The organism is Synechocystis salina LEGE 00031 (genome assembly GCF_015207985.1).
In the GTDB taxonomy this organism is placed as follows: domain Bacteria; phylum Cyanobacteriota; class Cyanobacteriia; order Cyanobacteriales; family Microcystaceae; genus Synechocystis; species Synechocystis salina.
This window is the reverse complement of sequence record NZ_JADEVV010000032.1, coordinates 1-48,166: the sequence shown is the minus strand read 5'-3', so window position 1 is coordinate 48,166 and position 48,166 is coordinate 1. Positions and strand designations below refer to the sequence as shown.

Genomic DNA, 48,166 nt, shown 5'->3' with positions numbered 1-48,166 from the left:
CACCACCACCCCACCGGCCACCATGCCAAAGGCAACGGAAAGGTTATTGATCATGATGCCGCTGGCCGCCACCGGTTTCATGGTTAAAATTGAGCCCATCCAGAGCTGGCCTTTATCCCGAACGGTGCTGATTAAATCCGTTGGTACTACTAATTCCAAAAAGGTTGGATCCCGCCAGCTATACCACCAAGCAATTACACTGGCCAGGAAAAAAATACCGAAGGCTAACATGGTATAACTAAAGGTTTGGCGCAACACTAAGGGCAACTGCCAAAGGTAGAATTGTGCGACTTTGTTCCACTCCTGACGGCGATCGCCCTGGTAAATTTGGCCATAGGCCCTGGTAATGAGACTTTGTAGATTCTGCCTCAGACGGGGATTGAGGTCGTGGGTTTTGGCCCGGGCCAGGTCGGCGGAAGTAGCCCGGTATAAACTAGCCAACTGCTGAATGTCCTCCGTGGGCAGGGACTTGATCCCCTTGGTTTCCAGGCGGGTCAAAATTTGGTCAAGGGTCTGCCAATCCTGATCACGGCGGGCAATCCAGCGACGAAAATCCATGGGAAAAAACCTAGAAAATAAACTATTTTTGCACTTAGTTCCCGCCCTTGACCCCCTAGTGGACGGTGGAGATTTACCCTGGGCGGTGGCCACTCCCCGAAAATATCGCAAGCAATCGTTAGAATGGAGGGCAATGTCTAGTTTTCCTGACTACATCACAGGTCACCTATGCCCCAATTTCCGTGGAAAGATAACGATGCCGATTTGTCTCCCCTGGAGGCCTTCCTAGCAGAATGGGACGATCCCGAGGCTGAGGAGGAGGATTTTCGGAACGACTTTTTCCGGGGATCGGAAGGGCGGCGCAAAAAAGCCGCAGTGGTGCTCATGGCCATTTGGACCCTGGTGATTACCCTCCATTATTGGGTTTGGGGTAGTTGGTTAGTGTGGGCCTTCACCGGTGCTCTCTCTTTGCAAGCCCTCAGGTTAATGAAGGCAACTCCCGAAGCGCCCCCCCCCATGGTGACTGGGACAGAATCGGCAGTGCATTATCCCCAGGTTTGTTTGATGGTGGCAGCGAAAAATGAAGAAGCGGTGATCAGTAAAATTGTCCGGCAGTTATGCACTTTGGATTATCCAGGCGATCGCCATGAAGTTTGGATTGTGGACGACAACAGCACTGATCGCACTCCGGTTATCCTTGATCAACTACGCCAGCAATACCCCCAGTTACAAGTGCTGAGGAGGGGCGCTGGGGCCAGTGGCGGCAAATCTGGAGCTTTAAACGAAGTCCTGGCCCAAACCCAGGGGGACATCATTGGGGTATTTGATGCCGATGCCGATGTGCCCAAGAATTTGCTGCGGCGGGTGGTGCCCTATTTTGCCAGTTCCACCTTTGGGGCCCTCCAGGTACGGAAGGCGATCGCCAATGAAGATGTCAATTTTTGGACCAGAGGCCAAGGGGCGGAAATGGCCCTGGATGCCTATTTCCAAGAACAAAGAATTGTTACCGGCGGCATTGGAGAACTGCGGGGGAATGGCCAATTTGTGGCCCGCCAAGCCTTGGATGCGGTAGGTGGCTGGAATGAACAAACCATTACCGATGACCTAGACTTGACCATCCGCCTACACCTCCACCAATGGAAAGTTGGTATTTTGGTCAATCCCCCGGTGGAAGAAGAAGGGGTAACCACGGCGATTGCCCTTTGGCACCAACGCAATCGCTGGGCGGAAGGGGGTTACCAACGTTACCTGGATTACTGGCGCTGGATTTGCACCCAACCCCTGGGCTGGAAGAAAAAATTAGACCTCTTTTCCTTTTTGTTGATGCAATATCTTTTGCCCACCGCCGCCGTACCGGATTTACTCATGGCCCTGTGGCAAAGGCGCTTTCCTCTGCTCACTCCCCTCAGTTATCTGGCGATCGGCTTTTCCTGTTGGGGGATGTACCATGGACTGCGACGATTAACCCCCGCAGAAGGACAGTCATCCTGGCGGCAAGTCCCGGCCCTATTAGTCCGTACCATTAGTGGTACCATTTACATGTTCCACTGGCTAATCATCATGCCCGCTGTCACCGCCCGCATGGCCTTCCGACCAAAGCGTCTCAAGTGGGTAAAAACTGTCCACGGCGCTGCTACGGAAGATGCCCTCGAGCTAAAGCAAAGCTAAGGAACAAGCAAATTTTCGATTGTTATTAGGGCCCGATCATTGTGTTCAACCTGCCAAAGTTTTCTGCTGCTCTCCTCTCTCCCCTATCCCTGGTACTTTTGCTAGTCGGCATGGGAGAGAATAAGGTCGAGGCCTTGGAACTGAGGGAGCCGGCCGGTCAACTACAGGCCCTGCGGAAAATTTTCTGCTCGACGGAAGATGGTCAACCAATAACCTACTGGTGGGAAGGCAAAACCTATAGTCGGATTCCAGGGGAACCAGACCGCTTACTTTTTCTGGTGGAGGGCATGAATATCCGTCAATGTGGCCCCCTAGCAGATGGCAATGATGACGAGGATTTTCGCATGGTGAGTCGGGAGATTTTACTCTACAAAGATCCCGTGACCGGAGAGGTGTTACGTCAGTGGGAAAATCCCTGGACCGGCAAAACAGTGGAAGTCTTTCATGTGGCTAACGATCCGGTAAATTTTAGCTATCGCTTAAAGGACAATGACGGCAGTCCGATCGCCAGAGACATTACCGTGCGAGGAAACCAATGGTGGATAAACGTAACCGTGCCCCTGTTTTACCCTAATCCCTTGGGTGGAGAGTTTCAGCGTTATGTGGGGGGAACCTATCACGCCACGGAAATGTTCAATTTCTTTGGTAGTGTGGATGAGTTGAGTAATCCCCGGCAGACCTCAGCCCCGGCCTCCATCGGTTGGGCGCGGCTTTCCAACTGGTTGCCTTGGATGGAAATGGGCAATCGGGTTGGATTGTTGTATTTTCATACCGCTGGACGTAAATTAGCCAGCTTCGACGATTTGTCGGTAGTAATGAAAACAGAGATTGCCAACAACTTTCCAGAGTACGTTAAGCCACCATCCCTATCTGACCAACGTCCCAACGAAACCAGTTGGAGCTCATTCCGGCAACTTTTAGAAAGTGGCGGCAATCAGTAACCGGACACTGTTTTAGTATTCAACATTGGATTTTTTCAACACCAACGTCGAGTTTCCGAATTATCCGCCCCACCAAAGAAAGTGGAAATTACCAGTTGAAAAAGGCGGAAGACGTCATTGTTTGCTATGATATGGAACTGTCACTCTGGAGAGATGGCTGAGCGGTTGAAAGCGGCTCCCTGCTAAGGAGTTATGGGGTTTATAGCTCCATCGAGGGTTCGAATCCCTCTCTCTCCGTTTCTTGTCTGGTTAATTTAAGTTGAGTCAATTAGTTCAAGGCAAGAGTGGCGGTAACGTTACTTTTTTAAAGTCAGCCCCACTCTAACCAACGGATTGCGAGTTTTTCCTCCTGCTATTGGACAATCACCGTCACGGCTTCTCCAAAATCTTCTCCCTCTAGGGCAACGTATAGCCACACCACATCATCGTTTTCCATGGCGGTGTATTGCCACTCCGTCATCATGATCGCCCTTTGGATGGGACCAGAACCATAGCTAATCATCTCTTCCACCGTCGTTTGTAAAGTTTTGGGAGAATATTCCCTTTTAAGCTCCGGGGATAATAAATCCCAAGCTTTTCCATAATCACAAGCGGCAAGGCGATCGCCAAATTTTTGGGCCAAGTGGATGGCGGGTTGGATCATGGTCTTTGCCCCCGTTGGGAATGATTACTGCGATTTTGAGCTTTAACCCAGATGAAAATCAATGGCAAAACAGGTTAGCATTGAGTGCAGAATGGATAAAGGCCCAACCAGAAAAGGATTTGTCTATGTTCGCACAACTGTCAGAGCGACGGATGCACTGGATTCGGTGGATATTAACCGGGGGTTGGCTGTTAATTATTGCCTCCCTATTCTATGACCCCTGGACATCTGCCCTCACCACTGCGGACCATCCCTGGAGCCCACTGCGGTTGTCGAATCAATGCATTGAAGTCCAAGGGGAATGTTTAGCAGAGCAACCCTACGCCCTGGGCACAACCCTGTTTTGGGGGGCAATCGTGCCAGCGGCCATTTTTATCCTGCTAGTGTTCGGCCATGAACTGTGGCGACGGATTTGTCCCCTTTCTTTCCTCTCCCAAATTCCTCGGGCTTTGGGATGGCAACGGCAATTCAAACGGGAAAATAAAAAGACCGGCAAAGTGCGCTACGAACTGGCCAAAGTGGACCGCAATTCCTGGCTTGGTCGGAACTATGCCTATGTGCAATTTAGTTGGTTGTTCATCGGCCTATGTGGGCGCATCCTCTTTTTTAATGGCGATCGCCTAATGCTAGGGGGTTGGCTATTATTCACAGTGGCCATGGCTATCACCGTCGGTTACCTGTATGGCGGCAAATCCTGGTGTCAATATTTTTGCCCCATGGCCCCAGTGCAGAGTATTTACGGCGAACCGGGGGGATTGTTGGCCAGCAAAGCCCACACCAGTGAAGAACTCATTACCCAATCCATGTGCCGCACAGTACTGCCGGATGGCAAAGAGCAGAGTGCTTGCGTAGCCTGTCAAAATCCCTGCATTGACATTGATGCGGAGCGCACCTACTGGAACAGTTTAAATCAACCGGAAACGGCATTTCTGCGCTATGGCTACGTCGGTTTAGTCATAGGTTATTTTGTCTATTATTATCTTTACGCTGGCAATTGGAACTATTACTTTTCTGGAGTATGGTCAAGGCAAACGGATCAGCTTAATTCTTTACTATCACCCGGATTTTACCTATTTGACCAAGCTATTAATATTCCTAAAATAGTGGCAGTGCCATTAGTATTAGGGGCGTGTACCGCCATTGCCTATGGTGCTGGAAGATGGTTAGAAAAACGAATTAAAGCCCATAATCGGCAGCAACAAAACAGTTTAAATATAGATATTATCCGCCATCGTATTTTTACCGTTTGTACCTTTGCGATTTTCAATTTTTTCTTTATTTTTGCCGGCAGACCATTAATACAACTTCTTCCCCTGGCAGTGCAGTATCTGTACGATATAGGATTGGTAACCCTAAGTACCCTTTGGTTGTACAAAACCTGGCGACGCAGTGCCGATTTATATTCCCGGGAAAACTTGGCTAACCGTTTCCGCAAGCAATTAGAAAAACTGCAGGTCAACGTTTCACAATTTTTAGAAGGGCGGACATTAAGCGACCTCAATACCCATGAAGTTTATGTGCTGGCAAAGGTTCTGCCCGGCTTTACCCGGGAAAAACGCCATCAGGCCTATAAAGGGGTGGTCCGTGAAGCATTAGAAGAGGGTTATGTGAATTACTCCAGTAGCTTGGAAGTTCTACAACAAATGCGCCAGGAATTGGGTATTACGGACGATGAACACCGTTTAGTGCTCGAAGAATTGGGCATTGAAGATCCAGCATTGCTCAACCCCGATCGCCAAAGAACCCTGGAGAACCAAATACGCCTGACTGGTTATCGTAAATCCCTGGAACGCCTATTATTGCTACAACAAAAACAGGCGAGTTTCAACACCTTTGAGCCGACATCATTACAGGATTCTGCCGCCATTCGTTCCCTGCGCCGTCAATATTCCATTACGCCCCAAGAAGAAGAATGGATTTTAAGTGGTTTTTCCGATGAAACCAGTAGCATAAAAAAAGCAGAATTTTTACTGGCCCAATTGCCGGAATTAATTGATTGTTACCGTGCCCTTAATCAACCCATCCTCCAGGAACATAAGGCAGTATTAACCCTGTTACAGGAAAACATTAGCCACAAAAAAGAATTAATTGTCCGCTCAGTTCTACAAACCCTAGAGCAACTGCAATCTGCCCCGGCATCTTTGCCCCTAGCACAATCTTTACAACAGGCTTCTCCAACGGTTTTAAGTGAACTTTTAGAGCAGGAACATTGGGATGATCGCCTACCGGCAGAAATACGTCAATGTTTGACTGAACCGGGAGAAAAACCTTTGTCCTGTTCTTTGGAACTTTCTCCAGAAACCATTTTGCCCTACTTAGAAGTTCTGCTCCAGGATCAAAATCCCATGGTCCAGGCCGCTGCCCTTTATATGTTGACCCAATTAGCACCCCAACGTAGTCAAACCATTGGCATTAATTATGGCCATCAGTTTAATTCCCATCTAGTTCAATACACTCTAGATCACTTCCTCGCTTGGCAATCAACATCAACAAAAAATCCCCCTTTAACTGAATTTCCTGACCTAGAAAAAGTAGTTTATTTATTTAATAGTGATTTCTTCCACCGTATGCAAAGTGAAACTCTCATTGCCCTAGCAGAGCGGGCTGAAGTGAGGACCTATAACAAAGGAGACGTGATCACCGAAGCGGGGGATACCTGTCGAGAATTACTATTGTTAATCGAAGGGGATGCTAATGTTCACTATCAAACGGAGACTGGAGTTCGAATTGAGCAATTACATCCTGGGCAAACATTAGATGAACTAGAAGTTTTAGCCCACAGTAAATCAGAAAATACTATCATTGCTGACAGTAGAAGTACGAGGATTTTAGCCATTTCCGTAGACCAGTTTGACGATTTACTCGACCATGATCCTGATTTTGCCCGGCGAGTTTTGGAATTAGAAAGTCGTCAATTGCAAAGATTTGTACGTTCTGTCCAAGTATTTTAATCTCCCTGAGGAATATTCGGAATTAAAGGCGATCGCCAGGCAGTGATGATGATTACCCATGATGTAGATGAGGCAATTTATATGGCCGATCGCATTGTATTAATGACTAATGGTCCCAATGCCACCATTGGTGAAATTTTAAAGGTGCCTTTTCCCCATCCCCGCGATCGCCATGCCATGCCAGAAACTTAAGAATATTACGATTTAAAAAACCATGCCTTAGATTTTCTGGAGCGATATTTTAACCATCATTAGTGAGCGGTGTTGAGCAATCTAAGGCTAGAATTTACCCTTGCTCTATCCTTCCTGAACAGTGCCTAGCAAATAGAGCAGGGCCATGCGGATTGCCACCCCACTGGTAACCTGGTCCTGAATTAGGCTAATTTCCGGGTCATCCATCAATTCTGAACTAATTTCTACTCCCCGGTTTACGGGCCCCGGATGCAACACTTTCACCCCCGGTTGACACACCTTCAGGCGATTGTGGGTAATACCGAAATAATGGTGATATTCCCGCAAACTGGGCAAAAGATGAGCCGTCATTCGTTCTTTTTGCAACCGCAGAGTCATAACCATATCCGCCCCTTCCAAGGCTGGCTGTAATTGCCAGTGGCAATGGAGTTTCCCCGATCCTGGCGCTAGGGTTAATTGTTGAAATTCCTTCGGCAATAGGGTGGGAGGTCCCGCTAAATGCACGTCGGCCCCAGCGGTGGTCAAGCTCCACAGGTTAGAACGAGCCACCCGGGAATGCAAGATGTCCCCCACCACAGCAATCTTTTTTCCCTGCAGGCATTGAATGGCAGGATTGTCCGGCGCAAATTGGGAGCAAATGGTAAATAAGTCTAGCAACCCCTGGGAAGGGTGCTCATGTTGTCCATCCCCGGCATTGAGTACCTTGACACCGGTTTGGAGCCGGTCCATTTGGGAAGCAATAAAATGGGGCACCCCTGCCTGTTGGTGGCGGATAACAAAAATATCAGACCCCATGGCAAGGTAGGTTTTGGCGGTGTCTAAAATGGTCTCCCCTTTGGTGAGGGAGGAACTGCCGGGGGCAAAATTCATTACATCGGCGGAGAGGCGTTTGGCGGCCAGCTCAAAGCTACTGCGGGTGCGGGTGGATGGCTCAAAAAAAAGGTTAGTGACCACCTGCCCCTGAAGGGCTGGTACTTTTTTGGTTTGTCCTTTTAATACTTGCTGGAAAGTGGTGGCGGTCTGTAGCACAATATCTAATTCTTCGCCCCGCCAATCGGTTAGGTCTAAAATGTGGTTTCGAGTCCAACTGGCCACCATGGTCATTGCCTTAAATGGATATGGGGCAGGCACTGCTACCCAGCGATCCATCTTGGCGGCGATCGCCAGTTAACGCAAGTCTTTTCCCCGCTACACTAGGGGGGAACGTTCCCATGTATTTAGCTAAAAGTCCGTGGTATTCTGAAATGCGCCGACGCTGTTTAGCTTTTGCCCTAATTTGACTGCCTTTGAATATGACCACTGCAACCCATTTGCTGAAACTTGCCGCGACAGTTCTATTAGGAAGCTTGGTGACAACGGCCCCATTGGTTAGGGCCCAGTTCATGCCCCCGGCTCCCCAAAATAACACTGCCACCCCAATTCCCAAGGTGGAACTAAATTTTCAGCCTCTGGAAACGGCCTTAGGGGCCCAGCAGTTTAACCAGGCCAATGAAATTACCCGCCGTCTGCTGTTGAGCGCCGCTAATCGCACTCTGCAGGGTTGGTTAACCACCGACACCATTGAGCAAATTCCCTGCCAAGACTTGAAAACCATTGACCAGTTGTGGTTGGAACATTCCAAGAATCGTTTTGGCTTCACCCCCCAATTGGAAGCGTTTTTGGCCACGGGAAATCGCCCTGGTAGATTGATGTCACCGGAGTCCTATGATCAATTTGGCGATCGCATCGGCTGGCGTAAGGATAATCAATGGGTCATTTTTAAGAAAAATTTGGACTTTACCATCAACGCTCCGGTGGGTCATCTGCCCAGCCCCAGGGATGAGTACCAAATTAATGGTGGCCGTTTAGAATACACTGCCCTTATGGGTAGATTCCAGTCCTGTCAATCGGGACAGCTACCCACTGCTCCAGTGCGCTTTACTCCCTTTGGCTCCTAGGGAAAATCTCTCTGCAGAAGAATCTTGAGCAATTAATTCAGCAAGGTAACAGGTAAGCCCATGGCAAATTTAGAAACCTATGTGCGGATGGCGGAGGACGAACTGACGGAATATAGCAGTGAAGCCCGCAAAATCGAAAAAATCCGTCGCAAAATGGCTTTGTCCCTTAACTACAAACAACAACAGGAGTTAAAAGCAGAGGTGCTGGCCATTATGCCCCAGGGGTTTTTGCCCCGTTTAGTGGAGGATAACCGCCAAACAGCGGCCCTACCTTTTTGGGGCATTGCGGGCTTGGGCTTACTGTTCGGTATTTCCTTGCAACAACCCTTGGATTTTCTGGCTCCGGCGATCGCCTTACCCATAGCAATCAAAATTCAACAGTGGGGCTGGAAATTACAAGCTAAAAGGTTGCTACTGAAAACCATTGATGAACTGGAACAGAGAATTAAAAATCCCGAAACAATTATCTCATAATCGCTCTCTATTCATAGAGTTAAACAGTGAAATTTAGCTTATCAATCCATTTTTCCTACGTAAATTTTACAAAATATTAATTTTGACTGCCAATTTTTTTTGCTACGGATTAACATAAGCTATGGGTATGGGAGTCTTTATAGATGCCCAGTTTGCCCCATTTTGACCTTGGAGATTGTGGAAGAGTATAAGTCTCTCTTGAGGAACGGCTGGTTAACCTAACACCAATACTTGGGAAACGATTAATTCCATACTTTTCAGTAAGGGAACTTTGCTCTTATGGCTATCAGTAATTGGCAACCAATCCTAACCTCAGCTTTAAACTACCTACAGTCCTTTGCTTCCCTTGGCAATAGCGAGGTTCTACTGCAGGAAGTTTTTGGTGATCAAGTTTCTTTTGACCGTCTTCTTGACGGGTGGAAATTGGGACAGTTCCTCTCTTTACCAACGTTAAGATTTGTGCCAGCGGCTCAGATCAACGATGCCCAGGGGGCATTTGCGGCCAGCGCTAATACCTTATATCTATCCGAAGAATTATTAGCCCAGGGCAATGTGTTCACCCTTACCCAGGTTTTTCTGGAGGAGTATGGTCACTATCTGGACAGTCAGTTAAATCATGAGGACACTCCGGGGGATGAGGGGGAATATTTTGCGGCGGTGGTGATGGGGCAACCCCTCTCTGACTTAGATATTCTGCGCTTGCAGTCGGAAAATGACTGGGCAATGGTAACTCTTGACGGTCAACCAACGGTGATCGAGCAGAGTGGTTTTAATATTGTTCAAATTACAAATAATAATTTTGACGATGGTGTTAATTCCCTATTTGACCCATTGGCTTCTGGCCGATATTCCAATGACACCGATAACAATGGTGACAAACTAAAGGTTTCCGGCAACAAAATTACTTGGGAAAGCGACCATGGCATTTATTTATTCGATAGCTTTATACCTCGATCACTTGATTTTTATGGAGGTAATCCACAAATAAATGGTGACAGTGTAGTTTGGGATCATGGTTATCTTGGCAATGGAATTAGTCTTTATAAGACTGGCTGGCATACGCCTCAGTTATTACCGAGTCATTACGTAGGTGGTAATAATCCCCAAGTCTATGATGGAAAAGTTGTTTGGCAAAATGGCCAGGGAGAAGATGCTCACATCTTTTTCTATGATGGCCTTACAACAATTGCCTTAAGTGACCTTCCAGAATCCCGTAGCTTTTTTAACCACAGCCCACGCATATATGGCAGCAACATTGTTTGGTCAAGTGGTAATTGGTATTGGTTGGGTGATAATCCTCAAATTCACCACGCCCAAATTTACTGGTACAACGGAGAACGTACTGTACAACTAACTAATAGTCCTTTCTTCAATAGTTCCCCTGTGGCATCGGAACAAATTATAGCTTGGACAACCTTGAGTTATAACGAACTTGGCTGGGGTATTAGCAGTTTTGATGAAAATAATGGATTTTCTGGAGTTCATATTTATGATATAAACACAAGTCAAACAACTCAAATTTCTAGTGCTTCACCTATTCGAGACTTACAAGTATCAGGCCGTAACACAGTTTGGCAGGAAGGTTCAAATGAAGATGTCGCCACTACAATCATGTTTTATGATGGTACAACGGTGATTAATCTGTCGAATACTAAACTCGGTGGAGAATTCGACTCAAATCCCAAGTTATTCGGGAACAAGGTGGTTTGGGAACGTTGGGATGGCATTGATTACGAGATTATGTACTATGACGGTAATAGCACCCGTCAGGTAACCAATAATAACCGTGATGATCGCTATCCCCAGGTATCCGATGAGATTGTTGCTTGGACTGGTTACGACGGTAACGACTGGGAAATCTATCAAACCTATATTGGGCCAGACAATGGGCTTCGGGACAAATTAACAACCACCCTAATTCGTTTTCAAAACACTGATAGGCCTGGAACCTATCTTTATGTCGGGGAGCAGGAAGCCGTTTCTATTCGCCAAAACTATCGCAATTTCGTTGAAGAGGGACTTGCTTTCCAAGTTGCGACCAGTCAGACCGATCCATTACTGCAACCTCTCTACCGTTTCCGTAATACCAGTCCTGGTCGGGAAGGAACCTACCTTTTCAGTGGCACAGAAGAAGCTGTTTCCATTCGTCAAAACTATCCCAATTTTGTTGAAGAAGGAATTGCCTTTTACACCTATTTTGGAGGCGTAGGTGGTGGTATGACCAATTTCAACCGCTTCCAAAACAATGAGCTTTCCGGTACATACCTATTTGCGGGCCCTGCAGAATCCGCTTCGATAGTTGCTGGCCATTATCCTTTCGCCTATGAAGGCCCGGCCTTTGCGGCAGGAGGTTAATGTCCCCCGCAATTGCCAATTTAAAGATTTATCCCCCTGAAAATAGTACATATATTGATAAAACTCACTTCAGTAACCTAGTATCAACCGCAATGTCTGTGTTAGCCAAATAATCTTCAACAGGATTAAAACTTTTCACCACCCGGCCGCCGAACCACCATTTTTGAAAATATTTATGGCTAATAGGGTCGGTTAAATTCGTCAGGGAATCCATGCCAATACCGTTGCGGCCATGGGTTTGGCCGGAACTGTGGATATATTTTCCTTCCCCCAGATACATCCCCACATGATCCACCCGTTGATTGCCAAAAAAGATTAAATCCCCCGGTAAAAATTCTCTGGCGATCGCCGCTACCTTTTCAGCATCCAAACTATCCGATCGCCGTTGGGGGCGCACATCAACAATTGTTTGGCAAAAGGCAGCTTGTTGATAGGAATCCCTGGGCAACCAAATACCCTGACTAGCAAAAGCGGCTTGCATTAAACCGGAACAGTCATAGTTGGGGCCAACGTTACCTCCCCAAAGATAATAATTTTGCCTTTGCTTCGCTGCCAACAAATAATCAATTACCTGGGGAATGAGCTGTTCAATGTCGGCTCTGGTTGCTGTTACGGCCTGATAAACACTAAAGGCCGGGGTCAAACTCCGTAAATCGTCCTCTGCTAGCCAACCCCGGTAACCATCTTCCGCCTGTTCCACCAACACTGCTGACTGTTCAATCTTCCCTGTTAAACGCAAATATCTCCCTTGCTTTGCTTGGGTGGATAATTCTTGGCGATCGGGACCGTCGTAGAGGTTTAAATCCTGTTGGCAAATGAATTGCCCCGTGGGGGATGCCGGTAATGTGAACTGCTGCTCGCCCGTCATAAATCTGTTTGCATCTTCCCCAGAAAAGCCGAGGGCCCGGATTTCACGCCTACCACAAGCATCCCGTATTGCTGCTACCTTCCGGTCCTGACAAGATTTGGGCGTTGTAATCGCATGAGTCCGAGCCATTCCTAACCTATCACACTTTCCGTCGCCTTAGCCTAGGGTTGGGGCTGACTTACCCCGGAGCAATGTTCTTCAGTCTGCGGTTGCCGCCCAAATGCTTAAACAACAAAACCAGACAAGGTAGCGGCACTTCAACTGCATTTCCCCATCTGGCTTTGGTTGTTTTTCACGGAGAGGGAGGGATTCGAACCCTCGTTGAAGTTACCCCCAAACAGCATTTCCAGTGCTGCGCCTTCAACCGCTCGGCCACCTCTCCAATATGGTCACAAGAAATGATTATACAATAGCGGAAGACACAAACCTAATTTGGATTCAAACCAGCCCATAATGTCCCGTTCCCACCGAGTTCTGATCCACGATCGCCAAAATGAAAAAGACTATAGCGTAATTGTCTCCGACGACCGTTACATCCTCCATCAGGCGGAAGACCAAGGTTTTGAATTGCCGTTTTCCTGTCGTAATGGGGCTTGTACGGCCTGTGCGGTGCGGGTCATTTCCGGACAAATCCACCAACCGGAAGCCATGGGGCTGTCCCCGGAGTTACAACGGCAAGGTTATGCCCTTCTCTGTGTTAGCTATGCCCAATCGGATCTCGAAGTGGAAACGCAGGATGAGGATGAAGTATATGAGTTACAGTTTGGCCGCTACTTTGGGGCTGGTCGAGTCCGCCTAGGCTTGCCCTTAGACGAGGACTAGGCTGGAGCTAGAGCCCGATTTTCCTGGTTGCGACCCCAATTGTTTGCCAAATTTAGAACCTTTTGTGATGACTTTTGCCCCAAAACCTCTTTTTTCACCCTCCGATCTACAAACTTGGCTCGAAATCGGCACGGAGGCGGCCCTGGCAGCGGGGGCAGAAATTTTTTCTCTTTGGGGCAAGGTACAAGAGGTGGAGGAAAAAGGCCGGGCCGGGGATTTAGTCACGGAAGCCGATCGCCAGGCCGAGGCAATAATTTTAGGCATAATTAAGCGTCACTGCCCAGACCACGGCATTTTGGCGGAAGAATCAGGACAGTGGGGGAGTGGGGATAATCCTTTTTGCTGGGCGATCGATCCCCTGGATGGCACCACTAACTTTGCCCATAGTTATCCCGTTTCTTGTGTATCCATCGGTTTACTAGTCCAGGGCATACCAACGGTGGGGGTAATTTACAATCCCTTTCGCCAGGAATTATTTCGGGCAGCTACGGGTTTGGGGGCCACATTAAACCGCCAGTCCATCCAAGTCTCAACCACCACTAGCCTAGCCAAAAGCCTCTTGGTTTCCGGCTTTGCCTACGACCGAGTTAAAACCTTAGACAATAACTATCCTGAATTTTGCCATCTCACCCATCTGACCCAAGGGGTGCGGCGCAGTGGCTCAGCGGCGATCGACTTAACTGATGTGGCCTGTGGTCGGCTGGACGGCTATTGGGAACGGGGCATTAATCCTTGGGACATCACCGCAGGTATTGTCATTGTCCAAGAAGCTGGGGGCGTGATTTCCAGCTATGATGGCTCTCCCCTTGATTTAAAAACTGGCCGTATCCTGGCTACCAATGGTAGGATTCACCACGAACTGAGCCAGGCCCTGGCCGATACTCCCCAATGGTTTCAAAATTATGCAATCTCTAGAGTGCAAAAAGATTAGCTAGCTCAAATTGGGGGGGTACAAAAGCCAGACTTTGGTGAATGTTTTTAACAATTTACGGGTATTTTTCTCTTTCTGAGGAATAATGGAGTAAAAAGGGATAGAAATGCCCCCCGACCGCAATTTTTATGAGCCTGTTCCCCATCAAGCAAGGACTGTTTAATTATGACGTAGTTGACCACCACGCCATTCTTGGCTGTCCTCTGGATGCAACTCCCCAGGAAATTCGTAAAAGTTATCTCAAAATTGCTTTTCAACTCCACCCCGACACATCAAAAGCTAGCAACGAAGAAGAGCAAGCCTTGGCAGCCAAACTTTTTTCTAAGTTTGTTAACCCTGCCTATGAAATTTTGAGCAGAGAGAATGACCGCAAAGAACATCTGCTCATCCTCCAGCAGACTGCGAGCAATCTGGCCAGCATTGGGCAACTGAACTTTAGTTAGTAGCGCCGAGTCCCAACAACTCCAGGGAGCAAAACAAAATTTGGAATTGGTTTACCGCAAGGTGGTCACCCCCCTGAGCAAAGGGCTATACGAAGACTTTAAAACGGTTTTCCCTAAGATTGCCCAAGTGAGCGAATATAATCTCATTTTCTTGATGGTCAAGGGGGAAAATGCCTCTGCCCGTCCCGTGTTCCAAACTAGTGTTTCTTCCAAGGAAACGGTGCCTCCCGTGGTGCCAGGGCGATCGCCCCAGGAAACCTCATCCCCTGTTAATCCTTCCCCCGTTGAAGACCTTTCCCCGTTTGAAAAAAGCTTGCGGCGAGCCCAAGAAAACTTTGACCGTCGGCAGTACGACAAGGCCATTGCCGAATTGAAATCTGCCCTGAAGACTGACCCCAAAAATGCCCAAGCCCACTGTTTGCTAGGCATGGCCTATTTGAAAAACAACATGATGACCATGGCCAAAGTCCATATTGGCTCAGCGGTGAAGCTCGACCCCAATGACCCCAAAGTGACGGCGGCTAAGAAAGAATTGGCTAAGCATACCAGCGCCGGCAGTAGTCAAGGAGGAGCAAAATCCAGCCAGGGGGGTTTATTTGGCGGTTTGTTTGGCGGCAAAAAGAAATAGTTAAACCAATCCACAGTTAAGTGGTCAGCGGGAAATTTGAAACATTTTGAGCTTTCTAAGCCCTAACGTCGGGGACGAATCACTAAACGGCGGTGGGGTTCATAGCCCTGGCTCTCTGTTTCCAAATCTTGGGAATCCTGAAAAAAGCTATGCACCTGACGGCGATCGGCCGCAGTCATATCCGCCATTTCCACTGGCTCAAGGGTTTCCCGTACCCGTTGGGCCGCCATTTCCGATAAGGAAATTAACTCTGACTGACGACGGGATCTAAATTCTGCCAACTCCACCGTGATGGGAGTGAAGTTTATACCACCGTCGGCTACGGTAGGTCTAAGGGAAGCATTGAGTAAATATTGAATAGCATCTAAAGCTAACCCGTTCTCCGCCAGTAGTTGCTCAATTTGACTTGAAGATAGGTTTTTTTCTTCAATGACCAACCAAGGGCCCATGACTAAAGTATTCTCTTTGTCCCCTGCTACGGTGACAGAACTAGCAAAACCCATCAGTGTGAGCAGTTCTTCGAGCCAAATCTGGGCTTGGGTAACTATTTTTTCCATCGTCAATATTTAGGGCTCAATTTAACTTCCGTAATCATAATAAAGTCTTCATCTCTCTGGGAAAGGTGAAGACTTGTGGCCTAGAAATTTAGGAGGTTTTTTCCTTCTTTTTATTACTCTTCTTCTCAAAAGGTAGAGACTCCCGACCTTGGCTTGCTTTTTGCTGTTCGTCCAATAACTTCTGTAGGTTTTCGGGTAAGGGTTCCCGCATCAGAATGAGGGTCTGTACCGTCTGAAAAACGTTAGCCATGACAATGTACATCAAAACCCCCGCCGGCAAGGGAAAGAAAAGAAACATACCGCTGAATAAAATGGGGGTAATTTTATTGATGGTCTGTTGTTGCTGGGCTTGGCCATTGGCAGCACCACCGCCGGAGGCACCGGATAACTCCTGGTTAAGGTAAATACTAAAACCAAAGAAGATGATCATGCCGAGGATGTCCCAGTTGATCTCCCCGTTTTCACCGGTTACCCCCACTTGGCCCAGGGCTTTGATGAAGAGAAAACCTGTACGGGCGGCAATACCGGGAATGGTAACTTGCACAGTGGCATCGCCGGGAACCAGGGCTTCAACGGTGCCATCGGCGCTGACAGCAATGCGGTCTTCCCCTTTGGTAACGCTGTATTTGGGCGTTAAAGCCTGACTATTCTTTTCGGGAATTACTTGTTCAAAGGTTTTACCAGCGGTGCTCTGGATTTCTAGTTGGGTTTTCTCGCCAACGCCAACCATTTTGCCACCGGGCAGGAAAACAGCAATGGGATAATGGAGAGCTTCGTCTACGTAGATATTTTGGGGTTTGGTGGAGAATGTTTGGGGAACGATGCGTTCTGCCTGTTCCTGGGGAAGTATTTGTAGGTCAACGGTGTAATTGATATCAGAAAAGGGCGATCCCCGCAGGGTGGCAAAGAGGGCGAATAGGATAGGCATTTGCAGGAGCAGGGGCAGACACCCCGCCAAGGGATTGCCAAACTCCTTCATGACCTTGGCCATTTCTTCCTGCTGTTTGGCTGGATCGTCCTTGTAGCGTTTTTGGATTTCTTCTTGGCGCTCTTTCATCAGAGGCTGGGTGATGCGCATTTTTCGCATGTTGCGGATCTGGCCAGCACTGAGGGGATAAAGCGCTAAACGAATTACTAGTGTGAGGGCAATAATAGCAAAACCATAACTGTGTACAATCCCAAAGAAAAAATCTAGGATTGGCAGCATGATATTTGTCGAAATAAAACCGATACCAAAATCCATTGCTAACAAGCTCTCTAGATAAATATTGCCAAGTTTGCCGGGGAAACTGGGGTGCTTAATAGCCCCAGTGCTTGATTAATACCATTGATGACCGTTGGTCCTACTTTTGGGTGATCGCTTCCAGGGGGCGTCCGGTTTTGTCGGCGACCCGTTCTGCCATATAGTCATAAACTTCCCGAAAGTTGGGCATGGCCCGCAGTTCTAGCCGAGAACGATCATTGAGGGTAACAACTATATCCCCCCAGATGCCTATGCCCCTGGGCATTTTAATCATTTTGGCCACTTCTCCGTAGACGATGTCAGTACGGTCTTTGCCCATCCAACCGCCGGTGACGGAAATACGGCGATCGGTGATTTTGTAACGGAGCCAGATGGCCCGGACGATCGCCCCAATGGTCAAAGGGAGAAAGATGACGGTGAATCCCAATAAAATATTGACGATTAAGTCCCCGATGTGGGGGCCGCCCTCATAGTAGGTGGTTTCTCGAATGCCCATGGTCAATAATCCCGGCTTGGCTAAATAACTGCTCTAATTCTCGCAAAAAACGTTCATAATTGCACCCAATGCCCTGGGGCAAGACAATAATTACCACATCAAAGCCCGGCTTGATTTGGGGCTGGAAATGGTTAATGACGGCACGAATTTGACGTTTTAGGCGATTTCTCACCGTGGCTTTTTTACTAACTTTTTGGCTGACGGTGATGCCGAAGCGGCTATGGCCGGCTGGACGATCGCCGAGGACCCGCATTAGTAAATTGCTGTGACGGTGTCGTTTTCCTTGCTGATAAACGGTCTGGAAATCTTGCCAGTGTTTTAAGCGCAGTGTTTTGGGTAGTCCCACGGAAGGAAACTATACAGCCAAGCGATGACGACCTTTGCTCCGGCGGGCCTGGATAACTTTCCGGCCATTATGGGTACGCATTCTGGCCCGGAAACCGGAAGTACGTTTTTGTTTGCGGTTGGTTCCGCCGAGGGTTCGTTGAGTCATGACCCGTTACTCCACAAAAAAAGACACAGTCTCCAATTGTATCATTGCTCATGGATTAAGCTAACTCTAAAATTCGATTGGCGATCGCCGGAGGGACGGGAAGCACGGAAAGACGGTTACCTTTTTTTAGGACTCCTAATTCCTCCGGATTAAACTGAGCTTTGAGGATCGGTAACGTAATCATTTCGGGAAATTCTCTGGTAAAACGGGCTTTAACGGTGAACCAGCGGGGCTTTTCCGGAGTAGCTTTGGGGTCAAAGTATGGGCTGGCAAGGTCAAATTGGGTGGGGTCCACCACTCGCTCGGCGGTAATGGTCATTAGTCCGACAATACCCGGTGGCTTGCAGTTGGAATGGTAAAAAAAAGCTTGATCCCCCATGGCCATGGCCTGTAAAAAATTGCGGGCTTGGTAATTTCTCACCCCATCCCAGAGGGTTTCTCCTTCCGCTTTGAGATGGTGAATGCCATAGGTGACCGGTTCGGACTTCATCAGCCAAAAAGCCATAGTTGAATTTGATATGGAAAGGTTGGGAATGATTAATTGAGGTGGGCTCTTTGTTCGTAGGCCTGCCAAGCCAAATCCACCAGGGCAGTGATGATGGCCGCTGCCACCTCGGCTCCCCCTTTTCTTCCCTGGACTGTGATGTGGGGAATATTAGCTTCTTGCAAATTTAACTCTACGTCCCGGCGATCGCCAAAATTAGTAGCGGTGGCAATGACCAAGGCCGGCTGGATGCGTTGGGCTGCCACTAACTCCATCAGGGCATCTAAGGCGGTTTGGCCATGGCCGATCACAAAAATCCCATCTGGGTAACGGTGGGCGAGGTTGAATATACCCCAGGCTTCTTCCGTTCTTTCCTTTTGGGGCCTGGTGATGCTTTGGGTGGCACAGTAAACAGGGTTAGCAAAAGTTTTTTGCAAAGTGGGGACAATACCCACCTGTACCATGGGCACATCCACCAGAATTGTGGTGCGAGAAGCTAAAGCGGCGGCGCCGATGGTCAGTACCCGTGGAGAAAAATGTAGTAGGTTAAGGTACTCAAAATCCCCCGTGGCGTAGATAACTCGCCGCAGAATTTCATACTGGGCAGGGCTATGGCCATGGTCTTCAACTTCATAGTCGATGGTAGCTAGGTTTTGGGCGTCGCTAATATGCCAATTCATTATGCTTGTGCCAGTGCAGGGGATGAAATGCCTCCATACCATCTTCCCCCATTTCTACAATCCCGGATGGTGGGGTGGCGAGGATTTTTCCCCACTAGAATTGTATTTGTTTACTTTCCCTCCCTTTGGCCATGGTCAATTTTCGTCGTCGGGCCCTCCAACACCGTCTGCAAAGCGATCCCTACTACCGTTTTCAATCTTGGCAAGAATTGGCGATCGCCGGAGAGTTGGGGCTAAGGATCGAAGTCAACCAAGCCACGGTGGATGAGTGGTTGCGCCTGCCGGGGTTATCCATTCATCAAGCCCGACAACTGAAAGAGTTGAGCACCATGGGGGTGCAATTTTTAGCCATGGAAGACTTGGCGGCCGCCCTCAATGTCCCTGTGCAACAAATTAAGCCTTGGGAACCCATACTTTCCTTTACCTATGCTGACCCAGAGAGTCTACTGGCACCACCAAAAATTCCCGTTAACCAAGCTGACCTTAACCAATTGCTCACTGTGCCCCACCTATCCCCGGCGATCGCCACTGCCTTGTTGCAAGAAAGGGAGGCAGGGGGAGAATATCGTAACCTGGGGGATTTGCAAAAACGCTTGGGATTACCGGTGGCCTTGATTACCCAATTGCTCCACTATCTACAGTTCTAAAAAGTTCAAAATCCACTCTCACACTAGTCAAAATTTTGGACTGATCCCTCCCTCAAGCCGGGAAAAATTCCATTACTTGGAGCTTGGACTATATTGGACTAGGGAGTTAACCCAAGTTAAGCCATTTATCCCTTGCCCATCTCGACCCTTTCTCAACCTTTAGTCATCTGTGTCTGCATCTGCAATTGTTTTAGACTATCCTGCCAATTTCCCCCTGCCCCGGCTCGCTTGATCCATGCCCAATCCTCGACGCCTTATCTTTGGTGATGTCCACGGCCATTTCGATGCCCTTACTACTTTGTTCGAGGCGATCGCCCCCAATGACCAAGATGGGGTTTACTTTGTCGGTGACTTGATCGACCGGGGACCAGAAAGCGCCAAAGTGGTGGATTTCGTCATGGGCAACAAATACCATTGCCTGCTGGGTAACCATGAACAAATGATGTTGGATGCGGTGGGGGGAGTTAATTTTTCCCCTCAGTTGCTCCACGCTTGGATTTACAGCGGCGGCAAATCAACCCTGGAAAGTTATGATCACCAGATTCCCCAAAGTCATGTGGACTGGATGCGTAATTTACCCCTCTATTTGGACTTGGGGGACGTTTGGTTAGTTCATGCTGGGGTGGATCCCCGCCTCCCCATCGAGGAGCAGGGAGAAGCCCAGTTCTGTTGGATTCGGGAAGTGTTTCATCGCTATCCCTATCCCTATTTTGCCAATAAGTTAATCATCACCGGGCACACCATAACCTTCACCTTTGCCAACGTGGAACCAGGCAAGTTAGTTTCGGGGCCTGGTTGGTTGGATATTGACACTGGAGCCTATCACCCCAAAAGTGGCTGGCTCACGGCCCTAGAGCTGAATAACCAAGAAGTTTATCAAGCTCATATTTTCACCAACGAAGTCCGGCGTCTATCCCTGGAAGATGCTGTGGTTGCCCTACCCCCCGAGAATTTCCACCGTTCTCGCCAGAAAGGTAAAAAAAGAGGCCTGCCGGGGTAACTTAGGCAAAAAAGTATTGCTCTGATGCTTGTCGACTCAAAAAATTATTTGATTTTTGACTGATCAAAATTAAGCCCCAACTCGCTACCGCTGAAATTGGGGTTTTCCTACACCCAATCCTGGGCAAAGTCAGAAATTAATTATTTTTAGCAAAAGACGATGACGGAAGTTCCCTAATCCAAGTTGAACTGGTTGCCCCGCTTATACTGCAGGTAAGCCGCCACAAACAGCCCCGATAAAGTCACAGGAATCAGTCCAAGTACAATGCCGAGCAATAGGGGTTCGATCACAGGTTTTCTCCAAAGGGTTATTTATTATCTTTGCTATCCTACCAAAAATTCCCCCAGTGCTCCCCACCCAAAAAGCTTGCGGAAATTTCGACCGTTGTGATAGTGTTATAAATCGTCAGGTAAACGGCTAGGGCTTGTAGCTTAGTGGATTAGAGCGCGTGGCTACGGACCACGAGGTCGGGGGTTCGAGTCCCTCCAAGCCCGTTTTTGGCTTCACGCCGATTATTATCGCTGAACTGGGTTCCCCTAGTTGGACCCAGTTTTTTATTAATTTAGCTCCGGTATGTCCAGCTTGCTGGTTTGAAAACAGGATGTAGTGGACTGTGGATTTCCCAGGATTTCCCACTGCTGAACCAAAAATTACATCACCCCCAGAAGCTAAAATTAGAAGTATGAAGGTGAGTTTGATGCACCTGTGTTTTGCTAGGCCACAGATATGGGGCAGGAGTTTCCACCATGGGCTACGGAAGGATTTTAGTCGCCTTAGACCGCTCTGAATTGGCCAAGGACGTTTTACAGCAGGCGATCGCCCTGGCCCAGAAGGAATCTTCTCAGTTAATGCTGTTCTACTGTATTCCGGTGGACAGTCAAGATTTGAGTATTTACCCCAGCTTTTATGGGGAAGCTGCCATTGGTTTTTCCCAGGTCATTCAAGAGCACTTGGAAGAACGACAAACGGAAGCCCGGGAGTGGCTGCAATCCATCGCCCAACAGGTAAAGGAAGATGGGGTGCAATGTGAGTGGGACGTGAAAGTGGGGGAACCGGGGCGCTGGATCCGTGACATGGCCAAGAATTGGGATGCGGATTTAGTGGTGCTCGGTCGCCGGGGACTAAAGGGTTTAGCAGAGGTATTTTTAGGGAGCGTTAGTAGTTATGTCATTCACCATGTGCAATGCTCGGTGTTGATCGTCCAACATTAGCTAGATTTTCCCTGCCCCCGATTGAATTTCCCTAATTTTTTGATGACGAATTTACCCCATCCTCCGGAGTCGGCATCAGACCGAGACCGACAAATTTTTCTAGAGGCGATCGCCGGTCGGGAAAGAACCTTGGCAGATGTGATTGGCCAGGCAGGGGGAGATTTTCTCAAGGGAGAGTCCCCCGTACCTAAATTGATACAGCGAAAGACGGAGATGAAATTGTTTGTCAACGATCATTTGAAGGATTCCGAGGGGGCATTATTGTTGGTGTTGCAATATCGCATTGACGAAGCAGACGCCTTAATTAGTAAGCACTTAGAGTTTCCCCTAATGGCGCTGACCACCATGCTGGAGCAGGTATTGGGGAATTCTGCCCTGTTGAGAGAAATTGTGCATCAAGCGGATTTTCGCTGGGGACAAATCTATGGCGAACGACCCCATTTTGAAATTCCCGGTAAGCCCCCTGACCCGGATGATCCCTACACTGCGGCATCGGTCACAGACCAGCTAAAAAATTTGCTTTTGGTTATCGCCGCCGAAAAGTCGAGAAGTCAAGACTTTTGATAGTCTTAAGTTGAGAGCCACCGTCGGTGGTCTTTGTCAGCCAAGGAAAAACACTTCATGGAAAAAATTTGGGTCAATGAACAGCTAGATCCCACGGGCATTATCTATGCTTGCATTGCTTGTTTGGACGAAGAAGCCGCCCAGGATTGCCATCGTTCTTGGCAGGAAAATCTTACCCCTGCTCAAAAAGCAGAAGGATGGACAGCACAACTCCGCACAGTTGGCTCCTGGGATGATGTCCCTGTCAACGCCCTTAAGTTAAGTTTTTAGCCCAACTTTTTAGCTCTTCTGACTTGTGAACTACTTTAAATTTTTTGTTGTCACCAGGGGTTTATCCTGCGGTGTTCCCATGGATATTGCCTTAGGCGTTGGGGAGCACTATACAGAAACCTATGGTTTTTATACATCAAGGAGTACCGTAACTGGGGCTTGACCTGACAGCTTCATCCTTTTGCAATAGTTATTACCCCGGTCAAAATTTGCCTTTGACCTGTTTTTGGTAAGCTGAAGAGTGGAGTTTCACCGGCAATTGCCCATGACTGTCGCCCCTCACCATCCCTTCAATCTGAGTATTGTTTGTAAACGTTTGCTCAGTTTTTTGTTTTTAACCCTAGTACTGTTGGGACTTAGTCCAGCCCCAGCCTTGGCCACTGGCGTTTACGATCTACCAATTTTGGACCCTGGCTCTAAAACTTTTTTAGTGGATCAAGCAGAAGCCATCAGCCTGGCCAATGAAAACAGAATAAATGGCGATCTAAAAAAATTAGCCCAGTCCAGTGGGCAAGAAGCTCGGTTTGTGGTTATCCGTCGTTTGGATTTTGATGCTACCATCGACGGCTTTGTCAATGATCTGTTTGAGCGTTGGTATCCCGATAAAGCCAGCCAGAGTAATCAAACCCTATTAGTGCTAGACACCCTCACTAACAGCACTGCTTTGCGTCGGGGAGAGGAGGCAGAGGCCCTATTAACCGATGAGATGGTCGATAGTTTACTGCGGGAAACCCTGGCGGTCCCCCTCAAAGATGGGGCAAAGTATAACCAAGCGTTAATTGAAGCAAACAAACGTTTGGGTGCTATTCTGGCTGGACAACCGGATCCTGGCCCCCCAGCCCTAGAAGAAATTAGCTTGGAAGGAACTTTCACTACAGCGGAAGAAACCGATGATACCAGTGCCACCATCTGGGTAGTGGTGCTGTTGGCGTTGGCAACCCTAATTCCCATGGTGACTTACTTCTGGTACGTGGGCTTACCGGGACGGTAAATAATGGACATTGCCCGGTAACAATAGTGATGTTGAATTTGATGAGTCGGACTTAGCCGTGCCCCTAGTCAGTCAATCGGATTTAGTTTCAGCGGCGATCGCCCATCGGGTGGTCAGTTTTCCCACGGATACAGTGCCGGCATTGGCGGTGCGTCCAGAAAACTCAGGTTTAATTTATGAACTTAAACAACGGGAAACCAATAAACCATTGATCCTCATGGCGGCAACCATGGCGCAAATTTTTCCTTACCTGGCAGGGAGTCAGCGGGAAAGGCAGGTGTGGCAAGCAATAATGGCAAAATACTGGCCCGGTGCCCTAACCTTGGTGTTACCTTCTAGTGAGAAGTTGCCCCCGGAAATTAATCCCCGTCAAGACCGGACCATTGGGGTTCGTATTCCCCACCAGGCGATCGCCCTGGAAATTTTGCTGCAAACGGGGCCCTTGGCAACCACCAGTGCCAATTTGTCGGGACAGCCCCCCCTGGAAAAGTTGGCCGACATTGCCAAAACGTTCCCTTCTGTGCATTGTTTAGATTGCCTTGCTTTGGAGCGACAGGGACCAATTGGGAAAGGTCTGCCGTCCACCGTTGCCCAATGGAATGGAGCGAAGGAAGTCTTTCAAATCCTGCGCCAAGGAGAAGTTGTGTTGCAGGATTATTGATTGATGGTTGTCCACAACAGCCCAAAGCTCCAACGAGAGAAATCACCCTGCAAACTCTATTCCTGCCTTTAACTCAGTCGCTTGCCCTGGCATTGCATTTGCCCTGTTCCGAAGAAATCTGGCAGGAAGTCAAGACAACGGATGAGAAAAATGAGAATCCCAACGGTTTTCCCCAATCCTCTCCGCCGCCACCCGCCGGCAATTTTGTTACAGAATACTTAACAAAACGCACGGTTCCTTTTCCTTAACTGCGCCAATCCCAGGCCAGACAACGATGACCATCACCTTATCAATGGCGATCGGCAACCCCTAACAACCATCCACTAGACAAATTTGTTGCGGCAAGCTATTTACAAATTGTTACAATCTTGTTATATTAGCTACATACATACAAAACCGGCTCCCAAGCAAAGATATTTCTGAGCTTGAATGCAGCCGAATTTCTCGAACCTTGACAAGTACATAAGGAATTATAACCAAATGACAACGACTCTCCAACAGCGCGAAAGCGCTTCCTTGTGGGAACAGTTTTGTCAGTGGGTGACATCTACCAACAACCGGATCTATGTCGGTTGGTTCGGTACTTTGATGATCCCCACTCTCTTAACTGCCACCACCTGCTTCATCATTGCCTTCATCGCCGCTCCCCCCGTCGACATCGACGGTATCCGTGAGCCCGTTGCTGGTTCTTTGCTCTACGGTAACAACATCATTTCCGGTGCTGTTGTACCTTCTTCCAACGCCATTGGTCTTCACTTCTACCCCATCTGGGAAGCTGCTTCCTTAGATGAGTGGTTGTACAACGGTGGTCCTTACCAGTTGGTAGTATTCCACTTCCTCATTGGCATCTTCTGCTACATGGGTCGTCAGTGGGAATTGTCCTACCGCTTAGGTATGCGTCCTTGGATTTGTGTGGCTTATTCTGCCCCCGTATCCGCTGCCACCGCTGTATTCTTGATTTACCCCCTTGGTCAAGGCTCCTTCTCTGATGGTATGCCTTTGGGTATTTCTGGTACTTTCAACTTCATGATCGTGTTCCAAGCTGAGCACAACATCCTGATGCACCCCTTCCACATGTTAGGTGTGGCTGGTGTATTCGGTGGTAGCTTGTTCTCCGCCATGCACGGTTCCTTGGTAACCTCCTCCTTGGTGCGTGAAACCACCGAAGTTGAATCCCAGAACTACGGTTACAAATTCGGTCAAGAAGAAGAAACCTACAACATCGTTGCCGCCCACGGCTACTTTGGTCGGTTGATCTTCCAATATGCTTCTTTCAACAACAGCCGTTCCTTGCACTTCTTCTTGGGTGCTTGGCCTGTAATCGGCATCTGGTTCACTGCGATGGGTGTAAGCACCATGGCATTCAACCTGAACGGTTTCAACTTCAACCAATCCATCTTGGATAGCCAAGGTCGTGTAATCGGCACCTGGGCTGATGTATTGAACCGTGCCAACATCGGTTTTGAAGTGATGCACGAACGCAATGCCCACAACTTCCCCCTCGACTTGGCTTCTGGGGAGCAAGCTCCTGTGGCTTTGACCGCTCCTGCTATCAATGGTTAATTCCTTGGTGTAACACCAATTGAATAATCAGCGAATTGCACTCTCCTTTCCGGGGGGTGCTTTTTGCTTGGTTACTGTCCTTCAACACAGCTTAAGTTGACAACTATCTCTCCCTATCGCCACTCTTAGAAGGAGAGTAAGCCGATCTACCATGGATAATCTCCGTCTGCACCCAGACACCATCCAAGAAATTAAGCAAAGAATAGACATTGTCGAAATTATCGGCGATTATGTCGTCTTGAAAAAAAGGGGACGGGATCACCTTGGTTTGTGTCCTTTCCACGACGAAAAGTCCCCGAGTTTTAGCGTCAGTCCAGCCAAGCAAATGTATTATTGTTTTGGCTGTGGGGCTGGAGGCAATGCCTTTAATTTCTTAATGGAACTGGGTAAACGTTCCTTTACAGATGTGGCTTTAGATTTGGCTCGCCGCTATCAAGTACAAATCCAAACCCTAGAGCCGGAGCAAAAACAAGAATTACAGAGGCAACTATCTCTGCGGGAACAACTCTATGAAATTATGGCGGTGGCAGCCGGTTTTTATCACCATACTCTTTTTCAGCCCCAGGGACAGGAGGCTCTAACTTATTTACGCCAAAAGCGTTTTTTATCTTCTACCACAATCCAAGAATTTCAGTTGGGTTATGCCCCAGCGAGTTGGGAAACTCTTTATCGTTACTTAGTGGAGCAAAAACGTTATCCGGTGACAGCGGTGGAACAGGCCGGTTTAATTAAGGCTCGCCAATCTGGCACCGGGCATTACGATCAATTCCGCCATCGTTTAATGATTCCCATTCGCGATGTCCAAGGTAGAGCCATTGCTTTTGGTAGTAGAACTTTAGGCAATGATGAACCTAAATATCTCAATTCTCCAGAAACCCCCTTATTTCATAAAAGCAAGACTTTGTTTGGTTTAGACCAGGCCAAAACTGTTATTCAAAAAGTAGATGAAGCAATTTTAGTGGAGGGCTATTTTGATGTTATTGCCCTGCACGAAAGTGGTATTAAGCAAACGGTGGCGGCCTTGGGCACAGCCTTAAGTCGAGACCAGGTGCAAAGTTTGATGCGTTTTAGTCAATCAAAGCAAATTATTTTTAATTTTGATGCGGATAAGGCGGGCATTAATGCCACCCAACGGGCTATTCAGGAAATTGAGCCTTTGGTTTATAGCGGTCAAGTTAATTTACGCATTTTGAATTTACCGGCGGGGAAAGATGCTGATGAATTTATCCATAGTAGTCCTGAAAATAAAGAAATTTACCAAACTTTAGTCAAGCAGGCTCCCCTCTGGGTAGATTGGCAAATTCAGCAATTGCTTAAGCAAAAAAATCTTAAAGATCCTCTTGATTTTGAGCAGGTGGCCCGGGGCATGGTAGAAATTTTAAAACGTTTAACGGACCAAAATAAACGGGCTTACTACCTACAGTTGTGTGGAGAAATTTTGAGCCAAGGAGACAGTCGCTTAATTAGTTTGCAAGTTAATAATCTTTCCAGTCAGCTCACCTATGGCGATCGCCCTGGACAAAATGGGTCTAGGAGATGGCAGGCTAAGGATCCCACTAGTAGTTTACTAGAGAAGGCAGAAGCTCTATTGTTAAAAATTTACCTCCACTGTCCCCAGGAACGGTCAACTATTGACCAAATACTGACGGAAAATGATCTTTTATTTAGCTTTGCTCACCATCGTTTACTGTGGCAAAAAATTGACCAGGTGCGGGAACATTTTAATTTGGACTCCGACCCCGATAACCAGTTGTCCCTGCTAGTGCAATTAGCCTATCTGGAGCAGGAGGGAGATTTTAACCCCGTCGAGTCCCTGTTTCAACTGACGGAAACCAGCGCCGAAGAACTGTTTCGGGCTAATCTGCGAATCCCAGAGGCGATCGCCATTATGGAAAAAGTTCCTTGGGAAAATTATCAAAAGCATTGCTTTGGTAAACTACAGCAGTTGGATCCCCGCACCCAGGCAGAAGATTTTCGTTATTATCAACAGCAATGGCAAAAGGCCAGGCAAGAAATTCAAAGGCTGGAGAATCAACGGCTGAACCAACCGGTCAATTGAGGGGGAGGTATTACCTACATTTACCCTAGGGAGAAACGGCAATTTTTCCCGCATCCCAGTCTTATACAGCGAGATCTAATCTGACCAGGAGGAGGAGCAAATTTTCTACGGTCTAGCCATTCGGGAAAAAATGGCCACAACCCTCCAAAATAAAGACATTGAGGCAAAATTAGGGCAAGAAATAACCAAACTTTATTTTTTGTTACAAAAATCGTGTTCCATGTTACAATTTTTTATATAGAAATCAAGGACTGCGCGAGTTGGGAAACCGCCACTGAGATTTCCTCAAGCAACAACAACATTTGGTGGAGTCAGGGAGAGTTTCTCTGACTCTTTTTGGTTAACAGGTAACTGCCTTAATTTTTTTCTAGTTGTTCCTGTTTATCGTGCAAATTTTGCTTGGATTGTACCAGGGGTAAGCGATTGGGGGCATCGACCATCATCTCGTCAAATTTTTCTACCAGTTCCCCCGGATAGGTTTCCAAAATGCGGGTGGAAAGGGAAATACGATTTTTATACTCGTCAATTTCCTGGACATAGACACTGATGGCTTGGCCAAACGTGAACAGGGTATTGAGAGAATCGACCCTAGTACCACTGACTTGGCTGACATGGAGTAGCCCCGTTACCCCTTCAATTTCCACAAACACGCCATAGGGCTGGATTTTGGCCACTTTGCCTTCGTAGATATTGCCCGCCGCAATTTTGCCCATGGATTCAGCCTGTTGAATGCGACGCTGGGTCAACACCAATTTATTGTTATCCTGGTTAGCTTCAAGGATATGGGCATTCAGCACTTGCCCCACCAGGGCCTCCATATTGTCTTTGTGCATGAGGTGCGACCGGGGAATGAAACCGCGCAATCCTTCTACATCCCCGACGACACCGCCCTTATTGGTGCCAGTGACAACCATTTCTAGGGTTTTGCCACTCTCCTCCAACTCTGCCAAATTTTCCCAAGATTGCTGGATTTGCAACTGACGCCGGGAAAGTCTTACTTGCCCTTCATCATTTTGCTCACTGGTGACGAGGAAATCCCAAGCACTGTCGAGGGGAAAACTTTCCTCAATCTCTGCGTGGGGCCTTAATCCTAATTCCTGCAGAGGGACAAAGCCAGGGGATTTACCACCAAAATCCACATAAACTCCCTCGTTAGCGTGCTGGCAGACTTTGCCATGGACGGTTTGGCCTTTCTCAGCATGGTAATCGTGTTTGTCTAGGGCTTTGGCAAATTCGTCAAGGGAAAAGGCTGCACTGTTGGGGGAAGAAGGCATACGAGGACAGATTGAAAAATCAGTTTGAATGCCTTATTCTAGCAGGATTGCTTGGGACTTTCGTGACGAGCTAGTTCCAGTTTGGGACTACCCTTGCCTGGGTGAGATCAGTTTTTTGCCTTTACCTTTACTACTGTCGTTGGCTTGCTAATGAGCGCTCTTTCTTCCCATAGTCAAGCATTATCTGTGCTTCGTACTACCCCGATCAATTTCAACCATTGGTATGTGGTGGCCCAGGCGGGGGAATTGGGCCAGGGACCGCTGGGAGTTATTCTTTGGGAAAAGCAGATCGCCATTTATCGGGATCAAGAAGGCCAGGTGCGCGCGGTGGAAGATCGTTGTCCCCATCGTCAGGTGAAATTGAGTGAAGGGAAGGTGTTAGGCAATAATTTAGAATGTGCTTACCATGGCTGGCAGTTTGATACCCAGGGTCATTGTACGAAGATTCCCTACTTTAGCAAAGCTCAAAAACTTCCCCCTTGTCGTTTGCGCACCTATCCTGTGCAGGAAAAAGATGGGTTTATTTGGCTTTATCCAGGCGATTTAGATTATCTTGCTAGCCATGGACCGGCACCCATGGCCATACCGGAGTGGCACCATTTAAACTACATTGGCAGTTTTGCCGCCTTTGATTGTCCTGGTCACTTTTCCTATTTGATCGAAAATTTAATGGATATGCACCATGGGCATTTGCATGATAATTACCAGGCTTGGGCCTCCGCTTCCCTACGGCAAATTGAAACTAATGGCGATCGGGTAGTGGTGGACTACGACGCCCAAAGTTATTACAAAATTGATAAAATCTGGTCCATTTCCCAACTATTCTTCCCAGCCCTACGGCGATTGCATCCAGAAAATTTACGGGTGAGCTATATTTATCCCCATTGGTCATCTACGTTAGGGGCAGACTTTAAAATTTACTGCCTATTTTGCCCCGTTTCTCCTAATCAAACCAAAGCCTATTTAGTTCATTTTACTTCCCTAGAAGCTTTTCCTAAACTGCATAAATTACCCATTGCCTTTAGAAGTTTTTTGAAAAATTGGTTATCCGGAACAGCCCGGCCTTTGCTGGAGGGGTTGATTGACCAAGATATTCGCATGATTACCCAGGAACAAGCAGCGTTTGAACAAAATCCCGATCGCCAAAATGTGGAAGTTAACCCAGCCCTAGCTAAGGTACAGCAATTAATTCGTCAACAGGCCTTGGCCTCGGAGAGTGCATGACTTCTTTAATTAGACTAATCGGGGTTAGTACCACGGACTTAACCGGCTCCACCGTTTTACTTAATAATATTTCTCTCCACATTGACCATGGACAAATTATTGGTCTGCAAGGGCGATCGGGGGCAGGTAAAACTACATTGCTACGGCTATTAAATCGACTTCAGGAAATAAGTCAAGGTACTATCTTTTATAATGAAAAAGCTTTAAATAAATACCCAATTCAGCAACTGCGTCAAGAAATAGTTTTAGTGCCCCAGGAGCCAAAACTTTTAGGTATGACAGTGGAAGAAAGCTTAATTTATCCCCTAGAATTACAGAAAGTCAGCAAAACAGAATGTCAACGGCGACGGATTCGAGCCTGTGATATTTGGGAAGTTCCCAGTGATTGGCTAGACCGCAACGAGTTACAGCTTTCTGTGGGGCAAAGGCAATTGGTTACCCTGGTGCGAGCCACCATGTTAAGTCCCCGGATTCTTCTGTTGGATGAACCTACTTCGGCCCTTGATCCGGCCCTAGCTCAAAGGGTTTTGACCCAGCTAAAATTAATAAACCAAGAGAATGGTACCACCATGGTTATGGTTAACCACACACCGGAATATTTAGAAAGTTTTTGTCAACGTATTTTTACCCTTAACCAAGGACAATTGGAACAGGAAATGACTCTCAAAAAAAATTAGCTTGCTTGAAATTTAACCGCCAGTAAAGTAATGTCATCAAACTGTTCCGCTTCCCCCATATGCTCGCCCAGGGAATTTTTGATATTAAGCATTAACTGGTCAACGGAATTAAACTGACTACCTAGGGCTTCTAATAGTTTTTCCTTGCCAAAGAAATTGCCTGCAGGTGATTTAGCTTCCGTTACACCATCGGTATAGGACAACAATAAATCCCCCGGTTCTAAAATTACTGCCCCCGTCTTAAATTCCAAATCCGGCAACATCCCCACTGCTGGCCCAGTAGAAGTTAATTTGGCTTTTAATTGATGGTTAGCGTCAACAATAAAAACTGGTTCGTGACCACCATTAATATAAGATAATTTTCCTGTGCTAGGCTCTAGAATACCAAAGAAAATTGTCGCAAACATACTAGCTTCGCTGTGGTTAAAAGCGACGTAATTATTGATTAATTTAATAGACTCCAATGGTTCAAAATTAACGCCATCCAGCAAATCGTTTAGGTTGATTTTTAGATCTTGGCCGCCAGGTAAATTAAAAGAAGGATTGATTAAACCATCCAGGGCCGCTTGCCCCGAAAAAATACGAATTAAACTGCGAAATAGTCCCATAAATAATGCCGCTCCTACCCCTTTGTCGCAAACGTCTGCCACTACCACCCCCAGGCGATCGCCTGGAAGTTCGAACAAATCATAAAAATCCCCAGCCAGTTGTTGAGCAGGACTAAAGTAAGCGGTAAATTCCCATCCTTTCCTAGTTAATAAATGGGCTGGCAAAAAATTCTTTTGCATTTGCCTACCTTTCTCTAGCTCCTTGGCCATTATTTTTGAAAGGGCTTCCACCTGTTGGGTGTATAATTTTTCTTGATCCCGTAAACGCTTTTTTTCTAAGGAAGAACCAATGCGGGCTTTGAGCAACACTGGATCAAATGGCTTGGGCAAAAAGTCCTCTGCTCCCATTTCAATGCAACGAATAATACTTTGAAATTCATCTAAAGCTGAAACAATAATGACCGGAATATGCTGAAACTCTACACTGGTTTTTAAATATTCTAAAAACTGGTCTCCATTAGTCTCCGGCATTAGCAGATCCAGCAAGATTAGATCATAACTCTGACTTTCGAGGAGGTTCAATGCTTCCTTCGCACTTAAACAAGTGGTAACTGTATGACCTTTACGGGTTAAGTGCTGAAAAAATAAATCTAAATTGCTAGGACTATCATCCACCACTAAAATTTTTCCCGTTAGCAGTTCCCTTCCCTCAATACTATTAGTTTTGATGCTACCCAAAATCATTTCGTTGGTAGTTGAGGAAGATGCAGAAGTTAATTGAGGAGATAAATCGGCTTCGTGAACAGGATTTAATGACTCTAAAAAATTAGTGAAAATCGATTCAATATTATTCACTAATCCCTGTAAGCGCAAGGCCGCTAATTCTATTTTTTTAATGTCTTCAGTAAGGCCAAGTTGATTAACACATTCCTCTGCTTTGAGTAAATTATTACAGGAAAGAATAATTTTAGTAATAGAAGAATTAGTGCTATGGGGAATAGTGGAAAAAAGCTTATGAAAATCCGACTTCTCTTCTCCGTCAGAATGCTTAACAAATAAGTTGATAGCTTCAAGTAATTTTTGTGCCTCTACTAGTAATGCATCTAATTCTTCTGCTAGGAGGGAGTTGGCATCCGTGAGCTCTTCTTGAACCATTTCTCCGTAGCCAACAATTGCATTAATGGGAGTTCTGAGTTCATGACGAATGAAAGCAGTAGCGCTTTCTATATCAACTGACTTAACTGAATGATTCATCATCTACCAAAGAAATTATGGTTAATCAAGCTAGTTTTACAGACTATTTTAGTTTTTGCCAATGATTAAGCAATTATCAAAATTTATCGAAACCCTTAAATATTGTACCTGAGCTTTTTAACAAAAATTAATTAAATTTGACTTAATTATTGTTAAGTTAAGCTATAATCTCTTTTGAATTACCTCAGCTCCTAATAATAAATTTTTCTGTAAAAACTATTGATAAATGGCTCAACCAGAAAGATAAAAGCCAACAATATTTTAATTAATTAATTAATGCCTCTATTTTTTGCAATAGGCGATTGATCTCAATCGGCTTGGTATCATAGTCGTCACAGCCGGCGGCGATCGCCCTCTCTCGATCACTAGCCATGGCATGGGCGGTTAGGGCAATGATGGGAATGTGAGCCCCATCAGGATGACTTTTAATTTGCTTAGTAGCAGTCCAGCCATCCATGACCGGCAAACTCATGTCCATGAGGATAAGTTGGGGAGACTCTGAGATAGCCATGGTCACTGCCTGTTCACCGTCAACAGCCATTACTACTTCATATCCCTTGCGCCCCAAACGACGGGATAGCATGTCACGATTCATTTCATTGTCTTCAACCAGGAGAATCTTAGTCATAGATTCAATACTGAACAGTTGTTAGAATTATAGCAATAGCTGTCCTGTTTTATCCCCAACTAAATTGTTAATCTTTGCCACAAAGTTTATCTAAACAAAAAATGTTCCCTCACTAATTCAATCTTCGGGTGACAGCTTGGTGTTATTTCCATCAAAATCTTCAATAATTGTATATTAGTGATTTTTAACCATGGTCTCAATTATCAAGTCAGTGCGAAGAAGTCTGTTGCTGAAGTTCGTTCTTTCCTATTTTTGTCTTTCCAGCGTGGTAGTGGCATCAATTTTTTTAGTTGCTAACTATAGGGCAGTTAAGGGCATAGAGAATCAAACATTCCAACGTTTAACTATTTCCAATAATCTGAAGGAATATCAACTAGAGCAATGGATGGAAAGTCAGAAAGATATACTCTTTCTGCTGAGCGAAATCAATAGCATTCAAATGGGAATTGAAATGCTTAAAAATATAACCAACGACGGTTCTGACTATAAAGCCGCCCAGCAAATTTTAATTGACGAGTTGCAAGAAATTAATCTTTTTCTTCCCCATGTTGAAACTATTAACATTCTCAACACTGGTGGTATTGTAGTGGCCTCTACTGACTTAGCTGAAATCGGTGTCTACAAAGGTATTGGAAATCAGACCACTTATTTTGCCAATATTAATTCTGATTTTAAAACTGTACCAAATTTCTATTTTTCTAAAGTTTATAATCGTCCCAGTATGACTTTTGCTACTAGCATAAAGCATGATCTAACAAAGGAAAGAATTGGATATTTGAGTATAGATATAAATTTGAATGCCGTTGATGACTTAATTCGTAAGCGCACGGGATTAGGAGATACGGGAGAAACATTTTTGGTTGGAGAAATAAATAATCAAGTTTCGTTTATTGCGGCAGATGAAAATAAAAATTCGACTGCCAATGCCCCCAAGCCAAATTTTAATACCCTAGGAATAAATTCGGTGATGGCCGGCAATAGTGGTCAAGGCACCTATGTTAATTACGCCGGCACGCCCGTGTTGGGAGTATACCAGTGGATAGATAAATATAATTTAGCTTTAATTACTGAAATTAGTGAAGTAGAAGCATTAGAGTCGGCTCGAAGATTTACCCGCATGTTAGTTTTGGTGGGATTGGTGAGCACGGCTTTACTTTTAATTGCGGTTTATCTACTATCTATCAAAATAACCAGACCAATTTTGCTAATTACCAAAGCTGCCACCGATATATCTTCTGGCGATCGGGGAGCTAGGGCCCCGGTGTTGGGAGAAGATGAATTGGGCATTCTAGCCAAGTCCTTTAATATGATGACTAATGAGTTGCGAGAATCCTATTTTAGTTTACAGAAAAAAAATCAAGAATTGGAGTTAACCCAAAAACAGTTAGCGGTGGCTAATTCTTGTTTAGAAGAAAAAGTTCAACAAAGAACTGAAGAATTAGAAAATACGGTTAAAGCTTTGGAATTGGCCAGTTCCGAAGCCGAGGCTGCCAATGCCACGAAAAGTATTTTTCTCGCTAATATGAGCCATGAATTGAGGACCCCCCTGAACGCGATCATTGGTTATAGTGAAATGTTAATTGAGGAAGCTGAAGATTTAGAATCAGAGGAATTGGTTCCGGATTTAGACAAAATTTTGCGTTCCGGGAAGGCTTTGTTGACTTTAATCAATGATTTGCTAGACATCTCCAAGATTGAAGCAGGAAAAATGGACCTCTATCTGGAAACTTTTAATCTCAATGAACTAATCGCAGGTATTCTTGATACTATTAATCCTTTGATCAAAAACAATAACAATAAATTAGAAGTGGAAATTTCTCTGGAATCGGCAGAAATGTATGGAGATTTGGTAAAAGTACGCCAAGGGGTGTTAAACCTGCTCAGTAATGCCAGCAAATTCACCAAAGAAGGGGTTATCAGCTTCACAGTCAAAGAATTTAAAGTAGACGAAAAGGATTGGCTTTCTTTTCAAGTCAAAGATACGGGAATTGGCATGACTGAAGAACAAATGTCGAAATTGTTTCAGCCCTTCACCCAGGCAGATTCTTCGACTACCCGTAAATATGGTGGCACTGGCCTAGGTTTGGCTATTACCCGTAAATTTTGTCAGATGATGGGGGGAGATATTTATTTAACTAGTGAAATGGGAGTTGGTTCTACTTTTACTATCAAATTACCCAAACATGTCCAGTTAAATTCTGTCCAAAATGATTGATTTTCATCATTTTTTTGATCACGTTTAAAATTTGTTCATGACTATGGTGATAGGGAGAGGAAATTTTCCTTGCCAATGTTACGGTCGGTTTGCTAGTATCCAATCCAATTACCTTATTACCTTGGGATCTGCCCAGAGCACCAAAGGACTTTATGCCAGCTGGAGAAAAATATTAATGGTTAGTTCGGGGTCAAAATGGTGACTGCTAAAAATTCTAATAAAAGGGGGTCTGGTAGCCATAATGGCAAAAAATCCCCCCGCAAAGGTAGATTCCAGGGCGGTAAATGGTTATTAACGGGTTTCGCTTTAACGGCGATCGCCTTGGTGTCAGCAGGGGCGGGTTCTTTGTTGGCCATGTATTCAACTCCTTTGGGTCAGAGCAGACTTACGCCAGAGCAGGCGGCGGTATTTGGTCAGAAAAAGGCAGTTTCCTACAAAAATCTCAATATTCCCCAACTTAGTCGCCCCATTAATGTGTTGGTGCTGGGCACCAAGGTGTTAACTTCTGAAGAGCCCGACCCCAGTCAGCCTAACCCCGGTTACCATGCGTTGGTCAATTCAGTGGAAGGCCTCACCGATACGATGGTGTTGATTCGCCTTGATCCGAAGGAAAAATCCCTGGTGGTGCTATCCATTCCCCGGGATACCAGGGTGGAAATTCCCGGCTACAACGGAGCTCGGAAAATCAATCAGGCCAATGCCTTGGGAGGGCCAGCCCTGGCGGCTATGACGGTGACGGATTTACTTGGGGATGTGCCCATCGACCGTTATATCCGGGTCAATGTACAGGCGGTGGAAAAATTAATTGATGCCCTGGGGGGAGTAGACGTATATGTACCCCGGGACATGAAATACCAGGATGATAGTCAGCGTTTGTATATCAATCTCAAGGAGGGACAACAGCGTTTAGACGGGGAAAAGGCTCTACAAATGTTGCGATTCCGCCACGATGCCCTGGGGGATATTGGCCGCATTCAAAGACAGCAAATAGTTATGCGGGCGGTGGTAGAACAAGCCCTCAAACCCCAAACTATTCTGCGGATACCGGACATTGTCAAAATTTTGCAGTCCAACATTGACACTAACCTCAATATGGAGGAGTTAGTGGCGATCGCCGGTTTTTCGTCCCAAATTCCCAGGGAAGACGTCAAAATGTTGATGTTGCCAGGGGATTTTAATGGCACCGGCCGCACTAGCATTAGTTATTGGTTACCCCACCAGCGCAAAATCCAGGAAATGACGGAGGAGTATTTTGGCGCCATGGCCTCCAGTTCTTGGTTGTGGGATATGGAAATGGAGCCAGATTTAACTACCCTCGACCCCTATGCCGTGCGCATTGCCATCCAGGACAGTACCGATCGCCCCCAGGCAGTGGAGGCTTTGGTGAAAGAGTTGGAAACTGCTGGCTACAGCCGCATCAACGTAGTCAGTGCCCTTTCCCAGCCCTTACAAACAACCAGGGTAATTGCCCAACAAGGCGATCATTTGGGGGCCAGGCAAGTGCGTAATAGTATTGGTCTGGGGGAAGTTTTAGTGGATAGCAATGGTTATCTAATCTCCGACGTAACCATCCAAATCGGCGCTGATTGGCAATAGGAAATTCCGGCGACATATTTTTGTTAAAATTCAGTCACAATCAGTTTGTGCACAGTTCACCATAAAATCCTGCTTAATTAGGAGAACCACATTAAATGTTAAAAAAATTGTTTGGCGCTAAAAAAGAATTTTACGTCCAGCTAGATGAAAATCAAGCTCCGGCCAAGGTGGAAGAAGCCGACGTGGCGATCGTGAAATCGGAGGTAGCTCCGGTGGAAACCCCAGCCCCCACCCCTTCGAAAAAAACTTCCATTAAGAAAAAGTCCGCTGCCAAAGCCGAGGCTCCAGTGGAAACTCCTGCCCCAGTGGCTCCGGCTCCTAAGGCCAAAGTTGATCCCAGCCAAGTGGCGTTTGCCAGTGGTGATCCCATTCCCCAAAATGTAGCCCGTCGTGCCCCTGGCCCCAGTTTGAATCGTTTCAAGGAAATGGCTCGCCAAGTTAAGGTTAAACGCTAAAAAATCCACTAATTTACCGTTTTATAGTCAATTAGGCTAAATTCGGAGCGACAGCGGCTGACAAAATGCTTGTATATAAGCAATTCAAGTACACAAAAATGTACTTTTCTTAAATAAGTCAACCAGAACCTTAGTCTAGCCATTTGGGGGATAGGATCCCTCTCCACTGCTTGTGAGAATGATCACAGGCAGTTTTTTGTTTTTCAGATTCGGAATTGGTTGCTGAGAGTTCAATTGGTAGACCTTAGCATTTCTTTATAAAACCTTGCAATCCAGGCCAGGCGATATTTTTTCCCCTTTGGAAACTATGGGGTAGCAATGGAAACTGTCTTGTCAGGGGTCGGAAGATTGGACAGGATAAAAAGCAACATCGAACTTTTTCTTGGGCTTTTCAGTTGCCTAAACCCAGTTAAATTCCTTGGCTTTAAACCTTAACCTTTAACATTTTCCTATTCATCACCGATGGTATCCACCCCCCTGCCTACCCAGCTAGAAACCATTCGCCCCGGCATCAAAGCTCCAGTGAAGGAAACTCTCCTCACCCCCCGCTTCTACACCACCGATTTTGATAAAGTCGCCAATATGGTGTTGAACCTCCAGGATGAAGAAATTGAAGCGGCGTTGGAGGAATTACGAGCTGATTACAATCGTCACCACTTTGTCCGTAATGATGATTTTAAGCGTAGTTTTGACCACATTGACGGAGCCACTCGTTTAGCGTTTATCGACTTTTTAGAACGGTCTTGTACCTCGGAGTTTTCTGGTTTTCTTCTGTTTAAAGAATTGTCCCGCCGTCTTAAGGGTCGCAGTCCCAAGCTGGCAGAGGCTTTTCATCTTCTAGCTAGGGATGAGGCACGCCATGCCGGTTTTATTAACAAAGCTATGGCAGATTTTGGACTTTCCCTCGATTTGCGTTATTTAACTCAAAAAAGAACCTATACTTTCTTTCCGCCGGAGTGGGTAATTTACACGGTTTATTTATCAGAAAAAATTGGTTACTGGCGTTATATTTTGATGTTTCGCCATTTAGAAAAAAATCCAGACCACAATATTTATCCTTTGTTTAATTATTTTGAATGTTGGTGTCAGGATGAAAATCGCCACGGAGACTTTTTCAAAGCTTTACTCCGTTCCCAAACAGCTCTGTGGAAAACTTGGCAATCTCGACTTTGGGCCCGCTTTTTCTTGCTAACAGTATTTGTCACCCATACCCTAACGGTATTTGAACGGGGCGATTTTTATGAATCCGTTGGTCTAAACGCTAGGCAATATAACGTTGATGTGGTTAAAAACACCAACGAGACGGCAGCCCGGGCCTTTCCAGAAGTGTTGGACACGGATAATCCTAAATTTTTCTCCCGCCTAGAAGCCTGTGCCAGTGCTAACGAAAAACTAACGGCGATCGCCAACGGTAAAGCTCCGAAACTGGTCAAATTTTGTCAAAAAATGCCGTGGATTGCCGTGATTGTCTGGCAAATGCTCTGCATCTTTCTGCAAAAGCCAGTGGACGCAGAAACCCGCCGGGGTATGGTGTGCTAGTTTAATCGCTTTTTAACTTGCTCCAATTGTTTACTAATTACTGCTAATTTCCTTTGGTAAAAACCATGACTAACCTTGCGCAAAAACTCCGCTACGGTACCCAACAATCCCACACTTTGGCAGAAAATACTGCCTACATGAAATGCTTTTTAAAAGGCATTGTGGAGCGGGAACCTTTTCGGCAATTATTAGCCAATTTATATTATGTTTACAGCACCCTAGAAACAGCTCTGAGGGAGCATCGGGACAATCAAATCATTAGTGCGATTTATTTTCCTGAATTAAACCGCACTGATAAATTAGCCAAAGATTTAGCCTACTATTACGATGCCAATTGGCAACAGGAAATTCAACCTACCCCCTGCGGTAAAATTTATGTTGATCGCCTGAAAACCTTAGCCGAAAGTGATCCTGCATTGCTCATTGCCCATTGTTACACTCGCTATCTGGGGGACTTATCCGGTGGCCAGAGCTTGAAAAATATTATCCGTTCTGCATTGCAATTGCCGGAGGGAGAGGGCACTGCCATGTACGAATTTGACAGTTTGCCCAGCCCAGGCGATCGCCGTCAATTTAAGGAAATTTACCGGGATGTGCTGAATAGTTTGCCTTTAGATGAAGCCACCATGAACCGCATTGTTGAAGAAGCCAATTACGCTTTCTCCCTTAATCGGGACGTGATGCACGATCTAGAAAATTTAATCCGAAAGGCGATCGGTGAGCACACATTTGACTTGTTAACCCGTCAGGATCGCCCTGGTAGCACAGAAGCTCGGAGTACCAGTGGTCATGCCGTCGCCCTCATGGTGGGGGAATAGATTAAACGGGGAAATTAAGAGAGTATTTAAGCTAAAGTAAACACTCTCTTTGACAATTTTTTCTAGATAAAAGCTAGACAAAAAGTTAATCAAATCCGAGTTGTATTAGCAATATATTTGTTGTTGCTTAAATTTTCAACTCAATATTTGGTTGATTTAAGAAAATTGGCAAAATAATTTCCCCAGGGTTAGAGCCAAGAGAAAACATTTTAAATACCTCGATAAAAATCCATTTAAATAATCCCGATAACATCCAAAATTTATGACTACCACCTTTCCTGCTGTTGAATTTAGTGCTGAATTATTAAACAAATATAATCAAGGTATTCCTCGCTACACCAGCTATCCTCCGGCCACAGAGCTAAGCCCCGCATTTGATCCTAGTGATTTTCGGGCGGCGATCAACCTGGGCAACTACAAAAAAACGCCCTTGTCCCTCTATTGTCACATTCCTTTCTGTGCGAAGGCTTGTTACTTTTGCGGTTGTAATACCATCATCACCCAACACAAACCAGCGGTGGAGCCCTATCTGAAAGCGGTTGCTAAACAAATTGCCCTGGTGGCTCCTTTAGTTGACCGACAAAGGCCCGTGCAGCAACTCCACTGGGGCGGTGGCACTCCTAATTATTTGACCCTGAAACAAGCGGAATTTTTATTCAATACCATCACTGATGCCTTTCCATTGGCAAAAAATGCGGAAGTTTCCATTGAAGTTAACCCCTGTTACGTTGATAAGGATTATATTTTCGCCCTACGCCAACTAGGTTTTAATCGCATTAGTTTTGGTATCCAAGATTTCAATCCCCAAGTTCAGGAAGCAGTCAATCGTATTCAGCCGGAAGCAATGTTATTCCAAGTCATGGACTGGATTCGGGAAGCTAATTTTGAGAGCGTTAATGTGGATTTAATTTATGGTTTGCCCTATCAAACCTTGGGCACATTTCGGGAAACTTTACATAAAACAGCCCAACTTAACCCAGACCGCATTGCTGTATTTAATTTTGCCTATGTGCCTTGGCTCAAGCCAGTACAGAAAAAAATGCCGGAAGCGGCCCTCCCTCCAGCGGCGGAAAAGTTAAGAATTATGCAAGCTACCATTGCTGACCTCACCGATCAGGGTTACGTTTTCATTGGCATGGATCACTTTGCCAAACCTGATGACGAGTTGGCGATCGCCCAACAGCAAGGAAAATTACATCGTAACTTCCAGGGTTATACTACCCAACCAGAGTCCGATTTGCTCGGCTTTGGCATTACTTCCATCAGTATGTTGCAGGATGTGTATGCTCAAAATCATAAAACGTTAAAAGCTTTTTATAATGCCCTGGATCAAGAAGCAATGCCCATAGAAAAAGGCTTTAAACTGAGCCAAGATGATTTGGTTCGTCGCACTGTCATTAAAGAATTAATGTGCCAATTTAAGTTGTCTGCCCAGGAGTTAGATGACAAGTATAATTTAGGCTTTGACTGTGATTTTAACGACTATTTTGCCAAGGAACTAGCTGCTCTGGATGCTCTGGAAGCGGATGGTTTGCTCAGTAGGTTGGGGGATGGCTTAGAAGTTACCCCCCGGGGGAGGATTTTAATTCGTAATATTGCTGCTGTGTTTGATGCCTACCTACAAAATAATTCACAACAACAGATGTTTTCTCGGGCAATTTAAGGACATTTTTTCATTGGGTAAGCTATAATCGAGCCAGCTAGAAGAACTAGCAGATAGACATTTAATTCGCCTCCTTATTTACCTCCGCTGCTCCATCCATTTCTTCTTGGACTTGGAAAAAACGGGGGTAAATTTTTTCAGAAAAGAAGAGAGTACCAGCGGTCACGCAAAATGGAATGGTGACGAGATTAACTAGGGGAATACTTACCCAAACTAGGCTGGCTAGGGCAAACCCAGCGCTGAGGGGTAAACATTGAAAAATTATTAATAGTTTACGACGAAATTTGAGGCGACGACGTTCTAAAGGGGGATCAAAAAAATCGATGCAAGTTAATAAAGATGTAGAACTAATCCCTACAATGGTGGCTACGGGGGTACCAAAGGCGGGTATCAAGTTAGAAGCAAAACCCACAGCAGTGAAAATGATTAGTAAGACTAATTTTTTTAGCTCAAAGGCTAGGGCTCGCTTGACTTCTTGTAGCATTCCCACTTCTTGCACTGTTAATTTACCTAGCAGTTTTTTTTCTAATTCTTCTGATAATCTACCGTACCAGGGAGAACCAAGTAGTCCTCCCACTTGGGAGAGTAAAAAACCCGCAATGATGAGCAGTAAAAGCCGCACTAACCAAATATAAAGGAAAAAGATAACTTGCAATATTGGTAAAATGTAGGGCACGATCTCGGGAATACGTTGCTCTAAAATTTCCACCCATTGCTGGGCGTAACTACGGAGAATATCGACGCTGTCATTGCCGAAGTTTAGTAACTGCCAGTAAAGCAATATGCCCAAGCTAATATTAATAATTAAAGGAATAATAATATAAATAGCTAATTCGGGAGATTGACGTAAAATTTTAAATGTACGCAGTGGGTAGGCAAGACCATGAAAAAATTCCATAAATATTCATCGATTAGTGATTATAAAGCTTAGTATTATATAGAAAAATTAGATGAGATTACCACCCTAGTTTTTCATAAGCTGGGCTAGGATTTTAGTCTTTTTAGACCCCATCCAATGCCGCCAGTAGCGCCTTCGCTTTTTGTAGCGACTCCAGCCATTCTTTGGTGGGATCACTATCCGCCACAATGCCAGCTCCCACCTGTCCTATCACTTGCCCAGGGGTAAATAGAAGGGTACGAATGAGAATATTTAAATCTAAGTTGCCCCGCTGATCCCAATAGCCACAGGAACCATAAAATAAACTGCGTCGTACTGGTTCTAATTCTTCGATAACTTCTAAACAACGAACTTTGGGACAGCCGGTAATAGTACCACCGGGAAACAAAGCTTTGACCAAATCCACCCCAGTTTTGCCCGGTTGCAAAATGCCACACACATTGCTAACCAAATGGGAGACATGGCTATAGCGTTCGATCGCCAATAACTCATCTACTTCTACCGTTCCCCAGGTGCAGACCCGGCCGAGGTCGTTGCGCTCTAAATCCACTAACATGATGTGTTCTGCCAACTCTTTGGTGTTGACTAGTAATTCCTGTAATAATTGTTCATCTTCCGCCAAATTTTTGCCCCTTGCCCTAGTGCCGGCAATGGGTCTGGTTTGGGCCACATTGCCTTCTAACTTAACTAATCTTTCTGGTGAACAACTCACCACATCTCCCCACGGCGATCGCCAATAACTAGCGAAGGGAGAAGGATTAATTGCTTGTAATCGCCGATAAATTTGCCAACTGTTAAGCTGGGCATCACTCTGGGCAATGAAACGTAAGGTTAGGTTGGCCTGAAAAATATCCCCTGCCTTAATGTATTGTTTGGCTTGGTTGACCATGGTTTCATACTGATCTTGGTCAGTGGTATAGGTCAAATTTAAGGGGGGAACTTGGGGCGATGCAATGGGGTTAATACTTTTTGATAATCGGGTTTGAAAAACTTTAGTTTGAGCTTGATTGGTAGTGGCTAGCCACAATAGTTGTTCCCGATGGTCTAAGACTGCAAAATCTTCAGGTTCGTACCAATAGGCCACGGGAAAAGGCAAATGATCTGGGCGCAGGTAAGGTAAAGTTTCAATCGCCCAAGCGGTGTCATAACCTAACCACCCCAACCAGCCGCCGTGGAAAGGTAAATGGTCCGGTACAGTTTTGGGCGCACCACCACACCGGGGTAGCTGATGTAAGAAGCTAAAAATTTGCCCAGGGCTAGGAGTCCATAATTTCCCAGGGCGAGGCTCACCAGCACAGATGGAATAACGGCCTAAATGGGGATAGTCCGGCGACGGCGGATAGGGACTTTCCAGTAGGGTGGCGATGGATTGATGGCCAAATAATTGACTAAAAACTTCGCTGCCAGTGCGACCTTGTAACGGCAAATAACACCAATGCCAGGGTTGGGGTTCCATTAGGCCATGCCTCCCCACACGATCCGAGCCCCCCAAAATACAACCAAAGTTCCCAGCACCAACCAATCTGCCCTCACGATGCGTAATTGATGCCACTGCACTTGATGCTCGTTGGGCGTGGTGAAGCCCCGCACTTCCATGGCGATCGCCATTTGTTCTGCCCGCAGTAAAAGATTTTCGAGTAATCTTTCCACCACTAAAATCCAAATTTGGGCGCTTCGTTTGATGCCTAGTTTTTTCCAATTAATCGCCCTGGTGCGAATGGATCGGAATAGGTTTTGAATTTCTTCCATCACCAAGGGGATAAACCGTAAAGCTAGGGTTAAAATTAAGGTGATTTCCGTAATGGGCAATTTAAAGCGCCGTAGGGGAGTCATTAATTCCTCTAGTCCAGCGGTAATTTCCTCCGGGGCGGTGGTAAGCAAATATAAATTGGTGCTATAAACCAGGGTAAAAATCAAAGTGCTGATACGAATTCCCAATTCTAGGGAGCGGCGAGTAACTAATAATTTGCCCCATTCAAATAAAACATACTGGTAGGGGGTAGGGGGCACCACAATTTCACTAGCAGGCGATCGGGGTTGTTCCAACACAGTGAAACCGTCCGGACTAAAGGTAGTTAACAGGAAAATTAGGCCGGAAAAAAATACAAGTAAGCCCATTTGTTGCTTCCACACCCGCCAGGGAATACGGACTGCAAAGGTTAATAGAATTAGAAAAACGACAATGCCAAGGCGCCAAACGGCATTGGCCAACACTGGGGCTAACAAAAAACTCATTAGCCAAGCTAGTTTTACCCTGGGATCAAGGCGGTGCAACCAAGTCACCGGATTTTCCAAATATAAGCCGATGGGTAAAGACCGCATCAAATCCATAGCAAGGCCCGCCCTACAACAATTGGTTCCCTAGCATTTTGCCACAATCCCATCAGCCGGGGTTTTTCCCTGTTCCCCTAGCGCCCCGACTCAAACTGCGGGCGATGGCAGTTAACTGGCCACAGGCTCGCAGGGATCCTTGGATTAAATGACTTGCGGCCAGGGGACGGCGCAGTAAGGCTTGGGCCAGGGGGAGGGGTTGCAAGGCCCCTTGAGCGGTAAAAACGCCGCTGAGATCTGGTAAATCCTGGGCCATGGTGTCGCTCACCACCCGTAAAATAGCCACGGGAATTTCGGCCGTTGCTCCAAAGGCCAACACCGCTATATTTTCCATGTCCACCACTTGGGCACCGGATTTTTGCCCCAACAGTTGTTTTTCTGCCCCACTACAAACCACCTGGGGCACGGTAATGCCTTTCACCAGCGGAATCTGCCAATGGGGCTCCAACAAATGATTAATTCGCTCCATCAAATGGCGATCGCCAACGTATTCTGGTTGCCGACCATGGTCCCCATGGCCCCAATATTGACACTGCTCTACCCAGACAGCCTGGCCAATGCCGTAATCAGCGGATAAACTCCCCGTTACCCCCATCACCAATAAACCTTGGGGCTTTTCTGTTTCCGCCCAAGTCTGGGCCAGATTTTCTAAGAAAGATTGCACCGCTGTGGCCCCCACTGGCATAGCCTGCAAATGTATGTGGTTGCTTTTCCCTAACCCTTTGGCGATCGCCTGGGCTTCAGTGCCTTGAGGGGCAAGAATCCACCAAGGGAGGGTGGGGGGATTGAGATCGGCTGGAATCATGTGTTAGTGTTAACTCTTGCAAATAATTCTTATTTAAAGTACCGTTTAGATACTCGCTTTAGATAGTTCAGATCTGAGTTTTAAACGGGATCAGCGTTCCCACCATTGTTGCCGCGTTTCTGCCCCTGGTTCCTATGACAGTCGCCCAATCCTCTCCCGTCGTCTGCTTTTCCACCGAAGAATCCGTTTTAACGGTACAGGACGTAGGCAAAAGCTTTCGGGGGCAATCCACTCCAGTACTCCAGAAAATCAGCTTTAATCTGGCACCGGGGGAAATTCTGGGATTATTGGGACCATCGGGCTGTGGCAAGACGACTTTGTTGAGAATCATTGCAGGCTTTGAACCCCCCACCAGTGGCACCGTTCATTTGGAGGGGGATTGTGTTTCTGGGGAACATGGGCTTACTCCCCCAGAAAAGCGACAAACGGGTATGGTCTTTCAGGATTACGCCTTGTTTCCTCACCTTACCATTGCCGATAATATCGCCTTTGGTCTACGCCATAAATCCCAAAAGTTGAACCGTCAACAAATCCAAGGTCGGATAGGGGAGGTGCTCCATTTAGTGGGATTAACGGGGCTGGAAAAACGCTATCCCCACGAACTGTCCGGTGGTCAACAACAGCGCATTGCCCTGGCCCGGGCCCTGGCCCCCAAACCGAACCTGATTTTGTTGGACGAACCCCTCAGCAATCTAGACGTACAGGTGCGCCAAAGGCTACGGCACGAAATTCGCCATATCCTCAAAGCCACTGGCACTGCTGCTATTTTTGTCACTCATGACCAGGAAGAAGCCATGGCCATTTCCGATCGCATTGGTGTGATGTATCGGGGTAATTTGGAGCAAATTGGCAGCCCAGAGGAGATTTATCGATCGCCGGCTTCCCGTTTTGTAGCGGAATTTGTTACCCAAGCCAATTTTGTGCCGGCCCAGCGCCAGGGAGAACTGTGGGCCACGGAGTTTGGCCAATGGCCTTTAACTTTCCAAGGCATTCAGCCGGAATTGCCTTCAGCGGGGGAACTGATGTTAAGAGAAGAAGAAATTGCCCTGAGCCCTGCTAGTGATGGCCCGGTGGTCATCCGCGATCGCCAATTTTTGGGACGGGAATATCGCTACTGCCTGGAAACCGCCGCCGGTCGTCAAATCCATGCCCGTACTTCTTTGCAAACGGTAATTCCGGTGGGCAGTAGGGTAAATTTAACTCCCACCAATCCCTGTCCCCCCCTATTTGCCCAGGTCTAAGGCAATTTGATGGTATTAGTCAGTTAACGGTCTAGAATGGGCGGTGTTGTGGCCCCACCATTGCCGTGAGTGAATCTCCCTTAACGATTGTCATTGTTGATGAGGATCCTGTCTTTCGCCTGGGATTGATTACCGTTCTGGGAAGGGAGACCGGTGTGCAGGTGCTGGGGGAGGGGGACTCCCTCGATAATCTCCGGCAACAGCTAGAAACTCTGGCCCCCAGTATTTTACTAATCGATCCCCAGTTTCCCCGTCGTTCCCAATCTGGCTGGCCCCTCCTACGGCAATTAAGCTCTGCCTATCCCCAGGTCAAAATTTGTTTGCTCACCGCTAGTTTGGAATACGATCAACTGCTGGCGGCCAAAACCCAGGGTGTTGCAGCTTACTTCCCCAAAGGAACGGCGATCGCCGACTTGGTGACGGGCTTAAAGCAAGTCCATGGCGGCCAAACCTGCTGGCCTAGTTTGCAAACTGTCAACGCGCCCCCCTTGAGTTTGTGGGAAAGGCTGATCTGGCCTCTGTTCCGGGACGGACTAGGGCAAATCGAACAAGGGCTCCAACAAGTCCAGGTGAGTTTACAAGTACCATCCCTATCGGACTTTGACCGAATATTTTGGCAAGGCAGACAAAGGGAACTTAAATTTGCCCAGTGGTTAGTGCAGCATTTATTGCCCCATCGTCTCAAAACCTGGCGTAAAGCTACGAATGTTCTGACTGCCACCCCCACCCC

At 46.5% G+C, this 48,166-nt stretch carries 51 protein-coding genes, 3 tRNA genes, 1 other RNA gene and 1 pseudogene; 34 read left to right on the top strand and 22 right to left on the bottom strand.

Features of this window, described 5'->3' with window-relative positions:
- The coding region (locus IQ217_RS11950; protein WP_476718273.1) for a stage II sporulation protein M at window positions 1–558 on the bottom strand (558 nt) is incomplete at its 3' end.
- Between the two features lie 168 nt (window positions 559–726).
- Between IQ217_RS11950 and IQ217_RS11945 the strand changes: the two genes are divergently transcribed.
- The 3 genes from IQ217_RS11945 (at window position 727) to IQ217_RS11935 (ending at window position 3,344) form a co-directional block, all read left to right on the top strand.
- A complete protein-coding gene (locus IQ217_RS11945; protein WP_194020110.1) occupies window positions 727–2,166 on the top strand; it encodes a glycosyltransferase family 2 protein in 1,440 nt (479 codons plus the stop codon).
- A 41-nt stretch (window positions 2,167–2,207) separates the two neighbouring features.
- Complete coding sequence (locus IQ217_RS11940; protein WP_338116562.1) at window positions 2,208–3,107, top strand: DUF1838 domain-containing protein; 900 nt, start codon at window positions 2,208–2,210, stop codon at window positions 3,105–3,107.
- Between the two features lie 147 nt (window positions 3,108–3,254).
- Window positions 3,255–3,344: transfer RNA gene (locus IQ217_RS11935), tRNA-Ser, on the top strand.
- A gap of 115 nt (window positions 3,345–3,459) precedes the next feature.
- On the opposite strand, the gene IQ217_RS11930 is transcribed toward IQ217_RS11935, so the two are convergent.
- Complete coding sequence (locus IQ217_RS11930) at window positions 3,460–3,750, bottom strand: hypothetical protein (RefSeq protein ID WP_194020109.1); 291 nt, start codon at window positions 3,748–3,750, stop codon at window positions 3,460–3,462.
- Window positions 3,751–3,875: 125 nt separating this feature from the next.
- Between IQ217_RS11930 and IQ217_RS11925 the strand changes: the two genes are divergently transcribed.
- Both IQ217_RS11925 and IQ217_RS11920 read left to right on the top strand, forming a co-directional pair.
- The gene (locus tag IQ217_RS11925; RefSeq protein ID WP_194020108.1) at window positions 3,876–6,701 is read left to right on the top strand and encodes a cyclic nucleotide-binding domain-containing protein; all 2,826 of its coding nucleotides are present in this window, start codon (window positions 3,876–3,878) and stop codon (window positions 6,699–6,701) included.
- Window positions 6,702–6,734: 33 nt separating this feature from the next.
- Window positions 6,735–6,890 (top strand): annotated as a pseudogene (locus IQ217_RS11920) (ABC transporter ATP-binding protein); the annotation flags it as partial.
- A gap of 108 nt (window positions 6,891–6,998) precedes the next feature.
- Here the strand turns inward: IQ217_RS11920 and pyrB are convergent.
- Window positions 6,999–7,997 (bottom strand): aspartate carbamoyltransferase, encoded by a 999-nt coding sequence (pyrB, locus tag IQ217_RS11915; protein WP_194020107.1) that lies wholly within the window; start codon window positions 7,995–7,997, stop codon window positions 6,999–7,001.
- A 14-nt stretch (window positions 7,998–8,011) separates the two neighbouring features.
- On the opposite strand from pyrB, the gene IQ217_RS11910 reads away from it, so the two are divergent.
- The 4 genes from IQ217_RS11910 to IQ217_RS11895 all read left to right on the top strand — a co-directional run bounded on the left by IQ217_RS11910 (window position 8,012) and on the right by IQ217_RS11895 (window position 11,659).
- A complete protein-coding gene (locus IQ217_RS11910) occupies window positions 8,012–8,173 on the top strand; it encodes a hypothetical protein (RefSeq protein ID WP_194020106.1) in 162 nt (53 codons plus the stop codon).
- Window positions 8,174–8,185: 12 nt separating this feature from the next.
- Entirely contained in the window at window positions 8,186–8,830 is a 645-nt protein-coding gene (locus tag IQ217_RS11905; protein WP_194020105.1) for a GUN4 domain-containing protein, read from the top strand.
- Between the two features lie 60 nt (window positions 8,831–8,890).
- On the top strand, window positions 8,891–9,304 hold the full coding sequence (locus tag IQ217_RS11900; RefSeq protein ID WP_190597464.1) for a hypothetical protein: 414 nt from the start codon (window positions 8,891–8,893) through the stop codon (window positions 9,302–9,304).
- 423 nt (window positions 9,305–9,727) lie between these two features.
- On the top strand, window positions 9,728–11,659 hold the full coding sequence (locus tag IQ217_RS11895; protein WP_194020104.1) for a hypothetical protein: 1,932 nt from the start codon (window positions 9,728–9,730) through the stop codon (window positions 11,657–11,659).
- A gap of 64 nt (window positions 11,660–11,723) precedes the next feature.
- Here the strand turns inward: IQ217_RS11895 and IQ217_RS11890 are convergent, their stop codons facing one another.
- The 3 genes from IQ217_RS11890 to IQ217_RS11880 form a co-directional block, all read right to left on the bottom strand.
- The gene (locus IQ217_RS11890; RefSeq protein ID WP_194020103.1) at window positions 11,724–12,527 is read right to left on the bottom strand and encodes a C40 family peptidase; all 804 of its coding nucleotides are present in this window, start codon (window positions 12,525–12,527) and stop codon (window positions 11,724–11,726) included.
- A 30-nt stretch (window positions 12,528–12,557) separates the two neighbouring features.
- Window positions 12,558–12,654, bottom strand: an RNA gene (gene ffs, locus IQ217_RS11885) — signal recognition particle sRNA small type.
- Between the two features lie 168 nt (window positions 12,655–12,822).
- A tRNA-Ser gene (locus IQ217_RS11880) sits at window positions 12,823–12,909 on the bottom strand.
- Window positions 12,910–12,980: 71 nt separating this feature from the next.
- On the opposite strand from IQ217_RS11880, the gene IQ217_RS11875 reads away from it, so the two are divergent.
- The 4 genes from IQ217_RS11875 to IQ217_RS18955 all read left to right on the top strand — a co-directional run bounded on the left by IQ217_RS11875 (window position 12,981) and on the right by IQ217_RS18955 (window position 15,351).
- Complete coding sequence (locus tag IQ217_RS11875; protein WP_190597459.1) at window positions 12,981–13,349, top strand: 2Fe-2S iron-sulfur cluster-binding protein; 369 nt, start codon at window positions 12,981–12,983, stop codon at window positions 13,347–13,349.
- A gap of 67 nt (window positions 13,350–13,416) precedes the next feature.
- Window positions 13,417–14,280, top strand: coding sequence for an inositol monophosphatase family protein (locus tag IQ217_RS11870; RefSeq protein ID WP_194020102.1), 864 nt, complete (start codon window positions 13,417–13,419; stop codon window positions 14,278–14,280).
- Window positions 14,281–14,408: 128 nt separating this feature from the next.
- Window positions 14,409–14,723 carry a J domain-containing protein gene (locus tag IQ217_RS18960; RefSeq protein ID WP_228025753.1) on the top strand — a complete coding sequence of 105 codons (315 nt, stop codon included), beginning with the start codon at window positions 14,409–14,411 and terminating at the stop codon, window positions 14,721–14,723.
- A 40-nt stretch (window positions 14,724–14,763) separates the two neighbouring features.
- Window positions 14,764–15,351: a tetratricopeptide repeat protein gene (locus IQ217_RS18955; protein ID WP_228025752.1), complete on the top strand. Its 588-nt coding sequence runs from the start codon at window positions 14,764–14,766 to the stop codon at window positions 15,349–15,351.
- A 62-nt stretch (window positions 15,352–15,413) separates the two neighbouring features.
- Here the strand turns inward: IQ217_RS18955 and IQ217_RS11860 are convergent, their stop codons facing one another.
- The 7 genes from IQ217_RS11860 to IQ217_RS11830 form a co-directional block, all read right to left on the bottom strand.
- Complete coding sequence (locus tag IQ217_RS11860) at window positions 15,414–15,908, bottom strand: Jag family protein (protein ID WP_190597455.1); 495 nt, start codon at window positions 15,906–15,908, stop codon at window positions 15,414–15,416.
- A gap of 88 nt (window positions 15,909–15,996) precedes the next feature.
- Window positions 15,997–17,151 (bottom strand): membrane protein insertase YidC, encoded by a 1,155-nt coding sequence (gene yidC / locus IQ217_RS11855; RefSeq protein WP_190597453.1) that lies wholly within the window; start codon window positions 17,149–17,151, stop codon window positions 15,997–15,999.
- 100 nt (window positions 17,152–17,251) lie between these two features.
- Entirely contained in the window at window positions 17,252–17,647 is a 396-nt protein-coding gene (locus tag IQ217_RS11850) for a PH domain-containing protein (RefSeq protein WP_190597451.1), read from the bottom strand.
- Entirely contained in the window at window positions 17,619–17,993 is a 375-nt protein-coding gene (gene rnpA / locus IQ217_RS11845; RefSeq protein ID WP_190597449.1) for a ribonuclease P protein component, read from the bottom strand. Before rnpA ends, IQ217_RS11850 begins: the two co-directional genes overlap by 29 nt.
- A 9-nt stretch (window positions 17,994–18,002) precedes the next feature.
- Complete coding sequence (gene rpmH, locus IQ217_RS11840; RefSeq protein ID WP_010872863.1) at window positions 18,003–18,140, bottom strand: 50S ribosomal protein L34; 138 nt, start codon at window positions 18,138–18,140, stop codon at window positions 18,003–18,005.
- Window positions 18,141–18,195: 55 nt separating this feature from the next.
- Window positions 18,196–18,645 (bottom strand): EVE domain-containing protein, encoded by a 450-nt coding sequence (locus IQ217_RS11835; protein ID WP_194020101.1) that lies wholly within the window; start codon window positions 18,643–18,645, stop codon window positions 18,196–18,198.
- Between the two features lie 32 nt (window positions 18,646–18,677).
- Window positions 18,678–19,304, bottom strand: a complete 627-nt coding sequence (locus tag IQ217_RS11830) for a precorrin-8X methylmutase (RefSeq protein ID WP_194020100.1) — start codon at window positions 19,302–19,304, stop codon at window positions 18,678–18,680.
- A 131-nt stretch (window positions 19,305–19,435) separates the two neighbouring features.
- Here IQ217_RS11830 and IQ217_RS11825 point away from each other — a divergent pair, with 131 nt between their 5' ends.
- Together IQ217_RS11825 and IQ217_RS11820 are read left to right on the top strand one after the other, a co-directional pair.
- On the top strand, window positions 19,436–19,951 hold the full coding sequence (locus IQ217_RS11825) for a ComEA family DNA-binding protein (RefSeq protein WP_194020099.1): 516 nt from the start codon (window positions 19,436–19,438) through the stop codon (window positions 19,949–19,951).
- Window positions 19,952–20,186: 235 nt separating this feature from the next.
- On the top strand, window positions 20,187–20,951 hold the full coding sequence (locus tag IQ217_RS11820) for a metallophosphoesterase family protein (protein WP_194020098.1): 765 nt from the start codon (window positions 20,187–20,189) through the stop codon (window positions 20,949–20,951).
- A gap of 173 nt (window positions 20,952–21,124) precedes the next feature.
- Here the strand turns inward: IQ217_RS11820 and petG are convergent, their stop codons facing one another.
- Window positions 21,125–21,241 (bottom strand): cytochrome b6-f complex subunit V, encoded by a 117-nt coding sequence (gene petG / locus IQ217_RS11815; protein ID WP_190597440.1) that lies wholly within the window; start codon window positions 21,239–21,241, stop codon window positions 21,125–21,127.
- A 130-nt stretch (window positions 21,242–21,371) separates the two neighbouring features.
- Here petG and IQ217_RS11810 point away from each other — a divergent pair.
- From IQ217_RS11810 to dnaG, 9 genes are all read left to right on the top strand, one after another.
- Window positions 21,372–21,445: transfer RNA gene (locus IQ217_RS11810), tRNA-Arg, on the top strand.
- Window positions 21,446–21,697: 252 nt separating this feature from the next.
- Window positions 21,698–22,162 carry a universal stress protein gene (locus IQ217_RS11805; RefSeq protein ID WP_194020097.1) on the top strand — a complete coding sequence of 155 codons (465 nt, stop codon included), beginning with the start codon at window positions 21,698–21,700 and terminating at the stop codon, window positions 22,160–22,162.
- 42 nt (window positions 22,163–22,204) lie between these two features.
- Complete coding sequence (locus IQ217_RS11800; RefSeq protein WP_194020096.1) at window positions 22,205–22,726, top strand: hypothetical protein; 522 nt, start codon at window positions 22,205–22,207, stop codon at window positions 22,724–22,726.
- Between the two features lie 57 nt (window positions 22,727–22,783).
- Entirely contained in the window at window positions 22,784–22,996 is a 213-nt protein-coding gene (locus tag IQ217_RS11795) for a glycogen debranching protein (protein WP_194020095.1), read from the top strand.
- A 265-nt stretch (window positions 22,997–23,261) separates the two neighbouring features.
- Window positions 23,262–23,987 (top strand): photosystem II repair protein Psb32, encoded by a 726-nt coding sequence (gene psb32 / locus IQ217_RS11790; protein ID WP_228024180.1) that lies wholly within the window; start codon window positions 23,262–23,264, stop codon window positions 23,985–23,987.
- A gap of 10 nt (window positions 23,988–23,997) precedes the next feature.
- Window positions 23,998–24,648: an L-threonylcarbamoyladenylate synthase gene (locus IQ217_RS11785; RefSeq protein WP_228024179.1), complete on the top strand. Its 651-nt coding sequence runs from the start codon at window positions 23,998–24,000 to the stop codon at window positions 24,646–24,648.
- Window positions 24,645–24,896 carry a hypothetical protein gene (locus IQ217_RS11780; protein WP_228025751.1) on the top strand — a complete coding sequence of 84 codons (252 nt, stop codon included), beginning with the start codon at window positions 24,645–24,647 and terminating at the stop codon, window positions 24,894–24,896. The genes IQ217_RS11785 and IQ217_RS11780 overlap by 4 nt, the downstream gene beginning before the upstream one ends.
- A 232-nt stretch (window positions 24,897–25,128) precedes the next feature.
- Complete coding sequence (gene psbA / locus IQ217_RS11775) at window positions 25,129–26,211, top strand: photosystem II q(b) protein (protein WP_194020093.1); 1,083 nt, start codon at window positions 25,129–25,131, stop codon at window positions 26,209–26,211.
- Between the two features lie 151 nt (window positions 26,212–26,362).
- Entirely contained in the window at window positions 26,363–28,270 is a 1,908-nt protein-coding gene (gene dnaG, locus IQ217_RS11770) for a DNA primase (protein ID WP_194020092.1), read from the top strand.
- 356 nt (window positions 28,271–28,626) lie between these two features.
- On the opposite strand, the gene IQ217_RS11765 is transcribed toward dnaG, so the two are convergent.
- The gene (locus IQ217_RS11765; protein ID WP_194020091.1) at window positions 28,627–29,544 is read right to left on the bottom strand and encodes a S1 RNA-binding domain-containing protein; all 918 of its coding nucleotides are present in this window, start codon (window positions 29,542–29,544) and stop codon (window positions 28,627–28,629) included.
- A 150-nt stretch (window positions 29,545–29,694) separates the two neighbouring features.
- On the opposite strand from IQ217_RS11765, the gene IQ217_RS11760 reads away from it, so the two are divergent.
- Together IQ217_RS11760 and IQ217_RS11755 are read left to right on the top strand one after the other, a co-directional pair.
- Window positions 29,695–30,768, top strand: coding sequence for an aromatic ring-hydroxylating dioxygenase subunit alpha (locus tag IQ217_RS11760; protein WP_194020090.1), 1,074 nt, complete (start codon window positions 29,695–29,697; stop codon window positions 30,766–30,768).
- Window positions 30,765–31,445, top strand: a complete 681-nt coding sequence (locus IQ217_RS11755) for an ABC transporter ATP-binding protein (RefSeq protein ID WP_190596040.1) — start codon at window positions 30,765–30,767, stop codon at window positions 31,443–31,445. The genes IQ217_RS11760 and IQ217_RS11755 overlap by 4 nt, the downstream gene beginning before the upstream one ends.
- Here the strand turns inward: IQ217_RS11755 and IQ217_RS11750 are convergent.
- The gene (locus IQ217_RS11750; protein WP_228024236.1) at window positions 31,442–33,247 is read right to left on the bottom strand and encodes a SpoIIE family protein phosphatase; all 1,806 of its coding nucleotides are present in this window, start codon (window positions 33,245–33,247) and stop codon (window positions 31,442–31,444) included. The two genes, IQ217_RS11755 and IQ217_RS11750, sit on opposite strands and share 4 nt — an antisense overlap.
- A gap of 265 nt (window positions 33,248–33,512) precedes the next feature.
- A complete protein-coding gene (locus IQ217_RS11745; RefSeq protein ID WP_338116566.1) occupies window positions 33,513–33,884 on the bottom strand; it encodes a response regulator in 372 nt (123 codons plus the stop codon).
- A gap of 181 nt (window positions 33,885–34,065) precedes the next feature.
- Here IQ217_RS11745 and IQ217_RS11740 point away from each other — a divergent pair, with 181 nt between their 5' ends.
- Window positions 34,066–36,090, top strand: coding sequence for a sensor histidine kinase (locus IQ217_RS11740; protein WP_194020087.1), 2,025 nt, complete (start codon window positions 34,066–34,068; stop codon window positions 36,088–36,090).
- Between the two features lie 179 nt (window positions 36,091–36,269).
- Here IQ217_RS11740 and IQ217_RS18950 read toward each other — a convergent pair whose 3' ends face one another.
- Complete coding sequence (locus tag IQ217_RS18950; RefSeq protein WP_228024235.1) at window positions 36,270–36,446, bottom strand: hypothetical protein; 177 nt, start codon at window positions 36,444–36,446, stop codon at window positions 36,270–36,272.
- Here IQ217_RS18950 and IQ217_RS11735 point away from each other — a divergent pair.
- The 5 genes from IQ217_RS11735 (at window position 36,445) to hemN (ending at window position 42,161) form a co-directional block, all read left to right on the top strand.
- On the top strand, window positions 36,445–37,686 hold the full coding sequence (locus tag IQ217_RS11735; RefSeq protein ID WP_228024234.1) for an LCP family protein: 1,242 nt from the start codon (window positions 36,445–36,447) through the stop codon (window positions 37,684–37,686). The two genes, IQ217_RS18950 and IQ217_RS11735, sit on opposite strands and share 2 nt — an antisense overlap.
- A 95-nt stretch (window positions 37,687–37,781) precedes the next feature.
- Window positions 37,782–38,141 (top strand): hypothetical protein, encoded by a 360-nt coding sequence (locus IQ217_RS11730; RefSeq protein WP_190596049.1) that lies wholly within the window; start codon window positions 37,782–37,784, stop codon window positions 38,139–38,141.
- Between the two features lie 462 nt (window positions 38,142–38,603).
- Window positions 38,604–39,680, top strand: coding sequence for a magnesium-protoporphyrin IX monomethyl ester (oxidative) cyclase (acsF, locus tag IQ217_RS11725; RefSeq protein WP_194020085.1), 1,077 nt, complete (start codon window positions 38,604–38,606; stop codon window positions 39,678–39,680).
- A gap of 65 nt (window positions 39,681–39,745) precedes the next feature.
- Complete coding sequence (locus tag IQ217_RS11720; protein WP_194020084.1) at window positions 39,746–40,498, top strand: biliverdin-producing heme oxygenase; 753 nt, start codon at window positions 39,746–39,748, stop codon at window positions 40,496–40,498.
- 262 nt (window positions 40,499–40,760) lie between these two features.
- Window positions 40,761–42,161, top strand: a complete 1,401-nt coding sequence (gene hemN, locus IQ217_RS11715) for an oxygen-independent coproporphyrinogen III oxidase (protein ID WP_194020083.1) — start codon at window positions 40,761–40,763, stop codon at window positions 42,159–42,161.
- Window positions 42,162–42,222: 61 nt separating this feature from the next.
- Here hemN and IQ217_RS11710 read toward each other — a convergent pair whose 3' ends face one another.
- The 4 genes from IQ217_RS11710 to IQ217_RS11695 form a co-directional block, all read right to left on the bottom strand.
- Window positions 42,223–43,059, bottom strand: coding sequence for an EI24 domain-containing protein (locus IQ217_RS11710; RefSeq protein ID WP_194020082.1), 837 nt, complete (start codon window positions 43,057–43,059; stop codon window positions 42,223–42,225).
- Between the two features lie 103 nt (window positions 43,060–43,162).
- Entirely contained in the window at window positions 43,163–44,611 is a 1,449-nt protein-coding gene (locus IQ217_RS11705) for an anthranilate synthase component I (protein WP_194020081.1), read from the bottom strand.
- Complete coding sequence (locus IQ217_RS11700; RefSeq protein WP_194020080.1) at window positions 44,515–45,390, bottom strand: energy-coupling factor transporter transmembrane component T family protein; 876 nt, start codon at window positions 45,388–45,390, stop codon at window positions 44,515–44,517. Before IQ217_RS11700 ends, IQ217_RS11705 begins: the two co-directional genes overlap by 97 nt.
- 52 nt (window positions 45,391–45,442) lie before the next feature.
- Window positions 45,443–46,195, bottom strand: a complete 753-nt coding sequence (locus IQ217_RS11695; RefSeq protein ID WP_194020079.1) for a phosphorylase family protein — start codon at window positions 46,193–46,195, stop codon at window positions 45,443–45,445.
- A 134-nt stretch (window positions 46,196–46,329) separates the two neighbouring features.
- Between IQ217_RS11695 and IQ217_RS11690 the strand changes: the two genes are divergently transcribed.
- Window positions 46,330–47,436, top strand: a complete 1,107-nt coding sequence (locus IQ217_RS11690) for an ABC transporter ATP-binding protein (protein ID WP_194020078.1) — start codon at window positions 46,330–46,332, stop codon at window positions 47,434–47,436.
- A 65-nt stretch (window positions 47,437–47,501) separates the two neighbouring features.
- Window positions 47,502–48,166 (top strand): response regulator (locus IQ217_RS11685; RefSeq protein ID WP_194020077.1); only part of this gene is annotated, 665 nt, incomplete at its 3' end.

Bases quoted from the DNA above. Each gene is read 5' to 3' on its own strand.
- IQ217_RS11820 (WP_194020098.1), top strand. From the start codon at position 20,187: ATGCCCAATCCTCGACGCCTTATCTTTGGTGATGTCCACGGCCATTTC.
- IQ217_RS11850 (WP_190597451.1), bottom strand. From the start codon at position 17,647: ATGGGCATTCGAGAAACCACCTACTATGAGGGCGGCCCCCACATCGGG.
- IQ217_RS11710 (WP_194020082.1), bottom strand. From the start codon at position 43,059: ATGGAATTTTTTCATGGTCTTGCCTACCCACTGCGTACATTTAAAATT.
- IQ217_RS11730 (WP_190596049.1), top strand. From the start codon at position 37,782: ATGTTAAAAAAATTGTTTGGCGCTAAAAAAGAATTTTACGTCCAGCTA.
- IQ217_RS18950 (WP_228024235.1), bottom strand. From the start codon at position 36,446: ATGGCCAACAAAGAACCCGCCCCTGCTGACACCAAGGCGATCGCCGTT.
- pyrB (WP_194020107.1), bottom strand. From the start codon at position 7,997: ATGACCATGGTGGCCAGTTGGACTCGAAACCACATTTTAGACCTAACC.
- IQ217_RS11930 (WP_194020109.1), bottom strand. From the start codon at position 3,750: ATGATCCAACCCGCCATCCACTTGGCCCAAAAATTTGGCGATCGCCTT.
- IQ217_RS11765 (WP_194020091.1), bottom strand. From the start codon at position 29,544: ATGCCTTCTTCCCCCAACAGTGCAGCCTTTTCCCTTGACGAATTTGCC.
- IQ217_RS11875 (WP_190597459.1), top strand. From the start codon at position 12,981: ATGTCCCGTTCCCACCGAGTTCTGATCCACGATCGCCAAAATGAAAAA.
- IQ217_RS11830 (WP_194020100.1), bottom strand. From the start codon at position 19,304: ATGAATTGGCATATTAGCGACGCCCAAAACCTAGCTACCATCGACTAT.
- IQ217_RS11910 (WP_194020106.1), top strand. From the start codon at position 8,012: ATGGGGCAGGCACTGCTACCCAGCGATCCATCTTGGCGGCGATCGCCA.
- IQ217_RS11740 (WP_194020087.1), top strand. From the start codon at position 34,066: ATGGTCTCAATTATCAAGTCAGTGCGAAGAAGTCTGTTGCTGAAGTTC.
- IQ217_RS11925 (WP_194020108.1), top strand. From the start codon at position 3,876: ATGTTCGCACAACTGTCAGAGCGACGGATGCACTGGATTCGGTGGATA.
- IQ217_RS11800 (WP_194020096.1), top strand. From the start codon at position 22,205: ATGACGAATTTACCCCATCCTCCGGAGTCGGCATCAGACCGAGACCGA.
- IQ217_RS11695 (WP_194020079.1), bottom strand. From the start codon at position 46,195: ATGATTCCAGCCGATCTCAATCCCCCCACCCTCCCTTGGTGGATTCTT.
- IQ217_RS11760 (WP_194020090.1), top strand. From the start codon at position 29,695: ATGAGCGCTCTTTCTTCCCATAGTCAAGCATTATCTGTGCTTCGTACT.
- psb32 (WP_228024180.1), top strand. From the start codon at position 23,262: ATGACTGTCGCCCCTCACCATCCCTTCAATCTGAGTATTGTTTGTAAA.
- IQ217_RS11690 (WP_194020078.1), top strand. From the start codon at position 46,330: ATGACAGTCGCCCAATCCTCTCCCGTCGTCTGCTTTTCCACCGAAGAA.
- IQ217_RS11870 (WP_194020102.1), top strand. From the start codon at position 13,417: ATGACTTTTGCCCCAAAACCTCTTTTTTCACCCTCCGATCTACAAACT.
- IQ217_RS11860 (WP_190597455.1), bottom strand. From the start codon at position 15,908: ATGGAAAAAATAGTTACCCAAGCCCAGATTTGGCTCGAAGAACTGCTC.
- IQ217_RS11750 (WP_228024236.1), bottom strand. From the start codon at position 33,247: ATGAATCATTCAGTTAAGTCAGTTGATATAGAAAGCGCTACTGCTTTC.
- rpmH (WP_010872863.1), bottom strand. From the start codon at position 18,140: ATGACTCAACGAACCCTCGGCGGAACCAACCGCAAACAAAAACGTACT.
- IQ217_RS11700 (WP_194020080.1), bottom strand. From the start codon at position 45,390: ATGGATTTGATGCGGTCTTTACCCATCGGCTTATATTTGGAAAATCCG.
- acsF (WP_194020085.1), top strand. From the start codon at position 38,604: ATGGTATCCACCCCCCTGCCTACCCAGCTAGAAACCATTCGCCCCGGC.
- dnaG (WP_194020092.1), top strand. From the start codon at position 26,363: ATGGATAATCTCCGTCTGCACCCAGACACCATCCAAGAAATTAAGCAA.
- IQ217_RS11755 (WP_190596040.1), top strand. From the start codon at position 30,765: ATGACTTCTTTAATTAGACTAATCGGGGTTAGTACCACGGACTTAACC.
- IQ217_RS11900 (WP_190597464.1), top strand. From the start codon at position 8,891: ATGGCAAATTTAGAAACCTATGTGCGGATGGCGGAGGACGAACTGACG.
- IQ217_RS11795 (WP_194020095.1), top strand. From the start codon at position 22,784: ATGGAAAAAATTTGGGTCAATGAACAGCTAGATCCCACGGGCATTATC.
- IQ217_RS11720 (WP_194020084.1), top strand. From the start codon at position 39,746: ATGACTAACCTTGCGCAAAAACTCCGCTACGGTACCCAACAATCCCAC.
- IQ217_RS11945 (WP_194020110.1), top strand. From the start codon at position 727: ATGCCCCAATTTCCGTGGAAAGATAACGATGCCGATTTGTCTCCCCTG.
- IQ217_RS18960 (WP_228025753.1), top strand. From the start codon at position 14,409: ATGAGCCTGTTCCCCATCAAGCAAGGACTGTTTAATTATGACGTAGTT.
- IQ217_RS11825 (WP_194020099.1), top strand. From the start codon at position 19,436: ATGGTCAATTTTCGTCGTCGGGCCCTCCAACACCGTCTGCAAAGCGAT.
- IQ217_RS11905 (WP_194020105.1), top strand. From the start codon at position 8,186: ATGACCACTGCAACCCATTTGCTGAAACTTGCCGCGACAGTTCTATTA.
- IQ217_RS11735 (WP_228024234.1), top strand. From the start codon at position 36,445: ATGTATTCAACTCCTTTGGGTCAGAGCAGACTTACGCCAGAGCAGGCG.
- IQ217_RS11805 (WP_194020097.1), top strand. From the start codon at position 21,698: ATGGGCTACGGAAGGATTTTAGTCGCCTTAGACCGCTCTGAATTGGCC.
- yidC (WP_190597453.1), bottom strand. From the start codon at position 17,151: ATGGATTTTGGTATCGGTTTTATTTCGACAAATATCATGCTGCCAATC.
- psbA (WP_194020093.1), top strand. From the start codon at position 25,129: ATGACAACGACTCTCCAACAGCGCGAAAGCGCTTCCTTGTGGGAACAG.
- IQ217_RS11835 (WP_194020101.1), bottom strand. From the start codon at position 18,645: ATGGCTTTTTGGCTGATGAAGTCCGAACCGGTCACCTATGGCATTCAC.
- hemN (WP_194020083.1), top strand. From the start codon at position 40,761: ATGACTACCACCTTTCCTGCTGTTGAATTTAGTGCTGAATTATTAAAC.
- IQ217_RS11890 (WP_194020103.1), bottom strand. From the start codon at position 12,527: ATGACGGGCGAGCAGCAGTTCACATTACCGGCATCCCCCACGGGGCAA.